The 57,671-nt window shown below is 72.3% G+C and carries 43 protein-coding genes and 1 CRISPR repeat array (2 of these 44 only partly in view); of the genes, 22 read left to right on the forward strand and 21 right to left on the reverse strand.

What is annotated here, in order from left to right; all coding sequences use genetic code 11:
- Positions 1–397 carry the final stretch of a tetratricopeptide repeat protein gene (locus ACZ46W_RS02640; RefSeq protein ID WP_468330148.1) on the forward strand. Its footprint begins 2,666 nt before the window's first position, so the window shows 397 of its 3,063 coding nt (coding positions 2,667–3,063); the start codon falls outside the window, past its left edge; the stop codon is at positions 395–397.
- A 138-nt stretch (positions 398–535) separates the two neighbouring features.
- Here the strand turns inward: ACZ46W_RS02640 and ACZ46W_RS02645 are convergent, their stop codons facing one another.
- Complete coding sequence (locus tag ACZ46W_RS02645) at positions 536–856, reverse strand: L-rhamnose mutarotase (RefSeq protein ID WP_468330151.1); 321 nt, start codon at positions 854–856, stop codon at positions 536–538.
- A gap of 217 nt (positions 857–1,073) precedes the next feature.
- Here ACZ46W_RS02645 and rhaI point away from each other — a divergent pair, with 217 nt between their 5' ends.
- The 10 genes from rhaI (at position 1,074) to ACZ46W_RS02695 (ending at position 12,334) form a co-directional block, all read left to right on the forward strand.
- On the forward strand, positions 1,074–2,249 hold the full coding sequence (gene rhaI, locus ACZ46W_RS02650) for an L-rhamnose isomerase (protein ID WP_468330154.1): 1,176 nt from the start codon (positions 1,074–1,076) through the stop codon (positions 2,247–2,249).
- 47 nt (positions 2,250–2,296) lie between these two features.
- Complete coding sequence (locus ACZ46W_RS02655) at positions 2,297–4,351, forward strand: bifunctional aldolase/short-chain dehydrogenase (RefSeq protein ID WP_468330157.1); 2,055 nt, start codon at positions 2,297–2,299, stop codon at positions 4,349–4,351.
- A gap of 10 nt (positions 4,352–4,361) precedes the next feature.
- Positions 4,362–5,840, forward strand: coding sequence for a rhamnulokinase (locus ACZ46W_RS02660; RefSeq protein WP_468330160.1), 1,479 nt, complete (start codon positions 4,362–4,364; stop codon positions 5,838–5,840).
- 18 nt (positions 5,841–5,858) lie between these two features.
- Positions 5,859–6,569 (forward strand): (Fe-S)-binding protein, encoded by a 711-nt coding sequence (locus ACZ46W_RS02665; protein WP_468330163.1) that lies wholly within the window; start codon positions 5,859–5,861, stop codon positions 6,567–6,569.
- A complete protein-coding gene (locus ACZ46W_RS02670; protein ID WP_468330166.1) occupies positions 6,566–7,984 on the forward strand; it encodes a lactate utilization protein B in 1,419 nt (472 codons plus the stop codon). Before ACZ46W_RS02665 ends, ACZ46W_RS02670 begins: the two co-directional genes overlap by 4 nt.
- A gap of 41 nt (positions 7,985–8,025) precedes the next feature.
- On the forward strand, positions 8,026–8,706 hold the full coding sequence (locus ACZ46W_RS02675) for a LutC/YkgG family protein (protein WP_468332398.1): 681 nt from the start codon (positions 8,026–8,028) through the stop codon (positions 8,704–8,706).
- 287 nt (positions 8,707–8,993) lie between these two features.
- On the forward strand, positions 8,994–10,427 hold the full coding sequence (locus tag ACZ46W_RS02680) for a family 2B encapsulin nanocompartment shell protein (protein WP_468330169.1): 1,434 nt from the start codon (positions 8,994–8,996) through the stop codon (positions 10,425–10,427).
- Positions 10,417–10,557, forward strand: coding sequence for a hypothetical protein (locus tag ACZ46W_RS02685; protein ID WP_468330172.1), 141 nt, complete (start codon positions 10,417–10,419; stop codon positions 10,555–10,557). Before ACZ46W_RS02680 ends, ACZ46W_RS02685 begins: the two co-directional genes overlap by 11 nt.
- Before the next feature lie 117 nt (positions 10,558–10,674).
- Entirely contained in the window at positions 10,675–11,529 is an 855-nt protein-coding gene (locus ACZ46W_RS02690) for a geranyl diphosphate 2-C-methyltransferase (RefSeq protein ID WP_468332401.1), read from the forward strand.
- A 97-nt stretch (positions 11,530–11,626) separates the two neighbouring features.
- A complete protein-coding gene (locus ACZ46W_RS02695; RefSeq protein ID WP_468330175.1) occupies positions 11,627–12,334 on the forward strand; it encodes a helix-turn-helix domain-containing protein in 708 nt (235 codons plus the stop codon).
- Positions 12,335–12,349: 15 nt separating this feature from the next.
- Here the strand turns inward: ACZ46W_RS02695 and ACZ46W_RS02700 are convergent, their stop codons facing one another.
- Together ACZ46W_RS02700 and ACZ46W_RS02705 are read right to left on the reverse strand one after the other, a co-directional pair.
- Positions 12,350–14,752: a glycoside hydrolase family 65 protein gene (locus ACZ46W_RS02700; protein ID WP_468330178.1), complete on the reverse strand. Its 2,403-nt coding sequence runs from the start codon at positions 14,750–14,752 to the stop codon at positions 12,350–12,352.
- Entirely contained in the window at positions 14,749–15,504 is a 756-nt protein-coding gene (locus tag ACZ46W_RS02705; RefSeq protein ID WP_468330181.1) for an HAD family hydrolase, read from the reverse strand. The genes ACZ46W_RS02700 and ACZ46W_RS02705 overlap by 4 nt, the downstream gene beginning before the upstream one ends.
- Before the next feature lie 300 nt (positions 15,505–15,804).
- Between ACZ46W_RS02705 and ACZ46W_RS02710 the strand changes: the two genes are divergently transcribed.
- The 9 genes from ACZ46W_RS02710 to ACZ46W_RS02750 all read left to right on the forward strand — a co-directional run bounded on the left by ACZ46W_RS02710 (position 15,805) and on the right by ACZ46W_RS02750 (position 26,663).
- Positions 15,805–16,911 carry a tetratricopeptide repeat protein gene (locus ACZ46W_RS02710; RefSeq protein WP_468330184.1) on the forward strand — a complete coding sequence of 369 codons (1,107 nt, stop codon included), beginning with the start codon at positions 15,805–15,807 and terminating at the stop codon, positions 16,909–16,911.
- Positions 16,908–17,978 carry a polyprenyl synthetase family protein gene (locus tag ACZ46W_RS02715; protein ID WP_468330186.1) on the forward strand — a complete coding sequence of 357 codons (1,071 nt, stop codon included), beginning with the start codon at positions 16,908–16,910 and terminating at the stop codon, positions 17,976–17,978. The genes ACZ46W_RS02710 and ACZ46W_RS02715 overlap by 4 nt, the downstream gene beginning before the upstream one ends.
- Positions 17,979–18,506: 528 nt before the next feature.
- On the forward strand, positions 18,507–18,728 hold the full coding sequence (locus ACZ46W_RS02720) for a type A2 lantipeptide (protein ID WP_468330189.1): 222 nt from the start codon (positions 18,507–18,509) through the stop codon (positions 18,726–18,728).
- Between the two features lie 95 nt (positions 18,729–18,823).
- Positions 18,824–19,630, forward strand: coding sequence for a hypothetical protein (locus tag ACZ46W_RS02725; RefSeq protein ID WP_468330192.1), 807 nt, complete (start codon positions 18,824–18,826; stop codon positions 19,628–19,630).
- 98 nt (positions 19,631–19,728) lie between these two features.
- Positions 19,729–21,849: an NHLP family bacteriocin export ABC transporter peptidase/permease/ATPase subunit gene (locus tag ACZ46W_RS02730; RefSeq protein ID WP_468330195.1), complete on the forward strand. Its 2,121-nt coding sequence runs from the start codon at positions 19,729–19,731 to the stop codon at positions 21,847–21,849.
- Position 21,850: 1 nt separating this feature from the next.
- On the forward strand, positions 21,851–24,745 hold the full coding sequence (locus ACZ46W_RS02735) for an NHLP bacteriocin export ABC transporter permease/ATPase subunit (RefSeq protein WP_468330198.1): 2,895 nt from the start codon (positions 21,851–21,853) through the stop codon (positions 24,743–24,745).
- Positions 24,746–24,866: 121 nt separating this feature from the next.
- Entirely contained in the window at positions 24,867–25,088 is a 222-nt protein-coding gene (locus tag ACZ46W_RS02740) for a hypothetical protein (protein ID WP_468330200.1), read from the forward strand.
- A 256-nt stretch (positions 25,089–25,344) separates the two neighbouring features.
- Complete coding sequence (locus ACZ46W_RS02745) at positions 25,345–25,674, forward strand: TfoX/Sxy family protein (protein ID WP_468330203.1); 330 nt, start codon at positions 25,345–25,347, stop codon at positions 25,672–25,674.
- A 152-nt stretch (positions 25,675–25,826) separates the two neighbouring features.
- Positions 25,827–26,663, forward strand: coding sequence for a DUF2182 domain-containing protein (locus tag ACZ46W_RS02750; protein ID WP_468330206.1), 837 nt, complete (start codon positions 25,827–25,829; stop codon positions 26,661–26,663).
- Between the two features lie 9 nt (positions 26,664–26,672).
- Here the strand turns inward: ACZ46W_RS02750 and nrtS are convergent, their stop codons facing one another.
- The 5 genes from nrtS to ACZ46W_RS02775 all read right to left on the reverse strand — a co-directional run bounded on the left by nrtS (position 26,673) and on the right by ACZ46W_RS02775 (position 30,484).
- On the reverse strand, positions 26,673–26,927 hold the full coding sequence (gene nrtS, locus ACZ46W_RS02755; protein WP_468330209.1) for a nitrate/nitrite transporter NrtS: 255 nt from the start codon (positions 26,925–26,927) through the stop codon (positions 26,673–26,675).
- Positions 26,928–26,939: 12 nt separating this feature from the next.
- Positions 26,940–27,563, reverse strand: coding sequence for a DUF1326 domain-containing protein (locus ACZ46W_RS02760; protein ID WP_468330213.1), 624 nt, complete (start codon positions 27,561–27,563; stop codon positions 26,940–26,942).
- 221 nt (positions 27,564–27,784) lie between these two features.
- A complete protein-coding gene (locus ACZ46W_RS02765) occupies positions 27,785–29,314 on the reverse strand; it encodes an APC family permease (protein ID WP_468330216.1) in 1,530 nt (509 codons plus the stop codon).
- 262 nt (positions 29,315–29,576) lie between these two features.
- On the reverse strand, positions 29,577–30,065 hold the full coding sequence (locus tag ACZ46W_RS02770; RefSeq protein ID WP_468330219.1) for an anthrone oxygenase family protein: 489 nt from the start codon (positions 30,063–30,065) through the stop codon (positions 29,577–29,579).
- Between the two features lie 5 nt (positions 30,066–30,070).
- Positions 30,071–30,484 carry a nuclear transport factor 2 family protein gene (locus tag ACZ46W_RS02775; protein WP_468330222.1) on the reverse strand — a complete coding sequence of 138 codons (414 nt, stop codon included), beginning with the start codon at positions 30,482–30,484 and terminating at the stop codon, positions 30,071–30,073.
- Between the two features lie 89 nt (positions 30,485–30,573).
- On the opposite strand from ACZ46W_RS02775, the gene ACZ46W_RS02780 reads away from it, so the two are divergent.
- Both ACZ46W_RS02780 and ACZ46W_RS02785 read left to right on the forward strand, forming a co-directional pair.
- On the forward strand, positions 30,574–31,209 hold the full coding sequence (locus tag ACZ46W_RS02780) for a TetR/AcrR family transcriptional regulator (protein WP_468330225.1): 636 nt from the start codon (positions 30,574–30,576) through the stop codon (positions 31,207–31,209).
- Positions 31,210–32,191: 982 nt separating this feature from the next.
- Positions 32,192–33,076 carry a hypothetical protein gene (locus ACZ46W_RS02785; protein ID WP_468330228.1) on the forward strand — a complete coding sequence of 295 codons (885 nt, stop codon included), beginning with the start codon at positions 32,192–32,194 and terminating at the stop codon, positions 33,074–33,076.
- Between the two features lie 155 nt (positions 33,077–33,231).
- Here ACZ46W_RS02785 and ACZ46W_RS02790 read toward each other — a convergent pair whose 3' ends face one another.
- From ACZ46W_RS02790 to cas7e, 13 genes are all read right to left on the reverse strand, one after another.
- Positions 33,232–35,154 carry a hypothetical protein gene (locus ACZ46W_RS02790; protein WP_468330231.1) on the reverse strand — a complete coding sequence of 641 codons (1,923 nt, stop codon included), beginning with the start codon at positions 35,152–35,154 and terminating at the stop codon, positions 33,232–33,234.
- Positions 35,155–35,956: 802 nt separating this feature from the next.
- Positions 35,957–37,174, reverse strand: a complete 1,218-nt coding sequence (locus ACZ46W_RS02795) for an ATP-grasp domain-containing protein (protein WP_468330234.1) — start codon at positions 37,172–37,174, stop codon at positions 35,957–35,959.
- On the reverse strand, positions 37,171–39,999 hold the full coding sequence (locus ACZ46W_RS02800) for an amino acid adenylation domain-containing protein (protein WP_468330237.1): 2,829 nt from the start codon (positions 39,997–39,999) through the stop codon (positions 37,171–37,173). The genes ACZ46W_RS02795 and ACZ46W_RS02800 overlap by 4 nt, the downstream gene beginning before the upstream one ends.
- The gene (locus ACZ46W_RS02805; RefSeq protein ID WP_468332404.1) at positions 39,996–40,853 is read right to left on the reverse strand and encodes a glucose 1-dehydrogenase; all 858 of its coding nucleotides are present in this window, start codon (positions 40,851–40,853) and stop codon (positions 39,996–39,998) included. Before ACZ46W_RS02805 ends, ACZ46W_RS02800 begins: the two co-directional genes overlap by 4 nt.
- 26 nt (positions 40,854–40,879) lie before the next feature.
- Entirely contained in the window at positions 40,880–41,596 is a 717-nt protein-coding gene (locus ACZ46W_RS02810; protein ID WP_468330240.1) for a thioesterase II family protein, read from the reverse strand.
- Between the two features lie 3 nt (positions 41,597–41,599).
- Positions 41,600–46,642: an amino acid adenylation domain-containing protein gene (locus tag ACZ46W_RS02815; RefSeq protein WP_468330243.1), complete on the reverse strand. Its 5,043-nt coding sequence runs from the start codon at positions 46,640–46,642 to the stop codon at positions 41,600–41,602.
- 70 nt (positions 46,643–46,712) lie between these two features.
- Positions 46,713–50,471: an amino acid adenylation domain-containing protein gene (locus ACZ46W_RS02820; protein WP_468330246.1), complete on the reverse strand. Its 3,759-nt coding sequence runs from the start codon at positions 50,469–50,471 to the stop codon at positions 46,713–46,715.
- A complete protein-coding gene (locus ACZ46W_RS02825; protein WP_468330249.1) occupies positions 50,428–51,699 on the reverse strand; it encodes an MFS transporter in 1,272 nt (423 codons plus the stop codon). The genes ACZ46W_RS02820 and ACZ46W_RS02825 overlap by 44 nt, the downstream gene beginning before the upstream one ends.
- Before the next feature lie 2,044 nt (positions 51,700–53,743).
- A CRISPR array of direct repeats spans positions 53,744–54,077; the repeat unit is 29 nt; unit sequence CGGATCACCTCCGCTCGCGCGGAGAGCAC.
- 18 nt (positions 54,078–54,095) lie between these two features.
- Positions 54,096–54,404, reverse strand: coding sequence for a type I-E CRISPR-associated endoribonuclease Cas2e (gene cas2e, locus ACZ46W_RS02830; RefSeq protein ID WP_468330252.1), 309 nt, complete (start codon positions 54,402–54,404; stop codon positions 54,096–54,098).
- A 19-nt stretch (positions 54,405–54,423) separates the two neighbouring features.
- The gene (cas1e, locus tag ACZ46W_RS02835) at positions 54,424–55,341 is read right to left on the reverse strand and encodes a type I-E CRISPR-associated endonuclease Cas1e (RefSeq protein ID WP_468330255.1); all 918 of its coding nucleotides are present in this window, start codon (positions 55,339–55,341) and stop codon (positions 54,424–54,426) included.
- A 71-nt stretch (positions 55,342–55,412) separates the two neighbouring features.
- On the reverse strand, positions 55,413–56,081 hold the full coding sequence (gene cas6e, locus ACZ46W_RS02840; protein WP_468330258.1) for a type I-E CRISPR-associated protein Cas6/Cse3/CasE: 669 nt from the start codon (positions 56,079–56,081) through the stop codon (positions 55,413–55,415).
- Entirely contained in the window at positions 56,078–56,920 is an 843-nt protein-coding gene (gene cas5e / locus ACZ46W_RS02845; RefSeq protein WP_468332407.1) for a type I-E CRISPR-associated protein Cas5/CasD, read from the reverse strand. The genes cas6e and cas5e overlap by 4 nt, the downstream gene beginning before the upstream one ends.
- Positions 56,921–56,925: 5 nt before the next feature.
- Positions 56,926–57,671, reverse strand: the 3' portion of a protein-coding gene (gene cas7e, locus ACZ46W_RS02850) for a type I-E CRISPR-associated protein Cas7/Cse4/CasC (RefSeq protein ID WP_468330261.1). 436 nt of this gene lie beyond the right edge of the window; only the last 746 of its 1,182 coding nucleotides appear in the window; its start codon lies beyond the right edge, outside the window; it ends in the stop codon at positions 56,926–56,928.

The raw sequence follows: 57,671 nt of genomic DNA on the forward strand, positions 1-57,671 counted from the left end.
CGCGCGTACCTGGGCGCAGACGGCCGAGTTGCTGCTCGACGAACTGTACGAGGAGGACGAGGACGAGGACGAGGACGAGGACGAGGAGGAGGACGAGGGGGAGGAGGACGGAGGCCAGGGCGACGGGGAGGTGGTCGCGGCTGTCCGGCGCCAGGCGGTGGACCTCCTGGAACGGGCGGACGCGGCGTTCGCCGAGCTGGGCCCGGACGCCCTGGAGGAGCGGGTGCGGTGCGTCGTGCGCATGGCCTGGACGGAGCAGGCGCTGGACCGCACCGATGAGGCCGCCGCGCGGATGCGGGCGCTGATGACCGAAGTCGGCGCACTGGACACGGACCACGCGCGCTCGGTCCTCCCCCGCCTGGAGCACATGCTCGACCAGCTCACCCAGGCCGGCTGACCCCTTCGGCCGTTCGGCGACCAGCCGTTCGGCGACCAGCCGTTCGACCACCGGGCCGTTCCGCGACCGGCTTCACTCGACCCGTGCAGTGCCCCCCGAGGGGGCGGTGCACGGGTCGTGCCGTACCGGCGCCCGGTGTCAGTCCAGGTGGAACACCTCGGTAAGCGGCCGCATCGCCTCGTCCGGGCCCCGGGCGTCCAGGTCTTCGAAGAAGCCCGCCATGACCGTCTGCCAGCGGGCGTTGACGTCGGTGGCGGCCATCGCGGCGCGGGCGGCGGCGAAGTCGGGGGTCTCCAGATAGCCGACGAGGAGGCCGTCGTCGCGGAGGAAGAGCGAGTAGTTGTGCCAGCCGGCGGCGCGGAGCGCGTCGAGCATCTCCGGCCACACGGCCGTGTGCCGGGCGCGGTACTCGGTGAGCCGGTCCGGGCGGACCTTCAGCAGGAAGCAGACGCGCTGCATGGCGTACCTGGTCCTCTCCGCCGACCGGCAGGGGTTATGAAAGGTTTCAGACGAGCTAAGACCACACCGACTCCTGGCGTCAACCCCCTTTCGGTACAAGGGTTTACGAGGAGCCGCACTCCGGTGAGAGCCCTTGACCCCGCACCGCACCACGCCCCATCTTTAATACGTTTCAATCCCGCCGTGACCCCAAGGACGACCACCCCCGAGGAGAGTCATGTCCCCGCACCGAGCCCGGGCCGCCGCCAAGGCCGTGCTGAAGGCCCAGGCGATCGAGACGCCGTCCTGGGCGTACGGCAACTCCGGTACCCGCTTCAAGGTGTTCGCCCAGCCGGGAGTGCCGCGCACCCCGTGGGAGAAGCTGGACGACGCGGCCCGCGTGCACGAGTTCACCGGCGTCACGCCCACCGTCGCCCTGCACATCCCGTGGGACCGCGTCGACGACTACGGCGAGCTGGCCTCGTACGCGAAGGAGCGCGGGCTCGCGCTCGGCGCCGTCAACTCCAACGTCTTCCAGGACGACGACTACAAGCTGGGCAGCGTGTGCCACCCGGACCCGGCCGTCCGCCGGAAGGCGCTGCGGCACCTGCTGGAGTGCGTCGACATCATGGACGCGACCGGCTCCCGGGACCTGAAGCTGTGGTTCTCGGACGGCACCAACTACCCCGGCCAGGACGACATCCGGGCCCGTCAGGACCGGCTCGCTGAGGCGCTCGCCGCCGTGTACGAGCGGCTGGGCGACGGCCAGCGGATGGTACTGGAGTACAAGTTCTTCGAGCCCGCCTTCTACACCACCGACGTGCCGGACTGGGGCACGTCCTACGCCCACTGCCGCGCACTCGGCCCGAAGGCCCGGGTGTGCGTGGACACCGGGCACCACGCGCCCGGCACGAACATCGAGTTCATCGTCGCGTTCCTGCTGCGCGAGGGGAAGCTCGGCGCGTTCGACCTCAACTCCCGTTTCTACGCCGACGACGACCTGATGGCCGGCGCGGCCGACCCCTTCCAGCTCTTCCGCATCATGTACGAGGTGCGGCGCGGTGGCGGTCTGGAGCCGGCGGCGGGCATCGCGTTCATGCTCGACCAGTGCCACAACATCGAGCCGAAGGTCCCGGCCGTCATCCGCTCGGTGATGAACGTGCAGGAGGCCACCGCCAAGGCGCTCCTGGTGGACCGGGACGCGCTGACGAGCGCGCAGCTCGCCGGGGACGTCCTGGCCGCGAACGCCGTGCTGATGGACGCGTACGCCACCGACGTACGCCCCCTGCTCGCCGAGGTCCGCGAGGAGCTCGGCCTCGACCCCGACCCGATGGCCGCCTTCCGCCGCTCCGGCTGGGCCGAGCGCACCGCCACCGAGCGGGTCGGCGGCGACCAGGCCGGCTGGGGCGCGTGACCACCGCGCCGGAAGCCCACCACCCACACCCCGTGAGGACCACCGACATGGCATCCGCCACCCCCGCCCAGCACCCCGAGGCCGCCGCGCTCCTGGCCCGGTCGCACCGGCTCGGCGCCGATCCGCGCAACACCAACCACGCCGGCGGCAACGCCTCCGCCAAGGGCACCGCTCCCGACCCCGTGACCGGCACGGACACCGAGCTGATGTGGGTGAAGGGCTCCGGCGGTGACCTCGGCACGCTCACCGGGGCCGGGCTGGCCGTGCTGCGGCTGGACCGGCTGCGCGCCCTCAAGGACGTGTACCCGGGCGTGGCGCGGGAGGACGAGATGGTCGCCGCGTTCGACTACTGCCTGCACGGCAAGGGCGGGGCCGCGCCGTCCATCGACACCGCCATGCACGGGCTCGTCGACGCCGCGCACGTCGACCACCTCCACCCCGACTCGGGCCTCGCGCTCGCGTGCGCGGCGGACGGCGAGAAGCTGACCGCCGAGTGCTTCGGCGACACGGTGGCGTGGGTGCCGTGGCGCCGCCCCGGTTTCCAGCTCGGCCTGGACATCGCGGCCGTCAAGGCGGCCGGCCCCCGGGCCATCGGCTGCGTCCTGGGCGGCCACGGCATCACCGCGTGGGGCGACACCAGCGAGGAGTGCGAGGCCAACTCGCTGCACATCATCCGGACCGCCGAGGCGTTCCTGGCCGAGCGCGGGAAGCCCGAGCCGTTCGGGCCCGTACGGGAGGGGTACGAGCCGCTCCCGGAGGCCGGGCGACGGGCGCGGGCGGCCGCGCTGGCCCCCGTCGTGCGGGGCCTGGCCTCCCAGGACCAGCCGCGGGTGGGCCACTTCACCGACGCGGCCGTGGTGCTGGACTTCCTGTCCCGCGCCGGGCACCCGCGCCTCGCGGCCCTCGGCACCTCCTGCCCGGACCACTTCCTCCGCACCAAGGTGCGGCCCCTGGTGCTGGACCTGCCGCCGTCCGCGCCCCTGGAGGACACCGTCGCGCGGCTGCGGGAGCTGCACGCGGCCTACCGGGAGGAGTACGCCGCCTACTACGCGCGGCACGCCACGGACGACTCGCCCGCGATGCGCGGCGCCGATCCGGCGATCGTGCTGGTGCCCGGCGTGGGGATGTTCTCGTTCGGCAGGGACAAGCAGACCGCGCGCGTGGCGGGCGAGTTCTACGTGAACGCGATCAACGTGATGCGGGGCGCCGAGGCGGTGTCCTCGTACGCGCCGATCGAGGAGGCGGAGAAGTTCCGCATCGAGTACTGGGCGCTGGAGGAGGCCAAGCTGCGGCGGATGCCCGAGCCGAAGGCACTGGCCACACGGGTGGCGCTGGTGACGGGCGCGGGCAGCGGCATCGGGCGGGCCATCGCGCACCGGCTGGCCGCCGAGGGCGCGTGCGTGGTGGTCGCCGACCTGGACGGCGAGAGCGCGGCGGCGGTCGCCGAGGAGCTGGGCGGCGCGGACCGGGCGGTAGCGGTGACCGTCGACGTGACGGACGAGGAGCGCGTCGCGGAGGCGTTCCGGGCGGCGGTCCTGGCGTTCGGCGGGGTGGACCTGGTGGTCAACAACGCGGGGATCTCCATTTCCAAGCCGCTGTTGGAGACGACCGCCGAGGACTGGGACCGCCAGCACGACATCATGGCCCGTGGTTCGTTCCTGGTGTCGCGTGAGGCGGCCCGGGTGATGACCGCACAGGGCATGGGCGGCGACATCGTCTACATCGCGTCGAAGAACGCCGTGTTGGCGGGGCCCGACAACATCGCGTACGCGGCGGCCAAGGCCGACCAGGCGCACCAGGTGCGGTTGCTCGCCGCCGAGCTGGGCGGGCACGGCATCCGTGTCAACGGCGTCAATCCCGACGGGGTGGTGCGCGGTTCGGGCATTTTCGCGGGCGGGTGGGGGGCGCGGCGGGCGGCGGTGTACGGGGTGCCGGAGGAGAGGCTCGGCGAGTTCTACGCGCAGCGGACGCTGCTGAAGCGGGAGGTGCTGCCCGAGCACGTGGCGAACGCGGTCTTCGTGCTGACGGGTGGCGAGCTGTCGCACACGACGGGCCTGCACATCCCGGTGGACGCGGGCGTCGCGGCCGCGTTCCCGCGGTAGGGGGCGCCGCATGGCCGAGCGTTCGTTCGCCGCCGTGGACCTGGGCGCCACCAGCGGCCGGGTGGTGCTCGGCCGGGTCGGGCCCGGGAGCCTCACGCTCACGGAGGCGCACCGGTTCGCCAACGACCCGGTTTGCCTGCCCGACGGGCTGCGCTGGGACGTCCTGGCCCTGTTCCAGGGCGTGCTGGACGGGCTGCGGGGGGTGGCCCGCGCGGCCGGTGCGGTGGCGAGCGTCGGCGTCGACACGTGGGCGGTGGACTACGGGCTGCTCGACGCCGACGGGGGGCTGCTGGGGCACCCGTACCACTACCGGGACGCCCGCACTGACGGCGTACCGGAGCGGGTGTGGGAGAAGGTGGGGCCCGCCGAGCTGTACGGGATCACGGGGCTCCAGCACCTGCCGTTCACCACCGTCCACCAGCTCGCGGCGGCGGCGGGGACCGCCCAACTCGCCGCCGCCCGGACCTTGTTGCTGATGCCGGACCTGTTCGTGCACTGGCTGACCGGCTCGGTCGGGGCGGAGGAGACGAACGCCTCGACGACCGGGCTGTTCGACGCCCGTACCGGTACCTGGTCGCGCGAGCTGCTCGACCGGCTCGGCATCGACCCCGGGCTGCTGCCCCCGCTGCGCTCCCCCGGCACCCCGGCCGGGACCCTGCTGCCGCACGTCGCCGCGTACACGGGCCTGCCGCCCGCCACCCCGGTGGTCACCGTCGCCTCGCACGACACGGCGTCGGCGGTGGTGGCGGTGCCCGCCACCGAGCCGGGGTTCGGGTACGTGTCGTGCGGCACCTGGTCGCTGGCCGGTGTGGAGCTGGACGCCCCGGTGCTCGGCGAGGCGTCCCGCGTGGCCGGGTTCACCAACGAGCGCGGGCTGGACGGCACCGTCCGGTACCTGCGCAACATCATGGGCCTGTGGCTCCTGGAGGAGTGCCGCCGTACCTGGGCCGCCCAGGGGCTGCCCACCGGCCTGCCGGGCCTGCTCGCCGACGCGGCCCGGGCGCGTCCGTTCGCCTCCCTCGTCGCCGCCGACGCCCCGGAGTTCCTGGCGCCCGGGGACATGCCGGCCCGGATACGCGGCTTCTGCGTCCGTACGGGGCAGCCGGCGCCCGACAGTCCGGGCGCCTTCGTCCGCTGCGTCCTGGAGAGCCTGGCGCTCGCCCACCGCCAGGCCCTGCGGCGGGCGGCCCGGCTGTCCGGCCGCGACCTCACCCGGGTCCATCTGGTCGGCGGCGGGTCCCGCAGCGCGCTGCTGTGCCAACTGACCGCCGACGCGACCGGGCTGCCGGTGACGGCGGGCCCGGCCGAGGCCACCGCGCTGGGCAATATCCTCGTCCAGGCCAGGGCCGCCGGCCTGGCCGGCCCCGACCTCGCCGGCATGCGCCGCCTGGTCGCGTCGACGCAGCCGCTGCGCCACTACGCGCCGCGTCACGAGGACGCCACGGCGTGGGACGAGGCGGCCGCCCGGCTCGGCCCCGGCCGGGCATGAACGAAGGAAGGAGCCGCGATGCGCGTCGCGCTGTTCGTCACCTGCGTCAACGACGCGGTGTATCCCGCGACCGGGATCGCCACGGTGAGACTCCTCGAACGCCTCGGCGTGGAGGTGGATTTCCCGGCGGCCCAGACGTGCTGCGGCCAGCCCCAGTTCAACACCGGCTACCGGCGCGAGGCCGAGCGCCTGGTGCGCCGCACGGCACGGGCCTTCGAGGGGTACGAGTACGTCGTCACCCCGTCGGGTTCGTGCGCGGCGATGGTGCGCGACCACTACGCGGGGTTCGGCGAGCCGGGGCTCGGGCCCCGGACGTACGAGCTGACGGAGTTCCTGGTCGACGTGCTGGGCGTGAGCGACGTGGGGGCGTACTACCCGCACCGGGTGACGTACCACCCGTCCTGTCACGGGCTGCGGCTGCTGGGCCTCGGCGACCGGCCGCGCCGACTGCTGGCGGCGGTCAAGGGGCTGGAGCTGGTGGAACTGCCCGGCGCGGAGGAGTGCTGCGGTTTCGGCGGCACGTTCGCGGTGAAGAACCCGGCGGTGTCGGTGGCGATGGGGCGGGACAAGGTCCGCAACGCGGCCGGGACGGGCGCCGACGTACTGTGCGGGGCGGACAACTCCTGTCTGATGCACATCGGCGGGATCCTGCGGCGGGAGGGCGAGCGGATGCGGGCGGTGCACATCGCCGAGATCCTGGCGAGTACGGAAGAGGAGCCGCCGCGATGAGTGGAACGTACCTGGGCATGCCGGCCTTCCCGGAGGCCGCCGGGGAGGCGGTGGCCGACCCGGTGCTGCGGGCCAATCTGCGGCACGCCACGCACACGATCCGCGACAAGCGCGCCCGTGCGGTCGCGGAGCTGGACGACTGGGCGCTGCTGCGGGAGGCGGGCAGGCGGATCAAGGACCGTACGCTGCGCCACCTGGACACCTACCTGGTGCGGTTGGAGGAGGCCGTCACGGCGGCCGGGGGCACGGTCCACTGGGCGGCGGACGCGGCCGAGGCCAACCGGATCGTGGCGGACCTGGTGAAGGCGACCGGTGAGCGGGAGGTCGTGAAGGTCAAGTCGATGGCCACGCAGGAGATCGGCCTGAACGAGGCCCTGGAGGCGGAGGGCATCGCCGCGTACGAGACGGATCTCGCCGAGCTGATCGTGCAGTTGGGCGAGGACCGGCCTTCCCACATCCTGGTTCCGGCGATCCACCGCAACCGGGGCGAGATCCGGGACATCTTCCGTGCCCGGATGGCGGACTGGGGCCGTCCGGCGCCCGAGGACCTGACCGACACGCCGGCCGACCTGGCGGAGGCGGCCCGGCTGCACCTGCGGGAGAAGTTCCTGCGCGCGAAGGTGGGGATCTCGGGGGCGAACTTCATGGTCGCCGAGACGGGCACGCTGGTCGTGGTCGAGTCCGAGGGGAACGGGCGGATGTGTCTGACCCTGCCGGAGACCCTGATCTCGGTCGTCGGGATCGAGAAGGTGGTGCCGACGTGGCGGGATCTGGATGTGTTCCTCCAGACGTTGCCGCGGTCGTCCACGGCCGAGCGCATGAACCCGTACACCAGCACGTGGACCGGGACGGCGGACGCCGACGGCCCGAGCGCCTTCCACCTGGTCCTGCTGGACAACGGCCGTACCGCCACGCTCGCCGACGAAGTCGGCCGCCAGGCGCTGCGCTGCATCCGCTGCTCGGCGTGCCTGAACGTCTGCCCGGTGTACGAGCGGGCCGGCGGGCACGCGTACGGTTCGGTCTACCCGGGCCCGATCGGGGCGATCCTCACCCCGCAACTGCGCGGCACGGCGAGCGACATCGACGCCTCGCTGCCGTACGCGTCGTCGCTGTGCGGGGCGTGCTACGAGGTGTGCCCGGTCGCCATCGACATCCCCGAGGTCCTCGTCCACCTCCGTGGGAAGGTCGCCGAGCGGGGCGGGAAGGGCCACCGGCTGGAGCGGGCGGCGGTCAGGGCGGCCACCTGGCTGCTGGACCACCCCACCGCCCTCGCGGCCGGGGAGCGCGTGGCGTCCGCGACCCGGAAGGCGCACCCGGCCAGGCCGCCGGGCACCGGGGCGTGGACCGACGGCCGTGACCTGCCCGAGCTGCCGGAACGGTCGTTCCGCGACTGGTGGAGGAAGAACCGCACATGAGTGAACCGCCCATGAGTGAACGGCACACGAGTGAACCGCACATGGCCGAACCGCCCCCGGGCCGACCGCGCGTGAGCCGACCCCGCACCAGCTCCCGCGAGCAGATCCTCGCCCGTATCCGCGCGGCGAACGCCGGCGCGCCCGACGCCCCCGAGCCGGCCCGTGACTACCGCACGAGCCACTCCCCCGACGACCCGGCCACCCTCCTGGACCTGCTGCACCACAACCTGGCCGACTACCGTGCCCATGTGCACCGCGCGACCGAGGACGAACTGCCGTCGCTGATCGCCCGGTTGCTCGCCGAGCGCGGGGCGGCATCGGTCGCCGTGCCGCCCGGCCTGCCGGCGGACTGGCTGGTCGGCACCGGCGCCGAACTGCGCCACGACACGGCCGGGCGCCCGCTGAGCGCGTACGAACTCGACTCCACCGATGCCGTGGTCACCACGTGCGCCCTGGCGATCGCCGAGACCGGCACGATCGTGCTGGACGCGACACGGGGCCAGGGGCGCCGCGCTCTGACCCTCGTACCGGATCTGCACGTCTGTGTCGTGCGTGCCCCCGGCCAGGTCGTCGCCTCGCTGCCGCACGCGCTGCCACGGCTCGACCCGGCGCGTCCGCTGACCTGGATCTCGGGGCCGTCGGCCACCAGCGACATCGAACTGGACCGGGTGGAAGGGGTGCACGGCCCCCGCACCCTCGACGTGGTGCTGGTGACCGGGTAGGCGGTCCGGATACCGGTCACGGCCGCGGGGGCGCGGGCGACGGGGGCGTGCGTCCGTATGCACCGCGACTGAACGTTTCACCTTCCACGTGCGGGTGACCGGGGGTCGGCCTGCGGCGGGGAACGTGCCACCGTGCGGTGCGGCGCGACACGCGCACGTGTACGCCAATCCCCCATCACTAAGCGTTACGCATATTCACTACGCGTGATGGCGCCTGGAGCGGGGCCTCGTCCGTCCGAGACCGCACGTCCGCCAGGTGGATCACCATACGAAAGGGAAAGCAGCCCATGGCAGTCCAGACCCGTCCGGCCCCCGCCGAGCCGCAGATCCAGACCCAGGAGCAGATCCAGCTCAGCCTCAGCACACGGGCCGCGCGGAACCTCGCGACGACCACCAAGTCCCAGCCCCAGATGCAGGAGATCAGCTCGCGCTGGCTGCTGCGGAAGCTGCCGTGGGTCCATGTGCCCGGTGGCACCTACCGGGTCAACCGCCGGCTGTCCTACGCCGTCGGCGACGGCCGGGTGACCTTCGTACAGACAGGCTCCAAGGTCCAGGTCGTGCCGGCCGAGCTGTGCGAACTGCCGCTGCTGCGCGGGTTCGCCGACCCCACCGCGCTGGCGGCGCTGGCCGACAAGTTCGTCCAGAAGGAGTTCGAGCCCGGCCAGGTCCTCGCCGAGCGCGGCAAGAAGGCCGACCAGGTCTTCCTGATCGCGCACGGCAAGGTCGAGAAGCTCGGCAAGGCCAAGTACGACGACGCCGACACCAGGCTGGGCATGCTCGCCGACGGCGACTCGTTCGGCGGCCGGATGCTGGCGGGCGACAACGGCGCCAAGTGGGAGTTCTCCGTCCGCGCCACCACGAAGACCACGGCGCTGGTGCTCACGCAGGCGGCGTACAAGCAGGTGGCCGGCCAGTACGGGACGCTGCGCGAGCACGTCCAGTCGCTCGCCTCCAACGGGCACAAGCCGACGAACAAGTACGGCGAGGTCGAGATCAGCTTCCTCTCCGGACACGACGGCGAGCCGGACCTGCCCACCACCTTCGTCGACTACGAACTCGAACCGCGCGAGTACGAGCTGAGCGTGGCGCAGACGATCCTGAAGGTGCACAGCCGGGTCGCCGACCTCTACAACAAGCCGATGAACCAGACCGAGCAGCAGCTCAGGCTCACCATCCAGGCGCTGCGCGAGCGCCAGGAGCACGAGCTGGTCAACAACCCCGACTTCGGGCTGCTGAACAACACGGACTACGACCAGCGCATCCAGGCCCACGCCGGCGCGCCCACCCCGGACGACCTCGACGACCTGATCAGCATGCGGCGCAACACGCAGTACCTGTTCGCGCACCCGCGCACCATCGCCGCGTTCGGCAAGGAGTGCAACAAGCGGGGTCTGTACATGGGCAGCGTGGACGTCAGCGGCCACCAGATCCCCGCGTGGCGCGGCATCCCGATCCTCCCGTGCGGCAAGATCCCGATCACCGAGCACCACACGTCATCGATCATCGCGATGCGTACCGGCGAGGACAACGAGGGCGTCATCGGTCTGTTCCAGACCGGCCTGCCCGACGAGTACGAGCCCGGTCTCAACGTCCGTTTCATGGGCATCGACGAGAAGGCGATCATCTCGTACCTGGTCAGCACCTACTACTCGGCCGCGATCCTGGTCCCGGACGCGATCGGCATCCTCGAGAACGTCGAGGTACGTCCGCGTGCCGAATAGCCGGCTCGCCACGCACCACCGCACGGCCGCGCCCCCAGCCGTCCATGAGCTCGCGGGTCCGGTGGGCACCCTGCTCGCCGGGCCCGCGGGCCCCGCGAAGCCGCCCGCCCCGGCGGCCTCCCCGCGCTGATCGCGGCCGAGGAGGAGTGCTAGGGGCACGCGGCAGCGCCCGCGACGACGCGGACGCCGCCCGGCCCCGGACCCCTCCCTCCCCCCACACATCGCAAGGAGTCACCCCCGCATGACCATGACCACCTCCTCCGACGAGGTGCTGCGCACCGACTTCCAGAGGTCCGTCGCCGAGTACTGGAACACCAACCAGCAGGACCCCGTCAACCTGCGGCTGGGTGAGGTCGACGGTCTCTACCACCACCACTACGGGCTGGGCGAGTACGACCCGGCCGTGCTCCAGGGCCCCGAGGACACCCGCCAGGAGCGGATCACCAGGGAGCTGCACCGGCTGGAGACCGCGCAGGCGGAGGTGCTGCTGGACCACCTGGGTCCCGTCACCGCCGAGGACCGGCTGCTCGACGCCGGCTCGGGGCGCGGCGGCACCAGCTTCATGGCCAACCAGCGCTTCGGCTGCTACGTCGACGGGGTGTCGATCTCGGAGTACCAGGTCGGGTTCGCCAACACGCAGGCCGAGGAGCGCGGGGTCTCCGACCGCGTGAAGTTCCACTTCCGGAACATGCTGGACACCCGTCTGGAGACCGGCTCCCGGCGGGCCGCCTGGACCAACGAGACGACCATGTACGTGGACCTCTTCGAGCTGTACGCCGAGATGTCCCGCGTACTGCGGCACGGGGGGCGCTACGTCTGCGTCACCGGCTGTTACAACGACCTCACCGGTGGTCGTTCCAAGGCCGTCAGCCGCATCGACGAGCACTACACCTGCAACATCCACCCGCGCAGCGAGTACTTCAAGGCCATGGCGGCCAACGGCCTGGTGCCGATCAACGTGGTGGACCTGACGGCCCGGACGATCCCGTACTGGGAGCTGCGCGCCAGGTCCGCCCTGGCCACGGGCATCGAGGAGCCCTTCCTCACCGCCTACAAGGAGGGCAGCTTCCACTACCTGCTGATCGCGGCGGACCGGGTCTGACGGGGCGGGGAGGTTCCCACGGGTGTGGGAGCGCGCCGAGGCGTACCGTGGGCTGGTAGGCAGCCTGCCGCCCGCGCGTTTGGAAGGGGTGCCTCCCATGCCCGACAAATCGCTGTTGCAGGGACGAGCCGCAGGTGCGCACGCCCACGGCTCCTGCCGGGGGGACATCGGCCGGCGTGTGGCCGCGCGCCGGGAGCAGCTCGGTCTGAGCCGCGAGGAGGTGGCCGTGCGGGCCGGGTCGGCGCCCGGGTACATCCAGTACCTGGAGGAGCAGCCCGCCACGCCCGGGATCGGGTTCCTGCTGCGGCTGGCGGACGCGCTGGAGACCAGCGTGGTGGAGCTCACCGGCGGTACCGCGGACCTGCCGCCCGGCACCGGCCACGCCCCGCTCCACCCGGAGCTGGTGGACCTCGGCCTCGACGAGTGCCGCACGCTGCTCGGCACGCACGGGGTGGGGCACGTGGCCGTGACGACGCGCGAGGGTCCCGCCATCCTGCCGGTGAACTACCTGGTCGACGAGGGCGAGGTCGCCTTCCGGGTGGCGCCGGACGCGCTGCCGCCCCTGTCGGAGGGCGGCGGCCGGATGGCGTTCGAGGTGGACCACATCGACGACGTGCTGGGCCGGGGCTGGAGCGTCCTGGTCGTCGGCACCCCGCACACCGTCACCGATCCCGAGGCCGTGCACCGGCTGGACGACCAGGCGTACGGCACGCCGTGGGCGGAGGGTGAGCAGGCGTGCTGGGTGGCCGTCACGCCCGACCGGGTCAGCGGCCGGCGGATCGACGTGCCGTACACGCACGCGTGACTCCCGCGCGTGGGGTCACGGGGGCAGTGGCAGCACGCAGACCTCACCCGGCTCGACCGTGACGGTGGCGCCGTCGGCCAGCTCGACGCCGATCGGCTCGCTGCCCGAGCCCGGCACGGCGATGTGCAGGTGGCCCGGCGTCATGCGCAGCCGTACGCCCCAGTGGCCCCGGTAGCGGAGGGTGAAGTCGTACTCGGACAGCTCGGGCAGCGGCACCGGGTCGAGCCGCAGCACGCCGCCGCGCGTCTCCAGGCCGGTCAGGCCGCGCTGTACGAGGTCGAGGGTGCCCGCCATCGCGCCCAGGTGGATGCCCTCGCCGGTGGTGCCGCCCTGGACGTCGGCGATGTCCCCTTCGAGGGCTTCCTGGCAGAACCGCCACGCCTCCGAGCGCCGTACCCGGGCCAGCACCCAGCCGTGCACCAGGCCGCTCAGGGTCGATCCGTGGCTGGTGCGGTTGAGGTAGTAGTCCACGGTCCGGCGCCAGGTGGCGTCGTCCAGGGAGTAGCCGAGGCGGCTCATCAGGGCCGCCAGCTCGGCGGGCGAGAAGAGGTAGCCGAGCATCAGCACGTCGGCCTGCTTGGACGCCTGGTAGCGGTTGACGGAGTCGCCCTCGGCCTCCAGTATCCGGTCGAGCCGGCGGATGTCGCCGAAGCGGTCGCGCCAGCCCTCCCAGTCGAGTTCGGCCAGGTCGCCGAAGCCCTCGAACTGGCTGATGACGCCCTTGTGGAACGGCACGTGCAGCCCGCGTGAGACGTCCTCCCACAGCTCCAGCTCACTGTGGTCCAGCTCCGTGCGCTCGACGAGTTCCCGCCGGCGCGGCTCGGGCAGGTCGCACAGGAGGTCCAGGGTGCGGGCGAGCACCCAGGCGGCGGTGACGTTGGTGTACGCGTTGTCGTCGAGCCCCGGGGTGACGGCGTCCGGGTAGGCGTCGTGGTACTCGTCGGGGCCGAGGACGCCCCGGATGCGGTAGCGGGCCAGGTCGCGGTCCCAGGTGGCGCGGCAGGCCCAGAAGCGGGCGATCTGGAGCAGCATCTCCGCGCCCTTGGTGTGCAGGAACTCGGTGTCGCCGCTCGCCTCGCAGTACGTCCACACGTTGTACGCGATGGCCGAGCCGACGTGGTGCTGGAGGTGGGAGTGGTCGGGCAGCCAGCGCCCCGAACGCGGGTTGAGGTGGAGCCGCTGGGTCTCCTCGCGGCCGTCGCTGCCGCTCTGCCAGGGGTACATGGCGCCGGTGCAGCCCGCGTCACGGGCGGTGAAGCGGGCGCGTTCCAGCCGCCGGTGGCGGTAGGCGAGCAGGGCCCGGGACACCTCGGGGAAGTGCAGGTTGAGGTAGGGCAGGACGAAGAGTTCGTCCCAGAAGATGTGGCCGCGGTAGGCCTCGCCGTGCAGGCCCCGGGCGGGGACGCCCACGTCGAGGTCGGCGGTGTGCGGGGAGAGGGTCTGCAGGACGTGGAACAGGTGCAGGCGCAGGATGCGGCCCGCCTGCTCGGGCACCTCCAGCGCGGCCCGGCGCCAGAGCTGCCGCCAGGCGGCGCGGTGGGAGACCAGCAGTGCCTCGAAGCCGGGCGCGCGGCGCACCCGGTCGACGGCGGCGTGCAGGGGGTCGCTGATCGCCGCGTCGCGGGAGGTGTGCAGGGCGACGGTCTTGTCGACGACGACGGGGCTGCCCGGCCGGACGGTGAACCGGAAGCACTGGGTGACGCGGCACTCGCCGTGGTGGACCGCGAGTTCGGTGTCCTCGGCGCCGGCGGTGGTCGTGCGGGCGGCCATGCCGATCCGGATGTCGGAGGTGCTCGTGCGGCAGCGCAGCCACACGGTGTCGGCGGCGGCGTCGCCGGTGTGGACGTGGGTGAGGTGGCGGGAGGCGAGCTGCCGGTAGCGGGCGACTCCGCCGTTGGTGACGTCGCCGTCGAGACCGGCTTCGACGTCCAGGGTCCCCGCCCAGTTCTCTGCCGTGAGCTCGGTGCGCAGCACGGCGAGATGCGGGTCGGCCATGTGCACGACCCGGGTCTGCCGCACGGCCAGCCGCCGGCCGTCGTCGTCCTCGTAGCGGATCAGGCGCTCCAGGGTGCCGGCGCGCAGGTCGAGGGTCTGGCGGTGGTCGATGAGCTCCTCGCTGTCGGGTCCGAGCCACGCGGCGGGCGTCTCGGCTTCCGTGTCGTCGACGCGGTAGCGCAGCGGCAGCCAGTTGGGCAGGTTGACCATGTCCTCGTTCTCGACCGTGCGGCCCGCCACGTCGGAGGTGAGCCGGTTGTAGCAGCCCGCCACGTACGTGCCCGGGTAGTGGACGCCGTCGGCGGCGCACTCGGTGGCGGCGCCACGGGTGGCGAAGTAGCCGTTGCCGAGGGTGCACAGGGACTCGCGGAGGCTCTCCTTGGCGGGCGTGTACCCCTCGTACTCCCAGGTCCAGTCCGTCACGGCGGCACTCCTTCGCGGGGAGCGTCGAGCAGCTCCCCGAGGTCGTGTACGACGATGTCGGCGCCCGCGCGCCGCAGCCCGCCGGCCGCCCCGGGGCCTCCCGTGCGGTTCACGCCGACGACCAGCCCGAAGCCGCCGCGCCGGCCGGCTTCGGCGCCGGCGATGGCGTCCTCGACGACCGCACAGTCGGCGGGCGGTACGGCGAGCCTCCGGGCTGCCTCCAGGAAGAGGGCGGGGCCGGGCTTGCCGGGGAGCCCGAGGCGGGCCGCCTCGACGCCGTCGACCAGCGCGTCGAAGAGGTCGAGGAGCCGCGCGGAGGCGAGGACCTCGCGGGCGTGGCGGGAGGCGGAGGCGGCGGCGAGCGGGGTGCCGGCGCGCCGGAGGGCGTGCAGCAGCCGCACGGCGTCGGGGAAGGCGTCGACGCCCCGTTCCCGGAGCCGCTGGGTGAACAGCCGTTCCTTCTGGGCGGCGACCGCCTCGACGGTGGCGGGCGAGGGGCGCGGCCCCCGGGAGGCGAGGAAGGCGGCCGCGCCGTCGAGTCGGGACTTCCCGTCGACGTACCGGAGGTAGTCCTCGGTGGCGTCGAACGGCCGGCGCTGTGCCGGGTCCTCGGGCGGGTGGGCGCGCAGCCGGGCGTCGAAGGCCGCCTTCCAGGCCATGGCGTGCGCCCGGGCCGAGTCGGTGAGCACGCCGTCGGTGTCGAACACGACGGCACGCACCGCCCGCAGCCGGTCGGCGGCCTGTGCGGTCATGGCCGGGTCCTCCCGGGTCGTCCTCGTGAGCCGTCCTGACTCCTCGCGGGTTCCCGGCTACGGCCGGCGTACGCCGCGAGCCGTCACCCTCCGTCCATCTCCACTCGAACCTTGACTCGGACCTTGACTCGAACGTTCACCTGAAAGTGGAACCTCGTCCGTCTCTTGATCCTCTTCCATCCCGAAGCGCGCGCAGTCGGCTCGGGAGACGAGCCCAGGAGAACGAGCGAGGAGGGGGCGCCGTGTGATGGCCCAGACGCTGCCGTACGGTCCGCGGCCGCCCCTCGGGGAAAGGCACTCATGTTCAGCAAGGCTCTCGCGCCGGAGTACCAGGGCGCACTCAGCGCGCTGTCGGTCAACGCGTCCCTCACGGACGTGCTCGCCGCGGCGACCGATCAGATGACCGCCGCCCGGCGTGCGGGGGACGCGCACGAGGTGGCACGCGCCGGGCTCGCGGTGGCGGAGGCGCACCGCCGGCTCGGCCACGTCGAGGCGGCCGACCGGGCGTGGAAGGCGAGCTACCGCACGGCCCGCTCGGCCGGGGACCTGCCCGCCATGGCGTGGGCGCTGTGGAGCGGCGGCACGCTGGCCCGGCAGCGCGGCGCCCTGGCGCTCGCCTTCCGGCTGCTGCGGTACGCGGCCGACCTGGGCAAACGCGGCGGTGACGTGGTGGCCCACGGGTACTCGCTGGCCGGGCTCGCGGAGACCGGCCGCATCCAGGGCGACTACGAGGCGGTCGGCGCCCTGCACGACGAGCTGCTCGCCGAGGCGCGCAAGCGGGGCGAGGCCCGGCACACCGTGTGGGCGCTGGAGGGCATCGCCCAGATGCACCGCAACAGCGGCCGGTACGACACGGCGTACGAGCTGTTCGAGGAGGCCGCCGGCATAGCGGCCGCCGCCGACGACCGGCGCGGTCACGCCTGGGCGCTGCGCGGGCTGGCCGACATCGTCTCCGTACGCGACGGTGACGCCGACCGCGCGCTGGAGCTGCTCGGCCGGGCGGAGGCGGACTGCCGCGCGATGGACCTGTCGAGCGCGCTGGCCTACAACCACAAGATGCGCGGCAACGTGCTGTACCGGGCGGGGCGGTACGCGGAGGCGCTGGAGACCTACGAGGGGGCGCTGGCCGAGTTCCGCGAGATGGACGAGCCCCGGGGTGAGGCCCTGTCCCGCCTCGGCGCCGTCAAGGCACACGCCCGCCTCGGGGCGGACCCGGAGCGCACCGCCGCCGAACTCGCCGACCTGCGGGGCGTGCTGGACCGCATGGGTCTGCGCCACGCCCGCGCCATGGTCGACAAGGCCCACGCCGAGCTCGGCCTGCCCGTCGCGTCGGTCGAACCCGTCGAGCCCGCCGAGCCCGTCGCCTCCGTCGCCTCCGTCGCGTCCGTCGAGGGGCCCCGCCGATGACGCCGCCGCCGACCACCCCGCACCACGCGCCCGAGCGGGGCCTCGACGCGGAGGCCGTGCTGGCGCGGTGCCGGGGCATGGTGGAGCCGGTGCTGCGGGCGCGGGTCGCGGGGATGCACGCGTGGCCGGCCGAGATGGCCGGGTACGCCTTCGGGTGGTGCGAGGCCGGTGGCGCGCCCCGGGCCGGGTCGTCGGGCAAGGGGGTGCGGCAGGCGCTGGCGGTGCTGTGCGCCGAGGCGGCGGGCGCGCGGGCGGAGACCGCCGTCGAGGGAGCCGTGGCCGTGGAGCTGATCCACACGTTCTCCCTGCTCCACGACGACATCATGGACGGCGACGAGACCCGCAGGCAGCGCCCGGCGGCGTGGAAGGCGTACGGAACCGGGCCCGCCGTGCTGGCCGGGGACGCGCTGTTCGCGCTGGCCTTCGAGGTCCTCGCGGGCTCGCCCGGCCCGCACAGCGCGGCGGCGGTGCGCCGCCTGTCGGGGGACCTGGCGGACCTGGTGGACGGGCAGGCGGAGGACCTGCTGTTCGAGGGGCGGCCGTGGACCGGGCCGGGTGCCGTCCCGGTCGGCGCGTACCTCCGCATGGCCGAGCACAAGACAGGGGCGCTGCTGGGCTGCGCGGCGGCGCTGGGTGCCCTGCTGGCGGGCGCGCCGGCGGTGACGGTGGACGCCCTGTCGTCGGCGGGGCGGGAGCTGGGCGTCGCCTTCCAGGCGGTCGACGACGTGCTGGGGCTGTGGGGCGACCCCGCGACGACGGGCAAGCCGGTCCACGGTGACCTGCGGCGCCGCAAGAAGACCCTGCCGGTACTGGCCGCCCTGGCGTCGGGCACGCCCGCGTCCGGGCGGCTCGCCGCGCTGCTGTCCGCACCGGGACCGCTGGACGGGGCCGGGCTGCGGCGGGCGGCCGGACTGGTGGAGGAGGCGGGCGGCCGGGAGACGGCCATGGCCGAGGCCCGGGAGCGCCTGGACCGGGCGAGGGCCGCCCTGCTGGGGGTGCCGCTGGTGCCGGGGCCCGCCGCCGAGCTGCTGGCGCTGCTGCCGTACGTGGTGGGCCGCGCCGTGTGAACGCCGGGGCGTCGGCTCGCGTGAGCCCGGGGCGGCGCCTCGCGTGAGCTCCGGGGCGGCGCCTCGCGTGAACCCCGGGGCGTCGCCTCGCACCGGGCCCGAGGTGTGGACAGGCTCCGACAAAGTCGGTCAACGCCAGGAAAACGTCCAATTCCCCACCTGGCACGCACATCCGTTATGACGCAATGTCAGCGAATCTGCACACCGAATGTACAGGCGTCACACCGCCTCCCACAGGCGCTCATGAACCGGGCGGACCACCCCGGGCCTTGATGCCGGAATGTCCCGTTCCGAAACACCCGGAGGGCGGCCCTCCGAAAAGGCACCCGGCGGGCATGTGAAGAACCCGGCACCATGCCATGGAGGTCCCTGCACATCGGCGTAATTCCGTGGTGGGGAAGCATGGTTGCGGACGCCCACAGGATTGGCTGAGCAACGCACCCCCGTGCTTTGATCCTTCGCACTGCGGCGGCCCGCACAAAGGCTCGCTCCGTAGTCATTTCGAGTTATTCGCGCGAAGGGAACAACATGAACCCGCAGATCCAGACCCAGGAGATCTCCGACGCCGACCTGGACGCCGTGTCCGGTGGCCTGCACAGCGCCGTTGCCAGCAGCGTCGTCGGCAGCGCGACGGCCACCCTCGACTCGGTCGCGCCGGTCTCCACCGTCGCCACCTCGGGCGTCGCCGCCGTCGAGTCCTTCGCCGGCCTGAACTCCTCGGCGCTCACCGGCTTCGTCGCCGGCCTCTGAGACGGCATGCGTGAGCCCCGGAACGTTGCCTGTTCCGGGGCTCGCCTCGCTGTTCGCTTCCTGAACCGGACATTTGCAGTCGAGGGAAGAGTTACGTGCAGTTCCGCCAAAAGGCCCTTTCCAAGCTGCAATCCCCCGAGGAAATAGACCTGCCGGTGCGTTTCGCCCGGCCCCAGGGCCTTCTCGTCCTGACCGTCACCGTCCTCGCCATGGCCGCCGCCACGGTCTGGGCCGTCACCGGATCGGTGTCGTCCACGCTCACCGCGCCCGGAATCCTCAACCACGGCAAGGGCAGTTACATCCTCCAGAGCCCCGTCGCGGGACAGGTCACCGGTGTGCTCGCCGAAGAGGGCGACCACCTGCCGGCGGACGCGCCCCTGCTCAAGGTCCGTACCGCCGCGGGCAGTTCCGTCGTGCGGACCATGGCCGCGGGCCGGGTGACCACCCTCGTCGCGACGATCGGTTCCGTGGTCACGACCGGCGCGGACGTGGCCGCCGTCGAGCGCGTCGACAGCGAGGACGCGCCCCTGATGGCCGTGGTCTACGTGCCGGCCGACCGCGGCGCGACCGTACCCGTCGGCGCCTCCGTCGACCTCACCGTCCAGTCCGTGCCGACGCAGCAGTACGGCGTCCTGCGAGGCCGGGTGAAGGTCGTCGGGCGGACCGCGCAGACCCGCCAGCGCATCACCGCCTTCCTCGGCAGCAGCCAGCTCGGCGAGCAGTTCTCGCGCTCCGGCCAGCCGGTCGCGGTCCTCGTGGAGCTGAAGCGGTCGTCCGCGACGAAGACGGGCTACGCCTGGTCGACGTCCGACGGCCCCGCGTACGCCCTGGACTCCATGACCCTGGTGAGCGCCTCCGTGCACCTGGCCTCCCAGCGCCCGGTCGATTGGCTGCTGCCGTGAGCGCGCCGGGCGGCCGTCGCCGCGCCCCCGCGCGATCCGCGCCCCAGAGGCCCAAGGGGAAGCGGCCCAGGGTCGTCCGCACGCCCACCGTGCTCCAGATGGAGGCCGTGGAGTGCGGCGCCGCCTGCCTCGCCATGGTGCTCGCCCACCACGGGCGCCACGTGCCGCTGGAGGAGCTGCGCATCGCGTGCGGCGTCTCCCGCGACGGTTCACGCGCCAGCAACGTCCTGAAGGCCGCGCGCAGTTACGGCCTCCAGGCCAAGGGCATGCAGATGGAGCCGACCGCGCTCGCCGAGGTGCAGGGCCCGGCCATCCTGTTCTGGGAGTTCAACCACTACGTCGTCTACGACGGGACGGGGCGCCGCTTCGGCCGCCGGGGCGTGCACATCAACGACCCCGACAAGGGCCGCCGTTTCGTCTCCCCGGAGGAGTTCGACACCAGCTTCACCGGTGTCGCCCTGGTCTTCGAACCCGGCCCGGACTTCCGCCGGGGCGGCCGCAGACCGGGGGTGCTGAGCGCCGTCCCCGCGCGGCTGCGCGGCACGACGGGCACCCTGCTGGCGGCGCTGCTCGCGAGCCTCCTGCTGGTCGCGGTGGGCGCGGCGCTGCCCGCGCTGAGCCGTACGTACATCGACATGTTCCTGATCGGCGACCAGACCTCGGTGCTGGGCCCGCTGTTCGCGGCGATGGCGGCGCTGGTCGTCCTGACCGCCGTGCTGACCGGGCTGCAACAGGCGAACCTGCTGCGCGGGCGGATCATCTCCTCCACGCTCACCAGCGCCCGCTTCCTCAGACACCTGATGCGGCTGCCGGTCACGTTCTTCGCCCAGCGCAGCCCGGCCGACCTGGTGCAGCGGCTCCAGTCCAACGACGCGGTCGCCGAGACGCTGGCACGCGACCTGGCCGCCGCCGGAGTCGACGGCATCGTCGTCATCCTCTACGCGCTGCTGCTGTGGACGTACGACCCCCAACTGACGGTGGTGGGAGTGCTGATAGCGCTCCTCAACATCGTCGCCATGCGGATAGTGATCCGGTTGCGGGCGACGCACACGCAGAAGCTGCGGGCCGACAGCGCACGGCTGACGAACACCTCCTACACCGGTCTCCAGCTCATCGAGACCATGAAGGCGACGGGCGGCGAGAACGGCTACTTCCGCCGCTGGGCGGGCCAGCACGCGACGACCCTGGAGGTGCAGCAGCGCCTCGGTGTGCCGACCGCGGCCCTGGCCGTCGTCGCGCCCACCCTCGCCACGCTCAACAGCGCGCTGATCCTGTGGATCGGCGGCCTGCGGGCGGTGGAGGGCCACATCTCCATCGGCCTGCTCGTCGCCTTCCAGGCCCTGGTGACGCGCTTCACCGCACCCATCACCCGGCTGAACGGGGTGGCGGGCCGCATCCAGGACTTCGCCGCCGACGTGGCCCGGCTGAAGGACGTCGAGAGCTTCCCCGTCGACGCCCTCTACGCGCGCGTGGAACCGGAGACGAGCACCCGCCGCCTCAAGGGCCATGTGGAGCTGGAGAACATCACCTTCGGCTACAGCCCGCTCGACAAGCCGCTTCTGAGCGGGTTCTCACTGACCGTCGGCCCCGGGCAGCAGGTGGCGCTGGTCGGCGGCTCCGGCAGCGGCAAGTCGACCGTCTCGCGGCTGATCTCGGGCCTGTACGCCCCCTGGGAGGGGACGATCCGCATCGACGGGCAGCGCCTGGAGGACATCCCGCGCGGCGCGCTGGCCGCCTCCGTGTCGTTCGTCGACCAGGACGTGTTCCTGTTCGAGGGGACCGTCCGGGACAACGTGGCCCTGTGGGACCCCTCCATCCCTGACGACGCCGTCGTCGCCGCGCTCAGGGACGCCGCCGTGTACGACGACGTCATCGCGCGCCGCCCCGGCGGCATCCACAGCCGTGTCGAGCAGGACGGCCGCAACTTCTCCGGCGGGCAGCGCCAGCGCCTGGAGATCGCCCGGGCGCTGGTGCGACGGCCGAGCATCCTCGTGCTGGACGAGGTGACCAGCGCCCTCGACGCCCGCACCGAGCAGGTCATCATCGACAACCTGCGGCGGCGCGGCTGCGCGTGCGTGGTCATCGCCCACCGGCTGTCCACGGTCCGCGACAGCGACGAGATCGTGGTCCTGGACCACGGCACGGTCGTCGAACGGGGCCGCCACGAGGAACTGCTCGCCGCCTCCGGCGCGTACGCCGAGCTGGTCAAGGAGCGCTGACATGTCCGTCCACCCGGAGGCCCACCCCGCGGTGGCCGCCGCCGATCCGGTGATCCACGCCCTCGGCGCCCTGGGCTACCCCGTCGACTCCGCGGGGCTGCGCAACGTCCCCCTGGAAGGGCCGCACGTGCTGTGGCTGGTGATGGCGGGCGGGCTGGACCTGTTCGCGGTCGACGCCGCCCAGCAGGGCCACTGGCACTTCCTGGGCCGCCTGGAGGCCGGCAGCCTGCTCCTCGGCCCCGTCGAGGGCCCGCAGCACACCCTGGTCGGCCGGCCGACGCAGGACTGCGCGCTGCGCCGCATCGCGCTGCGGGAGCTGTACCCGGGGCACGGCGCCCCGTACGCCGGGCACGACCCGTACGCGGGGTACGACCCGCACGCCGGGTACGACCCGCACGCCGGGTACGACCCGTACACGGGGTACGACCCGCACGCCGGGTACGCCTCGCCCCTGGAGCAGGCGTTCGCGCTGGGCACCGCCCGCAGCCTGGGCGTGCTGTTCGAGGCGCCGCTCGACGGGCGGCCCGCGGACGAGGCGGTGGCCGACGACGACATGCTGTGGATGCCGGTACCGCCCGGCAGCGTCCAGTACGGCGCCGCGGAGGCAGCCGCCGACCTGCTGGTCGACGGCGCGCTGTGGCAGCGGATGGTCAACCAGCAGTACCGGCTGCTGTCCGCCGTGGACCGCTGGATCGAGCAGTTGGAGCGCGCCCACGAGGACCGGGCGGCGGCCGGCATGAAGGCGGGCGAGGCCGTCCGCGCCCGGGCGGACCAGGCGCTGCTCGCGTCCATCGGCCGGACCGACCGGGCGGGCCGGAAGCGGAGTTCGACGGCGGACGACGACGCCACGTACGCGGTGTGCCGGCAGGTCGCCCGGGCGGCCGGGATCACGCTGGCCGAGCCGTCGGCGAGCGGCGTGGCCGACGAGCGGACCGGCGCGGTGGAGCGCATCGCGGTCGCCTCGCGCGTGCGCACCCGCGCGGTGCGGCTGGAGGGGCGTTGGTGGCGCACGGACTCCGGGCCCCTGGTGGGCCACTGGGCGAAGTCGGGTGCCCCGGTGGCGCTGCTGTGGCGGCGCGGCCGGTACGAGGCGGTGAACCCGGCGTCGGGGCTGCGGATGCGGATCGGCGAGGAGAAGGCCGCCGAGCTGGAGCCGCGCGCGGTGATGTTCTACCGCCCGCTGCCCGAGCGCCCCATGACACCGCTGCGGCTGCTGGCCTTCAGTCTGCGCGGTGCCGGGAGCGACGTACGGAACCTGGCCCTGGCCGGGCTGGTGACGGTCGGTCTGGGCGCGCTGGTGCCGATCGCGACCGGCCGCATCCTCGGCGTGTACGTGCCGACCGCGCAGACGAGCCTGATCACCCAGGTGGCCATGGCCGTGATGATCGCGGGCGTGGTGTCGGCGGCGTTCATGCTGATGCAGAACCTGACGGTGCTGCGGATGGAGGGGCGCATCGAGAGCGTCCTCCAGCCGGCCGTGTGGGACCGGCTGCTGCGGCTGCCGACGCGGTTCTTCGCCGAGCGCTCCACCGGGGAGCTGGCCGGCGCGGCCATGGGGATCAGCGCGATCCGCCGCGTCCTGACCGGTGTCGGCCCGGTGGCCGTCCAGGCGAGCACCGTCGGTGCGGTGAACCTGGTGCTGCTGCTGTGCTACAGCGTGCCGCTGGCGCTGGCGGCGATGGCGATGCTCCTGGTCATCGCGGTCGTCTTCCTCGGGCTCGGGCTGTGGCAGGTGCGCTGGCAGCGGCGGCTGGTGGAGCTGAACAACAAGCTCAACAACCAGGCGTTCCAGACCCTGCGCGGGCTGCCGAAGCTGCGGGTCGCGGCGGCGGAGAGCTTCGCGTACGCGGCGTGGGCGCGGGAGTTCGCCCGTTCCCGGGAGCTCCAGCAGCGCGCGGGCCGCATCCGCAACGTGACCACCGTGCTGGACGCGGTGTACCTCCCGCTCTGCTCGCTCATCATGTTCATGCTCCTGGCGGGCCCGGCGCGGGGCAGCATGACGGCCGGTGAGTTCCTGACGTTCAGTACGTCGGTGACGATGCTGCTGACGTCGGTCACCCAGATCACCGGGGCGCTGGTCTCGGCCGCCGCGGCGCTGCCGATGTACGAGCAGATCAAGCCGGTCCTGGACGAGGCCCCCGAGGTCCGGGGCTCCACCACCCAGCCCGGCGTCCTGTCCGGTGCCATCGAGGCCCGCAACCTGTCCTTCCGGTACTCCGACGACGCGCCCCTCGTCCTCGACGACGTGTCGCTCGACATCCGGCCGGGCGAGTTCGTGGCGGTGGTGGGCCCGAGCGGCTGCGGCAAGTCGACCCTGCTGCGCCTGCTCATCGGCTTCGACCGGCCGGTGTCGGGCAGTGTCCTGTACGACGGCCAGGACCTGACCGCCCTCGACCAGGCGGCGGTGCGCCGCCAGTGCGGGGTCGTCCTCCAGAACGCCCAGCCGCTCACCGGCTCGATCCTGGACTGCATCAGCGGTGCCGAGTCCTTCTCCCAGGAAGAGGTGTGGGCGGCCGCGGAGATGGCGGGCCTGGCGGAGGACATCAAGCGCATGCCGATGGGCCTGCACACCATGATCGCGGGCGGCGGGGCCATCTCCGGCGGCCAGCGCCAGCGTCTGATGATCGCCCAGGCCCTGATCCGCCGCCCCCGCATCCTCTTCTTGGACGAGGCGACGAGCGCGCTCGACAACGAGGCCCAGCGGATCGTGATCGACTCCACGCGCCGCCTCAACGCCACCCGACTGGTGATCGCCCACCGCCTGTCGACGGTGATGGACGCCGACCGGGTGATCGTCATGTCGGCCGGCCGCGTCGTCGAACAAGGCTCCCCGGCCGCGCTCCTCGCCGACCCGAACGGTCATCTGTACGAACTGGTACGCCGCCAAATGCGCTGACCGGGTACCCCTCGAAAGGGTGGGATCGGCCCTCCGGGGCGCGCCGGTACCCGCGAACCCGGGAACCTCTCCCTCCGAACCCCGCCCGGACGGACCGGGCGGCGCGTCCACGGAGGAACAGATGCTCAGGAAGGCCTTTGCGTGCACGGCCCTCGTCGCCGCCGCCATGGCGGTCGGCGCCGCCCCGGCCGCCGCTCACGGAGACAAGGACAGGGACGACCACGGCAGCTTCCACGCCGCCGAGTGGAACAAGGGCAAGTTCGCCGCGCTGGAATCGGCCGGCGGTTCGAAGATCTCCGCCGGCGGGTTCCACCAGGGTGGGGCGATGCACGCCGAGTGGTAACGGCCGCCCCGTCGCCATCGACGGCCGCCGGGACGACGACCGTCGCCCGGCGGCCGCCGCCTTGCGTCCCGGCCACCGAGTACACGCCCGCGACCGGGGTCCGGGGAATCCGCGCCCGGGCGACGAGAACCCAGCGTGCTACCGGGCGCCGGCTCCGGAGCCGCTAGGTGCGCGGCGACGCCTCGCCCCCTACCGGTGGGCCTTTTCGGGACCTTGAGCGGCAGATGAGCGGCCGCACGCGACAGTGGAGGCGATCATGGCGTTCGACGAAGGACTGGCCGAACGTATCCGGGCGCGGCTGGGCACGGAGGCGGCCGTCATCGAGAAGCGGATGTTCGGGGGACTGGCGTTTCTGTACGAGGGGAACATGGCGGTGGGCGTGATCGGCGACGAGCTGATGGTCCGGGTCGGCGCGGACGCCACCGAGGCCGCCCTGGCACGGCCCGGGACCCGGCCCTTCGACTTCACCGGACGCCCGATGCGCGGCTGGGTCGTCGTGGCCGCCTCCGCCGTGACCGAGGACGAGGTCCTGGCCGACTGGATCGACCAGGGCCGCGCCTTCGCCGCGAGCCTGCCGCCGAAGTAGGGCTGTCGGGGGCGGCCCTCTCCCCGGGCGGCCTGTCTTTCCCACCCCGTTGTGCGCTCGGCAGAAACGTCCACGCAGAGCAGCCCCGGGTCAGGTCGCGTGGCGGGTGGAGGCGTGCTCCCCTGGAAGTATCCCGTAGGAGGACACCTCGTATGCGCCACCGCCGGACCTCCGCCGTCGCATCCGCCCGGACCCCCGCGCCGACGGGGGCGGGCGGAGGGTTGCTGCCGGCGCGAGAGCTCGCGACGGCCTGGTTCCTGGTGATCCTGATCGCGGTGCCCGCCTGGGTACTGACGGTCGGACAGGCTCGGGACATGGGGGTCGAGCCCGGCACGATGGGGATGGCGCTGCCGCTGTTCCTGGTGCTGTGGGTGACGATGATGGCGGCCATGATGCTGCCGTCCATGGCGCCGGTGGCCATCACGTGGGTACGGGGTATCGGCCGGCAGTCCTCCGGGTGGACGCGGACCTTGCGCACCGCCGAGTTCGTGGGCGGGTATCTGGTGGTGTGGACGGCCTTCGGGCTGCTCGCCTACGCCGCCCTGGCCTTCACCGGCGGCCTGGTGGACGACCACCCGGCCGCCGGACGCTGGATCGGCTCGGTGGCCTTCCTGCTCGCGGGCCTGTACCAGCTCGGGCCCCTCAAGTACGTGTGCCTGCGGCACTGCCGCGATCCCATGAGCCATCTGATGCACTACGCCGGTTTCCGGCCGCCGGCCCGCGACCTGCGGGTGGGCGTCCACCACGGCGCCTACTGCGTCGGCTGCTGCGCCGGGCTGATGGCGGTCTTCGTTCCGCTCGGCGTGATGAACGTGGCGGCGATGGCCGGACTGGCCGTGGTGATCTTCGTGGAGAAGCTGTGGTCCCGCGGCCCGCTGCTCGCCCGGGTCGTGGGCGTCGCCTTCCTCGTCCTGGCGGTGCTCGCGCCGTTCCAGGACTGGCTGTTGCCGGGGCTGCACGGCTCGATGCCGCCGATGGGCGACATGTGACTCAGCTGTTCACCGGGAGCGGGCGGCCCGCCAGGCAGCCCGTCGGCAACTGAAGAAGCCGGCACTGGACACGCAGAAGGGCACCAGGTAGTTGAACAGCACACGCAACCAGGTCATGGCCGTCGCGTCACCTGACGCGATCACCGCGCCCTGGTTGACCAGCGAGAGCAAGGTGCCCACCAGGAGGGCGATCGGCACGCACCTCGACAACGAGGCCGTGGAGAACACCGTCGCCAGAAGTCGCGGGGCCGCGTCGACGCTCATGCGCGTGCCCGCTCAGATGCGCCCGTGGGCCGCCCCTTCGAGGTCCTCGCTGCTGAAGACGTAGTCGGCCGTCTCGCCGTACGACGCCTCGTAACTCAGCCCGAAGGCGTCGGAACGCCCCGTGGCCCTGCCCACCTCGAACTCGGGCGCGAACCCGAACATGGCGTTCTTGATCTTCGTAGAGCTGCCGTCGGGGCCGGTCAGCGGCTCGTACGAGAGTTCCGTCCTGCCCTCGACCGTGCAGCCGGGCCGGTCCCCGTCCGTGAGGGAGACGCCCGCCCGCTCCATGCCCAGGTACTCGCCGTAGAACTGCGAGAGCTGACCGAACGGCCCGCCTTCCCGGCCGGACAGGATGCGCTCCAGGGCACCGGCCTGCTCGTCACTGGCCGCCTTGTCCACGACGAGCCCGACCTTCCAGTTGCCGGAGGACAGGTTGGACGGGAAGTGGTTGTAGAACGCGAAGTCCACACCGGACAGGTCCACGCCGTCCAGATTGCCCTCGGCCACGTGGAACACCGCGGTGCCCAGGCACTCCGTACCGCCCTTGGTGTCCCGAGGCTGGCCGTCGTACGGACAGCTGCACAGCACCGCGCAAGAGCAACCGGCCACGTACGTGCCGGATATCGTCCATGACATAACTGCACCCCTTCTCCCATGGTGACGCGGCGAACGTCGTCCCCTCTTCGCCCTGCACTTTCACGCTAAACCTGTCAAAACGACATGTAAACGACACTTCGGACCCACGAAGCGATCGTTCACGCACCGCCCGCGGCGCGGCGGATCCCGGCTGCTGCTCCGGCGGGGACGCGCGGTCCGGCGCGCCGGGGAGATGGACCCGGTCGGGCGCCCGCGCCGGGTCAGTCGTCCGTCACGAGGGGCGGCGTCGCGTGGTGCAGCACCTCGCCGCGGAAGAACGCGGGGCTGTGGCGCCGCATGAGCAGCATGATCACGGCGCCGAGGACCAGCAGGCCCACGCCGATGACGAAGACGCTGCCGATGCCCGCGACCGAGCTGCCGCTGCCGTAGGACGGCTCCCAGGTGTCCCTCAGGGTTCTGAGGAAGACGCCGGTCAGCAGGAGGCCGCCGAGGCCCGGGAGGAGGCCCTTGGTCAGCAGGTTGCCCCATGAGTGCCGGAACTGGCGGCGGAAGAACCAGACGCAGGCGAATGCCGTGATCCCGTAGTAGAAGCTGATCATGAGGCCGAGGGCGAAGACGGTGTCCAGCAGGACGTTCTCGCTGACGAGGGTCATCAGCGTGTAGAAGGAGCCGGTGACGACGGCCGCCGCGACGGTGGCGCGGGCGGGCGTCCTGTAGCGCGGATGGACGGCGGCGAAGGTCGCCGGCAGGGCCTTGTAGGCACTCATGGCCAGAGCGGTGCGGGCCGCCGGGATGAAGGTGGTCTGGAGGCTGGCGGCCGCGCTGGTCAGGACCGCGACGAAGAGCAGGACCCCGAGGCCGGAGCCCATGACCGGATCGGCGAGCGCGGCGAAGACGTTGTCGGCGGTGTCCGGGTTGCCGAGGCCGGTGCCCTTGGTGCCGACGCCGGCGTACATCTGGGCGGCGACGGCGACGAGCAGGTACGTGCAGACGATGACGGCGATGGAGAGCAGTGCTGCTCGGCCGGGCGTCCGCTCGCTGCCGGTGCTCTCCTCGTTGACCGTCAGGCAGGTGTCCCAGCCCCAGTAGATGAAGATCGACAGGGTGACGCCGGCGGTGAAGGCCGTGAAGGAGTCGACGCCGAACGGGTCCAGCCAGGACCAGGAGAAGTCGAGCGCGCCCACGGCCTCGCCGGACGTGGCGATCGCCATGACGATGAACAGGGCGAGTACCACCAGTTGCAGGCCGACCAGTACGGACTGGAGCCATTCGGTGAGGGTGATCCCGCGGTAGCTGATCCACGTGGCGGCGGCGATGAAGGCCAGGGTGGTCGGGATGTGCACGGCCTTGTTGTCGTTGAGTTCGGTGACATCCGGGCTGCCGGTCGCCTCCCCCAGGAAGAGGTAGAAGAACTCCGTGGCCACCCCGGCCAGGTTGGAGAGCACCACGATGGACGCCATGAGCAGGCCCCAGCCGCACATCCAGCCGGTCCTGGGGCCGAACGCCTTGGCCGACCAGGCGAAGGACGTTCCGCAGTCGGGCATCACCCTGTTCAGCTCGCGGTAGGCGAAGGCCACCAGCAGTATCGGCACGAATCCGGCCAGGAAGATGCCGGGCATCCGCAGCCCGGCCTCCCCGACGGTCGGTCCGAGGGTGGCGGTGAGGCTGTAGGCGGGGGCGACGGTGGAGATACCGATCACCGTGCCACCGAGGAGGCCGACGGTGTCCTGGCTCAGCCCCTTGGCCTTGAGATCTTCGCGGTCTTCTCCCTGTGGAGCGCCTTTCTTCATCCCGGCAGTCTGGTTGCTTCGGCGCGGAGAATCCCGAACGTTACGGGCTCGCTCGGTACGTGCCGCTCCGGCCGGCGCGGTGACCCTCCGGGTGTCGATGCGCCGGGCGAACGGCGTGGGATGCGGGTAGCGCTCGTGCTTGGGCAGGCCGGTGGGGGCGATGGCGGCGACCTTGGTGCGCAGCCGGATGCAGCCGCTCGTGCACGTACGTGGTCGTCGAAGACGCCGCTCGCCATGTCCTGTCCGATCGGGAACATCCCCGTCACGCAAGGGTGCCGTTCCCATCCTGAACAGAGTGGTTTCGGCGCAGGGAGAGAAGGATCAGCAGCGCGAAGGCAACGAACGCTGCGCCCGTGCGTGCGTAGTTGAACGCCTCCCAGCGCGCCAGGATCTCGGCGTGATCGGCGGGTGCCGAGGTGGCTGCCCACTGCTTGATACGGCCGTTGATGGGGACGTTGCCAAGACGGGTGACCAGGAAGGATACGACGGCGAGGAGGCCGGCCCCTCCGGCCAGCCACCGTGAGACGCCGCGCGTCATGACGGCAAGCGCGAGGGCACTGAGCGCCGACACGCCCATGGCACCTTGCATGGTGATGCCGTTCATCTGCATCAACTGGGCATGGAAGGACAACCTCATCTCCAGCGGTACGGCGTGGAACGTGGGGACGAGGTTGGCGGCTCCGTAGCCGAATGCGCCGGCGAGGACGCCGGTGGACAGCAGGGCGAGGCCCTGAACGAGCCGGATGCGCATGCGCATCACTCCCCCGTCTCCGGTTCGGCGGAGGTGACGGACATCGTGAGCTGCTCAGCCCGTCGCAGCAGGCCGCCAGGCGTGAACTCGGCGAACATGTGGACTCGCGTGGACACCGGTCCCCCCTTGCGCATCTGAGCGTGGATCGTGAAACGGGTCGCGATCCGGCCGCCGTCCGCGACCGCCTCGTGCACCTCGAAGCAGAACTCCCGCAGGTTCTTGCGGACCGGTCGGAGGTGAGCGAGGAGGCGGTCCCAGTCGAGTCGTATGCCGTTGGCGACTTGAACGACGTCACGGGTGTAGTACCTGGACATCAGCTCGGAGACGTCGTCCGATCCACGGATCACGGCGTCGGTGAAGGTGGTGAAGAAGTCGGCGATGAACTGCTCGGGAGGTTTCGCGTACAGGGGGGTCACCATGCTCCCGCCAGTCGGGGTTCACACCGCGCAGACATCTCTTACACGGTGTAAGATATAGCGACCGATTCAATTCTGACAAGGTGTAAGAGTTGACTGCATTCCAGACCCCGGGCGACTCGCCACGGGCGCGGCCGCGCCGTCGCGCCGACGCCGAGCGCAGCAGGGCCGCGGTGCTGGACGCCGCGGTCCGACTGCTCGCCGAGCGGCCCGACGCCGGAATGGCCACCATCGCCGCCGCGGCCGGGGTGACCCGCCAGACCGTGTACGCCCACTTCGGCACCCGCGACGCGCTGCTGGACGCTGTCGCCGACCGGATCACGGACGAGGCCATGGCCGCGATGGACGAGGCGGAAAAGAACGGCGGTCACGCCCTGGACCAACTACTGCAGCTCCAGGACATCGGCTGGCGGCTGTTCGAACGTAACCCGGTGCTCCTCCAGCTCGTAAGCACCCGCGCCGACGCCACCGACGCCGACCGTGCTCGGCATGAGCCCGTCGCAGCCCGACTCACCCGGCTGATCGAGAAGGGCCAGGCGTCAGGCGAGTTCGACCCCGCCCCTCCAGCCACCTGGCTGGTGGCCGCAGTCACCGCTCTCGGCCACGCGGCAGGCGACGAAGTCAGGGCGCACCGCATGTCAGCGAAAGAGGCGGCAACGCGGCTGCGGACCGCCACACTCGCCCTCCTAGGGGTCAGGCCCCAGCACCAGCGCCCAGAGAGCTCGTAACAAGATCTTGGAGGTGGTCGTCGGCGGGCGGCCGGTCGGCCCGTCGCTCGCCGTCGGCGGGCCGTGCCAGGGACCACGAACGACAAGCCGGGCTGGGAGCACACTCCACATCGGCATGAATTCCTGCCGCCGTCCGCACGAAGCACGACCGTTCCGGTGATGTGGGGCTGGAAGATGGCCGGTCTTGACCGGGACACCCGAGGCGTACGACTCCTACCATCACCGGATGGGGGGGATGGCGCATGGTGGTATCCATGGGGCGGTGCGTCCGGCGCCCGACGGGGATGCTCGCAGTCCTGCTGGTACTCGTGGCCTGTGGCCACGTGGACAGGAGCGCGTCGGAGCACACCCCAGGACCCTCCGGCACCCTGCACGCCCCACCGCCGTCGAGCGGCGCCCCGGATGCGGTCGGGGGTACCCGGCCGGATGAGCACTCCGGCACGAGCGACGACTCCGGTACGGGGCAGGGCGCGACGTCGTCCGGCTCCCTCGGCGGGGGCTCCAGCAGCGGCTCTGGCGGACGGGCGGAGGACCGGCCCGGCGCATCCTCGGCAAGCGGAGGGACGGGCGGCCCGTCGTACGGCGGCGACCCCGTGCCTCCCGTCCCGCTGCCCCCGACTGTCGGCGGGCAACGGCCCGATCCGGTTGGCGGCATCGACCCCACCGGCGGCGGGGACGGTGGTGGCGGTGACATGGGAGGCGCGAGCGAGGGTGGCGACGCCGACTCGCCGCCACCCAGTTGTCCTCCCGGCACCGGCGCGTCGCCCGGACCCTCCGGTCCGGGCAGCCACACCCCCTCGCCCTCGGGAGCCTCACCGGGCTCACCGTCACCGGACCCGTCCAACCCACCCTGCCCCGGCCCCGGCGACACCTCGAGCCCGAACGTCACGGGCGGCCGATGACCGGTCGCCCGACGGCCCGTTCCACCCCCGCCGGTGCCCACGGTCCCCGCCTGGAACGCCTTCAGCGCGCCCGTGTCACCGTGGCCCGCCGAACTGTCCTTCGTCGCCCCGCCGGGTCCCGTCCCACGGACACCCCCGCACCGGCCGACCGCTCCACGACCGGGCTCGTCGGAGCGGTGGCCGCGCAGGCGTCCGTCGTCACCGCCGGCATGTTCTACATCGGCGCGGTCTACCTCACGGCCTTCTACCACTACTTCCGGCTCGACGCCTTCACCCTCGGCATCGGCTTCCCCGAACTGGCCATCCAGGCATTGAACCTGGTGCGCAGGCCCGTCGTCATCGCCGTCAGCGTCACGGTGTACGCAGCCCTCCACCCGGGGCTCCTGACCGGACTCTCATGGCCCGCGCCCGTCTCCCGGCTACTGCGCCGCGCCGGTGTGTGGGCCCGCCGCGCCGATCTGCTGCTGATGCCCGCCGGCGTTCTCGCCCTCGTCCTTTGGCGGTGGACCCACCCCTACGGCTGGGCGGCGGCACTCGCACTGGCACTCGGCGTCACCCTCGCGCACCGGCGCTCCGCGGGCCGCCCGGACGGCCGTGCCGCCAGTGCCGTATGCAGGGCCGCGGCCGCGTCGGTGACCGGTCTCCTGATCATGTGGGCAGTGACGTTGGCCGCGCATGACCTGGGAGTGGCCGAAGCACGCCTGACGGCGCGGAACGTCGTCAGCCGTACAGCCGTCGTCGTACTGACCACCGAGCGACTCAGCCTGGCGGGCCCTGGGATACGCGTCGAAGACCTCGGCAAGGAAGCGCGCTTCCGCTACCGGTACACCGGCTTGCGGCGGCTCATCGAAAGGGGTGGCCGGTACTACCTGCTGCCGCTGGGGTGGACCCCCGCCACTGGTACGACGTACGTGATCGACGTCCGCGACGGCGTCCGGGTGGAGCTCATGCCCGGCACCCGGTGAACGCGGATGCGTGCCGTTGGTGCCACACCTTCCTGCCGCGGTTGCCGAAGGGGTCGCACCGGCCGGCGACCTCGCCAAGGGGCACTTGCCGGCATCCGGGTGGGGCCGTCCGCTGCCGGACCCCAGGAGCCTCGCGTGGAAGCTTCACGCGTCCGTCACTTCGATCGCCTGAGCATGTTGTGGATGCCGACGAGGAGCACGGTGCCGAGGATCCATCCGGCGACGGTGTAGGCGGTGGAGCACCACAGGCCGGCGCTGTGGGCGATGACGTGGTCCCGCTGCCTCAGGTTCACCACCGGAAGCAGCAGATCAAGGGTGTAGAGCCACGGTTGGTACGGAGCCGTGGTGCTGCCCTTCTTGACGGGTTCCAGGTCGTCGCGGAGAAAGCTGAAGAGCGTCCCTCCGGCGGCCCACAGCACGACGAGCCAGATCACGATGCGCAGGGGCTTGAATCCGTATCCCACGGTCACCCAAAAGAGCCAGCCGCGCAGCTTGTCCCACCAGGTCTTCCGGCGGATCCTCTCCTCGGCCATCAGCACTCTCTCGGCGTGGTGGACGCGGCCCTCGGAGGAGTACACGGAGGCGAGATGGCGGTAGATCTGGGGTACGTATTCGGGGTTGCGCTGCAACCATTCGATGCGCTTGTCCACCGTGCGTTTGTCGGGCTGTGTGGGGTGGGACAGCGAGTCGTAGACGAACCAGCGCAGCAGTACACGTTCGGGCCAGGCGAACCCGTCGTCCGAGAGTTCACCGGCCGTACAGCGCCGGATGTCGATTCCTCCGTGGACCACGCTCTGCGCGTCAAATCTCAGGCTGCGGGTGATGCGGCATCCGGGTGCGGTGATGGCGAAGCGCCCTTCGCCGCTGTTCGAGAATCGGCCGCCGGAGCAGTTGAGCTCCCCGTTGATGGAAGCGTCAATGAACGAGACTTCGCCGTCGGCGACGAATCCCTTGGCGACGTTGCGGACGCCGAAGACCCGGCTGCTCAGGGCCACGTCACCCCCCACCTCGATGTTGTTGGCCAGGAGGGCGCCGTCCGTCCGGCTTCGGAAGTGGCCGCCTTCGCACCAGAGACTTCCGCCGACCGTGGCTCCGTGGAGCAGGACCTGGCCATCGGCGAGGAACCCGTCCCGGAACACCGCGTTCTGTCGGATGGTGGCACGGACCAGATCGAGGGCCGTTTTCCCTTGGTAGACGAAATGGCCGCCGGTGCAGTCCAGGGAGCCGCTGATGTCGGCACCGGTGAGGTTCACCGTGCCTTCCGAGAGGAACTCGTGGCGGAAGTAGACGCCCTGTTCCACCTTCATGGTCTCCCCGGAGAGCGCGTAGTCCATGGGGGCCAGGAATTTCGCGCCGTCACAGTCGAACCGCCCCATGATGTGGCTGCCGTCGAGGCAGACCTCGCCCTCGGCGCGGAAACCCTGTCCGAAGGTCATGTGATCCGTAACGCGCAGACTGGACGCGTCCAGAGCCAGCCTGCCGGGGTTGATGAACTGACCACCTCGCGCTTTGAACTGGCCCTTGATCAGCCCGCCCACCACGGTCGACTCGCCCTGGGCACGGAATCCGTTACCACATTTGAAGTCCTCGCCCACCTCGATGCCGTCCGCGACCAGCGCCTGATGGTTGGACTTGGTGATCGACGTGGCATCCAGGTCGAGTGTCCCGTCGATGCGCGCGCCCACGAGGTTCACCCGGCCTCGGACGGTCGAGTCGTACAGGCTCAAGCTGTGTTTGACGCGGAGCTGTGTCGCCTCCAGGTTGCCGAGCTCACACCTTCTCAGGTAAATGGCCGGCACCTCGGCCTGTCTGAGGTCGACCTGCTCGAGCTCACACTCCGTGAGTTCCAGTGGGCAGAGCATCTGTGCGGAACGGAGATCGAGGTCGCCGACGATCTGCGCCCGTGCGAGCCGAAGCCGGTAGGGCGGGCCCTCGAGTCCCTTTCCCAGGACGAGTTCCCGGACCAGGTCCGCCTTCACCCGGCCCTGCCCCGCGTCCACCGGTCTGCCCGATACGACGCACTCCCGCAGACGGCGCTCAAGGCCACCGGTACCGGACACACGGGGGATGGAAACCATGACGCTCTCCAAAATGCTGACCCCCGCGTGTCGGGCGAAGGCAGATCGTGAACCGTATGTGCACCAGGAACGATCTTGCGTCCGCTCGGAGGGCTCTGCCACCCGGCAGGCCCTGCCTGTAACCGCACAGAGCAGCCCCGAGAGAGACCCCAGACGCCCCCGAATCGTCATCGGCAAGATGCGGCGGCGGGTAGCGGCGAGCATGACGGCTTCGTCGAACCGTTCGCGGCCTCCCGGGAGGGCGGCTATGACAGCGGACCCGTCGAGCCGTGTCGGAGGCGTCGCGGCGATCGTGCGCGTGAGGCGACCCAGATGGGTGTCGATGTCGTCCGTACGGGGCGCGGTGTCGAGTGTCTGAGACTCACCATCGCTGCTGCGATGACGGCGCGCGTGAGGTCCCGGCTGGTGGCGGCGTGTGCCGCGGCCGTACTGCTGGGGCGGGCAGCACGGCGTCCGGCGCCGCCGCCGGGGGCAGCGCGTTGAACGGTGGCTTTGCGCTGCACAGCCACTTCGGCTTCGCGCGCTTCCAGGCCGGCATGGGCTACTGGTTCGCCTGCCCGGCGCTGCTGGTGGACGCGCCCGAGCACTGGAGGCCGGCGGGGGCACCGATGCGCATCGAGCCCGGTGAGCGCAACCCCGTCTCGTGCCTGGTGCGTGCCGAGCCGGTCTCGGCGTCCGCGGCGGGCCGGGCGGAAGGCTGTCGTCTCGCCTACCGCTCGGCCCACCGGGTGTACGTCCAGGCCCTCTCGTCCCACTGCTTCCTCGGGCCCCGCGGATGGCTGAGGAGCGGCCGGGCCCCGCGTCACAGCGGGCGCAGCACCTCCAGACCGATCGCGGGCGCGGCCTTGTCGAGGTCGGCCAGGCACCCTTCGCGGGTGTCGCCGACGACGGTGACCAGGGCGTAGCGGCCGGCGACGTGGCCGTGCGGCGGGAGCCGCAGCTCCTGGCCGGGGAGGGCGACCGCGAGGGCGGAGTCCACCCCGGCGGGAAGCGCCGCGTGGTCGATGGACACGTGGCGGGCGATGCAGTCCGCCTCCGGGTAGTGGAAGCGGACGGCGGCCACGCGGTGCCGGTCGGGGCGGATGTCGGGCTCGTCGCCGCAGGCCACGCGGGCGGCGACCAGCGCTGCGTCGACACCGAGGGCGAGCCGGCCGATGTCCGGGATGCGGTCGCCGCCGATCCGGGCGTTGATCTCCACGACCTTGGGGCCTGCGGCGGTGAGCCGCAGTTCGGTGTGGGTCCAGCCGGTGGTGAAGCCGACGGCCCGGTGCGCACCGGTGACCACGTCCCGGACGCGCGGGTCGTCCATCAGCGGGTCGCGGCCGTCGACGAGGTGGCCGACCTCCTCGAAGTACGGCGGGTACCCGCAGTCCTTGCGGGCCACGAAGGCCAGGGACACGCGGCCCTCGTACCAGGCGGCGTCGACGCTGATCTCGGGGCCGTCGAGGTACTCCTCGACCAGGACGTCCCCGGGGGCCACTTCCACGGCGCCGGGTGCGGTGGCCGCGCGGGCCAGCCGGAACCGGCCGGCCAGCAGGTGGGCGGACTCCACCTTCACCACGCCCGTACTGGCGTTCAGCGCCCGGGGTTTGAGGACCAGCGGGTAGCCGACCCGGGCGGCGGCGGCGCGGGCCTGCGGGAGCGAGGTGACGGGCACCGACTCGGCCTGCGGCACCCCGGCGGCATGGAGCGCCTCGCGGGTGGCCCGCTTGTCGCGGCACCGCAGCACGGCCTCCGGCGGGCTGCCGGGCAGGCCCAGCAGCCGGGCCAGTTCGGCGGTCTGCACGACCCGGGTGTCGTCCCAGGTGATGACCCCGGCGCAGGCCAGGCCGCGGGCGGCGGCGGCCAGCGCGGCCGGGTCGGCGGTGTCCAGGACGGTGTGCCCGGCGAGGTACGGCGCCTCCCAGGTGGGCGCGCGGTCGGCGAGCAGGTGGACGTCGTACTCCCCGGCCACCGAGCGCAGCAGGTACTCGCGGTAGATCTGCGAGCCGGCGCCGACGAGGGCGAGTGTTCTTCTCATGCGCGTGCCTCCGCCCCGGACAGGTGGGCCGCCAGAGTCCGTACCGTGCGGTGCAGGTAGAGCTGCGGCAGGGGGAAGACGGGCATCGCGGCCTCGCGGAGCGCGGCCAGCAGCCGTACGGCGAGCAGCGAGTTGCCGCCGAGGGTGAAGAAGTCGTCGTCCAGCCCGACGCGGAAGCCGAAGACCTTCTCCCACACGCGGCGCAGCCGGGTCTCCAGGTCGCCGGCCTCCTCGTCCGCCCCGTCCGGTGTGCTCCGCCCGCCGGCGAGCGGCTCCGGCAGCCGGGCCGTGTCGATCTTGCCGTTGGGGGTGAGCGGGAGGGCGGGCAGCGCGGTGAGGGTCGACGGCACCATGTGCTCGGGCAGGAACCGTGCCGCGTGGCGCCGCACATCCTCGGTGCCGGCCGCGGGCGCGGCGCCCCCGTCCTCTCCGCGGAGCACCACGTAGGCGTCCAGCCGCGCGCCGGCCGCGTCGCCCGGCTTCTGCCGCAGCACCACGGCGGCCGCCGCGACGCCGGGCGCTTCCAGCAGCCGGGCCCGGATCTCGTCCAGCTCGATGCGGAAGCCGCGCAGCTTCACCTGGTTGTCGAGACGCCCCAGGTGCTCCAGCCTGCCGTCGGGCAGGAGCCGGCCACGGTCGCCGCTGCGGTACATGGGGCCGGGGGCGTGCGGGTCGGGGACGAAGCGCTGCGCGGTGAGTTCGGGCCGGTTCAGGTACTGTCCGGCCACTCCGGCCCCGCCGACGTGGATCTCGCCGGCGACGCCCGGGGGCAGCTCGCGGCCCTCGGGGTCGAGGACGTAGAGGTGCCAGCCGGGCAGCGGGTGCCCGACGGACCGCGAACCGGTCAGCGCCTCGCGGCGGGTGACGGTCTGGGCGGTGACGTGCACGGTGGTCTCGGTGATGCCGAACATGTTGACCAGCCGGCAGCGCGACGCCGGGTGCCGGTCCAGCCAGGACCGCAGCGGGCGGGTGTCCAGCGGTTCGCCGCCGAAGACGACCAGGCGCAGCGAGTCGGTCACCGGCTCGGCCCGGTCGGCCTCCATGAGCTGGGCGAAGGCGCTCGGGGTCTGGCTGAGGACGGTCACGCGTTCCTCGCCCAGCAGCCGGGCGAACCGCTCGGGGTCCCGGGACGCCCAGTAGGGCACGACGACGAGCCGGCCACCGGTCGTCAGGCAGCCCCAGATCTCCCAGACGGAGAAGTCGAAGGCACTGGAGTGGAAGAGGGTCCACACGTCCCGGCCGCCGAGCCCGAAGTCCGCGCGGGTGGCGTCCATGAGGGCCGCCACGTTGCGGTGCGGGACGACGACGCCCTTGGGGCGGCCGGTGGAGCCGGAGGTGTAGATCACGTAGGCGGCGCCCTCGGCGGACAGTGGTCCGGGCTCCGGTGCCTCTCCGGCCGGGTCCGCCGCGGCGAGGGAGCCGGGGTGGACGGTCCGCACGCCCTTCACGGCGGGGAAGGCGTCGGACTCGGTGACGACCAGGGACAGTTCGGCGTCCTCGGTCATGTACGCGAGCCGGTCGGCCGGGTAGGCGGGGTCCATCGGGACGTACGCGGCGCCCGTCTTGAGCACCCCGAGCAGGATCACCACGAGGTCGGCCGTGCGGTCCAGGCAGACGCCCACCCGGTCCGCCGGTGCAACGCCGAGCGCCCGCAGCGCGCGGGCGATCCGCTCGGCCCGCTCGTCGAGCTGACGGTAGGTCAGTTCGACGCCCTCGTAGGTGAGGGCCGTCGCGTCCGGGGTCCGTTCGGCCCAGGACCGTACGGTCTGCTCGATGCGTTCACCGGCCGCCGCGGGCGCGGCGGGGGTGCGGCCCAGGCCGCCCAGGACGGCCAGGCGGTGCCGCTGGTCGTCGTCGAAGAGCGGGATGTCGGCCAGCGGCGTCTTTGGCAGGGCGGTGACCAGGGCCCGGTGGGCGGTGACCAGCATGCCGGTGAGCCATTCGACGGCACCGTCACCGAAGGCGGAGCGCCGGTGGTGGCACACACCGGACAGGACGGTGGAGCCGTCGTCCGCCACGCGCACCGACAGCGGGTGGAGCGGGGCGAGGAACGGCCGGTCCGCGGTGACCTCGGCCTTGAGGCCCTCCCCGGTGAGCACCTCGGCGGGCTCGGTGACGTACAGGCCGGCCGCGGGGGCGCGGGACGGCTCGGGTTCGGCGTGCCGTACCCGCTCCAGGTACTCCCCCACCGTGGCGGTGGCGTCGGCGGTGAACGTGAGGCTGTGCCCGGGGCCGACGCCCAGTTCGACGTCGGGGCCGCCGGTGCAGCGCGCCAGGACCAGGCCGAGCGCCGCCGCGGCGGTGACGGCCGCCGGTGCGTCGCCGTGGACCGGCAGGGTGAAGGGGCGGCTGCCCGCGCCGGGTTCGCCGAGGCCCCAGTCGGGGGCGGGCGCCCGGTCGAGCCGGGCCACCTGCTCGCCGAGCCGCCCGGCGGCCTCGCGCTCCACCGTGACCGGGGCGGTGGGCCGGGCGGCCGGGTCCAGCAGGGCGCGGGCCAGCTCGTACGGGTCCGCCGGCACCGCCCGGTGGGCGACGACGACGAGGTCGGCGCCCCCGTCGGCGTACCGCAGCAGGACGGCCCGCAGGCCGGGTCCCGTGGCCGGGTCGGCCGGGCGGGACAGCTCGCGTTCGCGCGCCCGGGCGGCGGCGGGGGACTCCGCCCCGTCGGGGACGTCCTCGACCCACAGGCGGGCTCCGGCGGCGCCGGTGAGCAGCGCGAGGCCGTGGCCCAGCCGCTCGGGGTCGGCGCCGGTGTGGACGCGCAGGGCGACGGCGCGGCACAGCCGCCCCGCGGCGGACGGATCGTGGAGGTGGTCGTCGGTCATCGGCTGGTGAACCCTCCGTCCACGGTGACCGTCGAACCGGTCACCTGCCGGGACTCGTCGGACGCGAGCCAGAGCGCCGCTCCCGCCACGTCGTCCGGCTCGATGAGCCGGTTCATCGGCTGGGCGGCCACGAAGGTCTGCTCGTGCTCCTCGACGGGGACGTCGAGGGACCGGGCGATCTCACTGAGCATGCGGCCCTCGGCCGCCTCGTCGTCGCGCACCGAGCCGGGGCACAGGGCGTTCACCCGGACGCCGAACGGCGCGAGGTCCAGGGCGGCGGCCTTGGTGAGGCCGACCAGCGCGTGCTTGGCGGTGACGTACCCCGCGAAGTGGCGGTAGCCGACGAGGCCGGCGGTCGAGGCGACGTTGACGATGCTGCCCGAGCGCTGCCGGGTCATGGCGCCGCCGACGGCCCGGATCATCCGCCAGGCGCCGGAGACGTCGACGTCGAGCATCAGGTCCCACTCGTCGGGCGTGATGTCGTGGACGGTCTTGCCCGAGGGGGCGGCGATCCCGGCGTTGTTGAGCAGGACGTCGATCCTGCCGAACCGGTCGAGGGCCGCCTCCACCACGGCGCGGACGTCCTCGGTGTCGCGGACGTCGGCGGGCGCGGTGACGACGGAGCCGGCGCCCTGCTCGCGGCAGAGGAGCGCGGTGTGGGCCAGTTGGTCGGCCGTGCCCAGCGGGTAGGGCACCCCGGGCAGGTCGCGGCCGATGTCGGTGAGGAGCAGGTCGGCGCCGGCCCGGGCGTACGCCACCGCGCACGCCCGGCCGATTCCGCGCGCGGCGCCGGTGACCAGGGCGGTCCTCCCGGCGAGCCGGCCGGGCGGGCGCCCGGCCGGTGCGGTCGGCACGTCGTGTGCCGTGGGGGCGGGCGCGGTCACCGTCGCACCGCCAGTCCGGCCAGCTCCGCGTCGAGCAGGCGCATCAGGCCGTCGGGCGACTCCACCACGTACATGTGCCCGCCGGGCAGTTCGGCGTGGTGGTACGCGGCCGTGGTGGCCGCCTCCCACTCCCCCGCCTCGTCGCGCGAGACGAGTTCGTCGTGGTCGCCCCGTACGGAGACGACCGGGACCGGCAGGGGCTTGCCGGCGGGGGCCCGGTAGTTCTCGTGCATCTCCACGTCGGCGCGGAGCGGCGGCAGGAGCATCTCGCGCAGGTCGGGGTGTTCCAGTGCCGGGTGGGTGTACCCGGCGAACTCCCGCACCTGCGCCAGGAACGCCTCGTCGGTGAGGCCGGTGGCCCTGGTCCGGCGCTGCGTCCAGGGGCCGGGTGAGCCGCTGACGATGAGCTTCACCACCTCGGGCCGGCCCAGGGCGCACAGCCGGTGGGCCATCTCGTAGGCCAGGACGGCGCCGAGGCTGTGACCGAAGAGGGCGACGGCCGGGCTGCCGGCGACGCGGTCGAGCACGGACGGCAGCAGGTCGTCGACGGCGGCGACGACGTCGGTGTGCAGCGGCTCGCCGAAGCGCTCCTCACGGCCGGGGAGCTGGACGGGGGTGATGAGGACGGTGTCGCTGCCGTACTCCTGGCAGCGGCGGTACACCGAGGCGCCGGCGCCGGCGAACGGGAAGCACAGGACGGGTATCTGCGGCATGTGTCAGCCCTCCATCTCGGTCGTGGTGGCCCACGCCCGCTCGATCAGTTCGCCGGTGCCGGCGGGGTTTCCTCGTACGAAGTAGTGGCCGCCGGACGCCAGTCGCCGAAAGCGCACGTCCTCGGCGAGCAGCTCCCAGGAGCGGTGGGCCTCGGCGGCGTGGGTGAGGCCCTGGTCGTCGTCGGCGACGACGACTGTGAACGGTGCTTCGATGCGCCGCCCGGACGGCTGCTCGGTGCGCCCGATGAAGTAGCGGTAGCCGCCGCAGACGTCGTGGCGGAACGAGTCGCCGAGGAAGGAGATGTAGCGGTGGTCGAGGCCGTCCAGTTCGCTGTAGCCGGTCTCCTCGACCATGTACCTGATGATCTCCTCGTCGCTCCAGCCGTCGATCATGGCGATGGACTCGCGCATGTCGGAGACGGGCGGCAGCAGCTTGGACCCGATGAAGACGTGCCGGAGGTCGAAGCCGCGCTCCTCCAGGACGCGGGCCAGCTCGACGGTCACGGCGGCGCCGCCGCAGTGGCCCCAGAGGATCAGCGGCAGGTCGGCGCGCTGCTCGATCTCGTCGACGATCCGCACCGCCGTCTCGGTGACGTCGGTGAACTCGCCCCGGCGCTCGGGGCTGTGCCCCGGCTGTTCGACGCCGTACACGACGAGGTCGGGGGTGAGCTTCTCGATGGCCTCGGCGAGCGGTTTGAAGTTGACCGGGTGGCCGCAGGGGTACGGGACGCAGATCACCGCTCCGAGGGCGGCCTCGCCGGGGGCGCTGGTCAGCCGCTGGAGCAGTTCGCCGTCCTCCTGGCCGGTGCCCTCCTCGCGCGCGGAGCGCTCGTCCACCAGGGCGGCCAGTTCATCGAGGCGTGAGGTGCGGGTGAGGTCGGAGAGGGTGACCAGGCCGTCCAGTTCCAGCACGACGCGGAGCGCCGACAGGGAGTTGCCGCCGAGGGCGAAGAAGTCGCCGTCGCGGGCGATGGCGGAGGACGGGGTGCCGAGGACGTTCGCCCAGGCGTCCCGGATGCGGGTGACGGTGGCCTCGGACGCGCTGCCGGCGGTGGCGGTGGCCGGGTCCGCCGCCCGGGTGGCGGACGTGGGCGTGCGGCCCAGCAGGGCCAGGTCCTCGTCCACGAGCAGGGCGTGGGCGTCGTGCGGCGCGTCGGGCTCCGCGGCCATCAGCTCCAGTACCCGGACGAAGTAGCCGCCGATGCGGTCGATCTGCGCCTCGTCGTACAGGTGGGTGTGAAAGTGCAGGCAGAGCTGGAGCTCGTCGTCGAAGAAGTGCCGGGAGAACTCGGTGCGGAACGGGAACTCCGTCTCGGAGTCGACCCGCATGTCCAGCATGGAGAACTCCGGCAGTTGCTTGAGGTTTTGCAGCAGGTAGAAGTGGGTGAAGTTGAAGGTGGTGCTGAACAGGACGCGCTGGGTGGCGAGGTCCTGCTTCATCCGGGCCATGGGGTAGCGCCGGTGCGGCAGCAGGTCGACCTCGGCGCGGTACACGCGGCGGATCAGGTCGGCCCAGCTCCCGCCGGCGAGGTCGACCTGGAAGGGCACGGTGTTGAGGTGCAGGCCGAGGGTGGTCTCCGCGCCCGGCAGCTCGGGCCGGCCGCTGTGCTCGTAGCCGGTCATCACCGTGTCCTGTCCGGACACCAGGGCGAGGACCTTCATGTGGGCGGCGAGCAGCACGTCCTTGAAGGGCACCGACAGGGCGTCGGCGGTCGCCTCGATCCGCTGGGTGAGCCCGCTCGGCAGGGGCACGTCCCGCAGGACGACGCGGAAGTCGTCGGTGGGCTCGGCACCGGGCCGGGGCGGCACGTCGGCGGGGTGCGGGTCCCGCAGCACCTTCAGCCAGAAGTCCCGGGACTGCGGGGAGCGCAGTGCCTCGGTCTCCAGGCCGACGAAGTTGCGCAGGTGGTTGTCGACGGGCGGGCGGGAGGTGTCCCGGCCTTCGCGCAGTTGGTGGTACAGCTCGAAGAGCTGGGTGTGCAGCAGCGAGATGGACCAGCCGTCGAGTGCCGAGTTGTGCTGGCTGACGGTGTAGCGGAACAGGTCGTCGCCGAGCACCTGGACGTGCAGGGTGACCAGCCCGCCCTCCTCCCACACGAAGCGGCGGGCCTTCTCCTTCGCCAGCCACTCCTGGTGCCAGGCCTCCTGCCCGGCCGCGTCGAGGTGGCGCAGGTCGGCGACGGTCAGCGGCGGGTCGACCTCCCGGTGCACGATCTGGAGGAACTCGCTGTAGCCGGTGAGGTGGTAGGTGGTGCGCAGGATCGGGTGGCGCGACGTGAGCAGGCGTACGGCCTCGGTGAAGGCCTCGGTGTCGAAGGTGCCGGTGATCGAGTAGCTCAGCACGTCGTGGTACTGGCCGAGCCCGCCGGTGATCTCGGTCTGGAAGATCAGCCCGGCCTGGAGCATGGAGAGCGGGTACGCGTCCTCGGCGTCCTTCGGGAGCAGGGCCCGGTCGGCGTCGCCGATCAGCTCGAAGGGCCGGAACGCGCCCCGGGCGGCGACGTCCGCCTCGGCGGTCGCGGACTCGTTCGCGTCCTCGATGCAGCGGGCCAGCCGGGCGATGGTCTGGTGCTTGAAGAGCTGCTGGAAGGTGAACTCCAGCCCCGCCTCGCGGGCCTTGGCGAGGACCGATACGAAGTGGATCGAGTTCCCGCCGAGGGCGAAGAAGTTGTCGTTCACGCCGATCCGGTCGCGGCCGAGGACCGCACGCCAGATCTCCGCGAGGGTCTTCTCGTGCTCGGTGCGCGGGGCGACGTGGCCGGCGGGCTTCGGGCGCAGCGCGTCGGGGCCGCGCAGGGCCGCGCGGTCCAGCTTGCCGTTGGGGGTGAGCGGCAGTTCGTCGAGGGCGAGGATGCGGCCGGGCACCATGTAGGCGGGCAGCGTCTCGCGCAGGTGGTCCTTGAGCGCGCTCTCGGCCGGCGCTTCCCCGGCCGGTACGACGAAGCCCCGCAGGGAGGCGGTCAGACCGTCGTCCACGGCGACCACCGCGGCGTCCCGGACGTCCGGGTGGGCCCGCAGCCGTTCCTCGATCTCGCCCGGTTCGACGCGGAAGCCGCGGACCTTGACCTGGAGGTCGACGCGCCCCAGGTAGTCGAGGGTGCCGTCGGGCAGCCACCGGGCGCGGTCGCCGGTGCGGTAGAGCCGTTCCTCGCCGACCGCGGCGCCGCCGGTGAACTTCTCGGCGGTCAGCTCCGGTCTGTCCAGGTAGCCACGGGCCAGGCCGACGCCGGCCACGTGGAGTTCACCGGGCATGCCCACGGGGCACGGGTGACCCTGGTCGTCGAGGACGTGCATCCGGATGTTGTCGATCGGCCGGCCGATGGGCAGCCGGGCGCGGCGGTCCGCCCGGTCGAGGCCGGTGACGGGCTGGTGGGTGACGTCGACGGTCGCCTCGGTGGGGCCGTACAGGTTGATCAGGCGGGCCTCGGGAAGCAGTTCGGCGAACTGCGCGGCCTGGGCGGGGGTGAGGGCCTCGCCGCTGGCGAAGACCTGCCGCACGCTCCGGGCCCGGGAGGCGTCGCCGAACCGGTCGAGGTGGCCGAGGAACATGCTGAGCATCGACGGCACGAAGTGCAGGGTCGTCACGGAGTGCCGGTCGAGCGCGGCGAGCAGTTCGGCGGGGTCCTTCTCGGCGCCGGGCGCGGGCAGGGCGAGGGCGGCACCGGCGAGGGACCACCAGAACAGCTCCCAGACGGAGACGTCGAAGGAGACGGAGGTCTTCTGGAGGATGACGTCGCCGGCCCCGAGGGGGTAGGCGTTCTGCATCCAGGCGAGCCGGTTGACGGCGCTGCGGTGCTCCACCTGCACGCCCTTGGGGCGGCCGGTCGAGCCGGAGGTGTAGATGACGTACGCGACGTCGCCGGCGTCGCCCGCCGGCTCGGCCGGCCCGTCGGTGCCGGCGTACGCGGCGGGGTCCTCCAGGTCGAGCGCCGGGGTGTCGCCGAGGAGCGCGGTGAACCGGGCCTGGGTGAGCGCCAGGCGCGCACCGCTGTCGGCGAGGAGGAAGTCGATGCGGGCCTGCGGGTAGGAGGGGTCGACGGGCAGGTAGGCGCCGCCCGCCTTCAGCACGGCGAGCAGGCCCGTCATCATCTCGGGCGAGCGCTCCGCGACCAGGGCGACGACGGTGCCGGGGCCGATGCCACGTCCGCGCAGGGTGTGCGCGAGCCGGTCGGAGCGGGCGTCGAGTTCGCCGTACGTCACGGTGCCGGTGTCGGTGAGGAGCGCGGGCGCTTCGGGGGTGCGGGCCGCCTGCGCGGTGAACAGGCCGTGCAGGGTGGCCTGGTCGTCGAAGGGCCGGTCGGTGGCGTTGCTCGCCTCGATGACTGCCGCGTCCTCGTCCGTCCACAGCCGCAGGTCGGTGACCTGCCGGTCGGGCTCCGAGGTGGCGAGGTCCAGCAGCAGGGCGTAGTGGCCGGCGATGCGGTGGACGGAGTCCTCGGCGAGGCGGTCGGTGTCGTACGTGACGGTGACGACGAGTCCGTCGTCCTCGCGGGAGATGTCCTCGCGGGAGATGGTGAAGCGGGTGGCGGCGGGGGTGGCGTACCCGGCGTCGTGGAAGCCGGTGAGCTCGATGGCGGTGTCGAAGGCGTCGAGGCGGCCCAGTTCGGCGGCGACGGCGGCGACGTCGCAGTCCTGGTGGCGCTCGGCGTCCCGGACGGCGGCGGCGACCCGGGCCAGCAGTTCGCGGAGGGTGCCGGTGGGGGCGGTGCGCAGCAGGAGCGGTCCGCCGGCGTGGGCGGGGGCGGCGCCGCGGGTCGGCTGGGCGACGACGACGTCCTCCTGGCCGGTGCAGCGGCCGACGAGGGCGATCAGGGCGGCGGTCAGGACGACGTGCAGTTGCTCCGGCCGGTCGCGGCTGACGCGGTCGAGGCGGGCGGTCAGTTCGGGTCCGAGGCGTACCGCGTGGGTGGCGGTGGGCACCCGCTCCCGGTCCGCCGCCGGGCGGAAGTCGGACAGGAAGCCGGAGGTCTCCGTGAGCGCGGCCAGCTGGGATCGCCAGTGGGCGGCCTGCGCGGAGGGTGCTGCCTCGGGGTGGTGCGACGGCATAGGTGTCTCCTGGATCGAGCTGCGAGTGAGTGCGTGACGGGCTGTGTTGTGCGCGTGGTGCCGTGAGCAGTCAGAGATCGAAGTCGAGGTCGAAGCCGGAGGGGGCGGGCAGGAGGGCGCCCAGGGAGGTGGTCGGGTCGGTGGTCGCCGTGTCGAGCACCGAGGTGAAGGTGTCGCGCCAGGACTCGACCGTGTCGCGGCGCAGCAGTCCCGCGGCGTACTGCCAGGCGACGCTCAGGCCGCCGGGGGCCTCGTGGATCTGCATGTTGAGGTCGAAGACGGCCTGCCCGGTCTGCTCCAGGCGCAGCGGTACGCGGGTGCCCTGGAAGTCGACGGAGAGGTAGCGCGCGCTGTGCAGGGCGAGGAGCGCGTCGAACAGCGGGGTGCGGCTGTAGTCCCGCGCGGGGCCGGTCCGGGCCACGACCTCCTCGAACGGGAAGTCCTGGTGTGCGGAGGCCTCCTGAGCGGCCTCGCCGGTACGCCGCAGGAAGGCGTCGTACGGCAGGGCGGGGTCGGCGTCGAGGCGCAGGACGACGGTGTTGGCGAACATGCCCACGGTGCGGTGCAGCCCGGGGACGGTGCGGCCGGACACCGGGGTGCCGATCGTGATGTCGGCCGTGCGCTTGAGCCCGGACAGCAGCAGGGCGTACGCCGACGCCAGCACCGCGAACGGTGTGACGTCGTGCGCGCGTGCCACGGCGCGGATCCGGTCGGTCCGTTCGCGGCCGAGGTCGAAGGCGAGGACGTCGCCGTCGAGGGCGCGCAGCGCCGGGCGGGGGTGGTCGGTGGGCAGGTCCGCCGGGTCGACCGGTTGGGCGAACACCTTCTCCCAGTGCGGGGCCTGGGCCTCGCGGGCCGCGGTGGCGTCGCGCCCGCGGAGCCATACCGCGTAGTCCCGGTACGTGCGGGAGGGCGGGGTGGGTTCGCCGCCCGCGTACAACAGCGCCAGGTCCTCCAGGAGCGGGGTCAGGGAGAAGCCGTCCACGATGATGTGGTGGAGGTCCAGCCGCAGCCGGACGCCTTCGCCCGCGCGGTGCACCTCGGCGCGCCACAGTGGTGCCCGCGCCAGGTCGAAGGGGCGGACGAACGCGCCGGGCGGGGTGGCGTCGCGCGGGTCGTCGACGACCCGTACCGAGGGCTCGGCGTGGGCGTCGACGCACTGGCGGACCTCGCCGCCCTCGATGGTGAAGCGGGTGCGCAGCGCCTCGTGGTACTCCGGGAGCCGCCGCAGGGCGTCGCCGAGGCGCGCCGGGTCGGTTCCGGCGGGCAGGTCGAGGGTGACGGGCACGTTGTAGTGCACGGCCCGCTCGTCCTTGATCTGCTCCAGGTAGACCTGCCGCTGCTGCGGGGTCACCGGGTAGGTGCCGGCGTCGGGAGCGGCCGGGATGCGCGCCGCGGCGGTGGCGGTGGCGTCCCGCAGCAGGGCGGCGAGGCGGGCGGGCGTACCGCTGCTCAGCACCGCGCCCGCCGGGCAGTGGCGGCCCAGCCGCTCCTGCGCCCCGGCGGCGATCAGGGTCGCGGTGAGCGAGTCGGCGCCCAGGTCGCGCAGGTCGTGGCCGGTGCCGATACCGGTCAGGCCGAGTGCCGCCTCGGCCAGTTCGACGAGCGTGCGCTCGATGTCGTCGGCCGGCGCGGTGTACGGGGTCGCGGCGAGCAGGGGCGAGCCGTCCGGGCCGGGGAGCCGGTCCCGGTCCACCTTGCCGGTGTGGGCGAGCGGCAGCCGCTCCAGGGGCACCAGGTGGGTGGGGACCATGTGGCCGGGCAACCTGCGGGCGAGGTGGTCGCGCAGTTCCTCCGGCGCGGGCGGCCGGGGGCCCGCGTAGTAGCCGCACAGCCGCAGGTCGCCGCGGCCCGGCATGGGCCGTGCCGTCACGACGGCCTCGGCGACCCGGGGGTGGCCGAGCATCGCCTTCTCGACCTCGGCGGGTTCGATGCGGAACCCGCGGATCTTGACCTGGTGGTCGCGGCGCCCGAGGAAGTCGATCACACCGTCGGGCCGCAGCCGCGCCAGGTCGCCGCTGCGGTACATCCGGCCGCCGGGGACGAAGGGGTCCTCGGTGAACCGCTCGGCGGTGAGGTCCGGCCGGCCCAGGTAGCCGAGGGTGACGCCCGCCCCGCCCAGGCACAGTTCGCCCGGCACGCCGACGGGGCACAGGCGCCCCGCCTCGTCGAGGACGTACGCGGTGGAGTTGGCGATCGGCCGGCCGATGGGAATGCGGCGGCCGTCCAGATCGTCACGGGTGACGCGGTGGGTGAGGGAGAACGTGGTGTTCTCCGTCGGCCCGTACCCATTGACCACCGTCAATTCCGGGCAGGCGTCGAGGGCTTTCGCCACGTGCGGGGAGGAAAGCGCGTCGCCGCCGACGACGAGTTCCCTCAGGGGGCGGAACGCTTTCGCGTCCTGCTCCACCAGTTGGTTGAAGAGCGGGGAGGTCAGCCACATGGTGGTGATCCGCCGTGTGCTCAGTTCCCGGCCCAATTCGAGGGCGTTGAGAATGACGTCGCGGTCGGCCATGTGGAGACTTCCGCCATTCAGCAGCGGGCCCCATATCTCGAAGGTGCTCGCGTCGAAAGCGACCGAACCGGTGGGCAGCATTCTGGTGTCCGGCCCGAACGGTACGTAGTGCGTCCCCTTCACCAGCCGGACCACATTGCGGTGCGTGACCTGGACGCCTTTCGGCGTACCCGTGGTGCCGGAGGTGTAGCAGATGTACGCCAGGTCGCCGGCGGACACGGACTCGGCGGTGGCGGGGGGCTCGGCGGTGGCGGGAGGCGCGGCGGTGGCGGCGTCGTTCCGGTGGTTCTGGGCGTCCACGGTCAGGACCGTGCCGTCGAAGGGCGGCTCGGCCGGGAGGCCGGGGCCGGTGACCAGCACCCGCGCCGAGGAGTCGGCCAGCAGCCAGGCGGTGCGCTCGGCCGGGTGGCCGGGTTCCAGCGCGACATAGGCGGCTCCGGTGCGGAGGATGCCCAGCGCCGCGACGACCAGTTCCGGGCCGTGCGCCGCGCGGAGCCCCACCCGGTCGCCGGTGCGAACCCCGCAGGTGCGCAGCGCGGCGGCCAGGTCGGCCGACCGTCCGTCGAGCTCGCGGTAGTCCATCCGCCCGCCGGCCCAGGTGACGGCGGTCGCCTCCGGGGTGCGCCGGGCCTGCTCGGCGAAGAGCCCGTGGACCGTGGCCGTGTCCGGCCAGTCGGTGGCCGTGTCGTTGAGGGAGCCGAGGATCAGCTCCTGTTCGCCCTCCGCGAGGAGGTCCGCCTCGCCGACGGTCGCGTCGGGCCGGCGGGCGAGGAACTCCCGTACGCGCAGCAGGTGTTCGCCGAAACGTTCCATCGTGGCCGGTTCGAACAGGGAGGAGCGGTACGCGAGGCGGGCCCGGTCCCCCTCGCGGGTCAGGAGCAGCTCGGCCGCCTCGCCGGGCGCCGCCGCCTCCGTCGCCGTCGCGGTCGTCGGGGCACCGGGGGCCGTGCGGTCCGCGTACCGCACGGCGGTGCCGGCCGGGGGCCCGGCGGGCCGCGGCGTGGCGCACCCGGCCAGCAGGGCGGCGACCGTTCCGGCCGGGTCCACGGTGAGCGTCAGGGCCCCGTGGTCGGTGTCGACGAGGAGCCGGCGGCGGCCGGTGTACCGGTGCAGCAGCACGGCGTAGGCGGCGAGGAGCAGGGTGCCCTCCTCCGCGTCGGCGCCGTGGCGCGGCAGGGCCGGCAAGTCGAGGGTGAGGGTGCGGAAGTGCGCCGTGCCGCTGTCGAGGCCGCGCGGGTGGTCGGTGACGAGCAGGACGGGTTCGCCGGTGTCAGGAGCCGGAAGGGACGGTGTCGCTCTTGGTCTGCTGGTCATCGGCCGCGGTCACCCCCAATCTGAACGGGGTACGGCGGAAGAGGACGACCGTCAGGATGCCGGGCGCGGCGGCGAGCGCGGCGACGGCGATGATCAGCCCCTGGTAGTGGCTGTCGGTGAGTAGGAAGCCGCCGAGCGCGGAACCGGCGGGCAGGGCGCCCGCCATCACCGTGCGCATCAGCGTCATGGCGCGGCCACGCATCTCGTTGGGCACCCGGGTCATCCGCACCACGCCGCCGAGGACGGTCATGGGCGCCGACAGGATGCCGTTGAGCGCCAGTCCGAGCAGGATCCAGGGGAGCGCGGTCGGGATGAGGAAGAACAGGACGGCGCCGGAGAGCAGTTGGAAGACACCGATGCGGAGCATCTGCTTCTCGGAGGTCTGTACGGCGCCGGAGACCAGCGAGCCGATGAGTTCGCCCGCCGCCATCACGGCCAGCATGAGGCCGAGCACCCCGGGCCCGCTGCCGAACTCGAACTTCGCCAGCCACGGCAGCGCGACCACCAGGGCGCCGGCGGAGACGTTGAAGGCGCCGAACGAGAGCGTGAGCACGAGCAGGAACCGGTCGCGGACGATGAGCCGGAAGACGGGTGCCCAGCCGGGCCGCTGCGGTGCGTCGCCGGTGGTCCCCGCGGGCTCGGGGCGGCCCATCGGGTCCTTGATCCGGCTGATCAGGAAGGCGAAGAGCAGGTAGGTCGCGGCGTCCAGAAGCAGGACGTTGGGTGCGCCGAAGAGGGTGATGAGACCCGCGCCGATGGCCGGGCCGAGGACGTTGGCCGCGCCCATGGCGGTGGCTTCCAGGCCGGAGGCCGCCTGGAGCTTCTCGGCGGGCACCAGTTCGGGCAGCACGGCGGGCGTGCCGGCCAGCGGGATGATCTTCAGGAAGCCGTACACCAGCGCCACGACGTACAGGTGCCAGACGTGAAGGGAGTCCGCGAAGGCGAGGAGCGGGATCAGCGCGACGACCAGGCCCCGGAAGACCGAGTCGTAGATGAAGAGCTTGCGCCGGGAGAACCGGTCGAGAAGCGGGCCGACGACGGCCCCTCCGGCGATCACCGGGAGCGTGAGACAGACTCCCAGGATTCCCAGTCCGGCGGCGCCGGCCTCCTCCACAGTGATCCAGGCGAGAGCGGCGTAAGTGGCTCCGTCGCCGAGCAGGTTGAGGACCAGAGCCGACCAGAGCAACCGGTAGTCACCGATGCGCAGGATGGCCAGATATGCTTTCACGTTCCACACCGTTCAGTAGGCCGAGATAGGCAAGCGAAGTCAGCGGGTGGCATGAAATGCGCCAACACCGCCGTGGGTGTGCGAATGGGAGAGACGCCAGGGCGTGATGTGCCGCGCATGCACGCGGGCATGCGTCGGCGACCCCGGTGTTTTTATGTATGACCTGTCAGGCGTGCTCGTTTCCGGCCCTCGAGTCCGGAATCCCCCGTGCGAGTGTCCTCAAGAAGTGCCCCCACCCCCGTAATGCGGACTGCCGGAGCAGCGCGCAATTTCCGCCGTTCGTTCTAACAGTTCGCATGAAACGCGTCAACGATGGTAGAGCGCAGCGGAATGGCTTGTTCTGGAGCTTGAGTTCGGACGGCCGACCACATCGCCGCGCAGCGGGCCGGGCGATGCCTCGCGGGCTTCCTCCTCCGGCCGCCCTCCACGGCGGCCGGCCCGGACGGAACCCCGCACCGGGCGCACGCCGGGCGCACGCTCCTGAGCACGGTGAATGGCGACGGCGCGTGGGTCCGCCCCTGAGCCACGGGGCGCGCACGCCCGGCGCGCAGGGGCCGAGAGGCGGTCCCGGGGGCCCGCGGGAGGGGCGCGGCGAGCGGTTGGTCCGGCCGGCTGATCGCAGCCCTTCCGGACAACCGCGCTTTTCAGTCATGATCACGACACAATTTGCTCGCCTTACGGCCGATGAAGCGGCGGTTTTCCCGCCGTTCACCCGCCCCGGCCACCGGTCGGCGGCCCGCCCTCACCGCCCGTGCGGCGCCCTGCCGAGCGCCGGACCGAGCCACCGCCCGAGGCCGCGCAGCACCTCGACGCGTCCGGCCGCGCGGTCGAGGAGTGGCGCTGCCCGAGGAGGGCGACCATCTCCTCGGGCTCCAGGCTTCATGCAGCGCGGCAGGTCCTCGTACCACCGGGCGCTGTAGCGGGCCACGCTCCGGGAGGGGACGAGAGCGGCCCGGCGGCTCCCGCTCGTAGCGAAGCGGCGCGGGTGCGGTGCGCCGACGACACCGTCGTGGCGTCCGACGCAACGGTGTGGACGGCCGGGTTCGCGGTCCGCCCTGCGGCCCGCCGCGAGCGGGCTGGCGGCCACCAGGGACGGTGGATCGTGGTGGATGGCACCATGCGGCCGGTCTCGCACCGGAACGTCCACGCCGTCGGCGACAACGGCCGGCCACTGCCGATGCCCTGCGCTTCGGCCGGTTACCCCGACCGGCAGGCCGACCTCAGCCGACTCCCAGCGTTCAACAAGGTGAACCACCCCCGCAGCGTCTTCTTTCGTGAGATCGACGTCACGCCCCGACTCGACAGTGGATCTCCCTGCAGTTCGCCCCCGACCGGAAGCCGATGATCATCGAGCGGAGCCACCGACTCCGCAGCGTCGCCCGGTGGATCAACGAGACCGAAGCACGTCGCGCCGCCGCTGCCGCCCGGCGCCCCGACGCCCGGCCCTGGGCGCCCGAGCAGGGAGCCGGACGTACTCGACGTGGCGGGCATGCTTCGCAGCGCTGACGAAGGACAAGAAGGAGCGCCTCTGGCGCGCGCTCGGGCTGCGGCATGACCTGCCGGCCCGCACAACGCGAAATGCTGGCCGAGATCGCTCCCGACCAGCATTTCAGTGGTGTCCGAGGGGGGACTTGAACCATTTCCCAACCAACCGTGGACCAGCGGCGAAATCAACATCCTCTAGTCAACTAAACACCGTCAACGCACGTCGGCCGGGGGATCGCCGAGCGTGGCTCAGTGCGCCGGTTCGCCTCAGCTCACGCGGAGAGCACTGCCGCTGGTAACCCCCACCCGAACTCCGGATCACCTCCGCTCTCGCGGAGAGCACCCCCCGCCATCCTTGGCAGGTGTACCGATGACCGGATCACCTCCGCTCGCGCGGAGAGCACAGGACGAGGGCGGTCTGTTCCTCGCCCCACGCCGGATCACCTCTGCTCTCGCGGAGAGCACATCCCCGGGATGGACGGGCCCGTCGCCGAGATCGGATCACCTCCGCTCGCGTGGGAGAGCACCAGGAGCGTATCGACAGCCGCTGACAACTGGTCGGATCACCTACGCTCGCGCGGAGAGCACGGCGCGGACCTGGGAGGCGGCCTGCCGGTTGGCGGATCACCTCCGCTCGCGCGGAGAGCACCACGGCGACGTCCGTCAGCACGGCCCCGCGGACGGATCACCTCCGCTCGCGCGGAGAGCACGAGGATCGCCGCCCACAGCGTGAGCTGCGCCGCGGATCACCTCCGCTCGCGCGGAGAGCACGCCTTCTTCTCGTTGTTGCCGTACTTCTTGTCCGGATCACCTCCGCTCGCGCGGAGAGCACCGCAGCACCGGCAGGGTGTCCCGGGCCATGCCCGGATCACCTCCGCTCGCGCGGAGAGCACACTTCCTGACCTGGAGCGTTATGCAGGCTTTGCTGTTTCTTTGCCTGGGTGGAAGCTGATCAGTGTGAGGCCGTCGAAGTCCACGGTCTCTCGGCGGCGGGTCCCTGCGGTGCGTAGTGTGAAGCCTTGCTCGTTGTCACTGGGATAGGCGAGGACGGCCATGCCATCCTCGATCGTTTCCGTGATAGATGCCCAGAGTTCGTCGCGGACGCGTGCGGAGACGGTGCCGACGTAGAGCTCGGGAGTGACTTCCAGCAGCCAGCGGGTGAGGGCTCCGCGTAGGTGGTCGGGTACTGCGGTGAGCGAGATGACGGTCATGGAGGCCACGGCGTGTTGCCCTTTGTGGTCATGTGTTGGGTCCGTGGTTGGTGCCACCGGCGATTGATCCGCTGACGGGGTCCCAGAGGTTGACGAGTTGTTCTTCAGGGTCAGAGGGCTCGTGCTTTTGGTCGGGGGCCAGGAGGTTCTGGATGTCGGTGACGATGCGGGGCAGGAGCTTGAACAGGCGTAGGCCTTCTCGGAAGGAGCGGCGGGCGTCGGCTTCCGGGTTAGGGGATGCGTGCAGGGAGAAGGCCAGGGGAATGGTCAGCTCAGCTTTGTAGAGGTCGGCGATGTCGTAGATGAAGGCTTGTTGGTTGCCGCTGTGGACGTATCCCAGGGCTGGTGAGCAGCCCAGAGCGGTGATTGCGGCATGGACGATGCCGTAAAGGCAGGTGTTGGCGGAGGACAGGGCGAGGTTGACGGGATCCTGGGTGTCCCAGGCGGCGGGGTCGTAGGAGGGGCGGAACCGGCCGATTTTGTGTTGCTGTGCGAGGAGCCGGTAGTGGGCCTTGACGCGTTGGCCTTCCATGCCACGGAGTTTGTCGAGACTGGTGCCGGCCGGGACGGTGCCCATGCCGAAGCGTGTCTCGTACATCGCGGTCGCGACGGCGAGACGTTGGTGGTCGTCGGCCCAGAGGCGGACTTGGCGTTCGAGCCAGGTGGTGTTGAGGGAGTCGGGGACGGTGGCGGCGTAGCAGCGGACGCCGCCGGAGCCTGTGATGACGACGGTGGTGCCGTGGCGGGCGAAGGCGGCCATGGCCCGCGCGGTGATGGAGGTGCCGGGTCCGAGGAGGACGCAGCTGAGGGCGGCGGTCGGCAGGTAGACGGTCTCGGTGCCGCGGCGTTCGGTGGTGATCTCCGCGCAGACTCCGGTGTCGTCCTGCTGTACGCGGACGATGTCGAGGTAGAGGAAGGAAAGGGAGTCGGCGATGCGGGGGAGCATGGCGACGGTGGGAGCGGCCAGTTTGCGGCGGGCGTCGGCTGGTGTGCGGGCGCGCGGTGGTTGTGGTGGTGTCATGGCTGGGCTGTTCGGGTCGGGGCGATGGTGAATAGTCCGCAGCCGTAGGCCTTTCCGCGGCCGATTCCTTCGGTGATCTTTGTGCGGAGGAGGCTGGGGTCGATGATCGATGCGGTGCCGTCGAAGCGGGTGCGGGTGTGGTGGATGTGCTGCTTCTCTTTCTTGTTGTGGTGAGTGCGGGCGCCGCGGGCGGCGTCGAGCGGCGTTGAGTGGAGGCTGAGGACTTTCAGGCCGGCGTTGTCGGCCTGGCGTAGCCACCACTCGTCGGCGGCGGTGCCGGTGAGCGCGACGACGGGGGGCAGTTTGTAGGCGGCGCGGGTTGTGGCGCCGGGTTTGCGTACGGGGCTGGCGACGCAGCGGTAGCGGATGGTCAGGCCGGGGCGGAGGGCGTCGAGGAGAGCGTCGAGTCGGCGGGTGAGCGCGGTGCCGTAGGTGACCGGAAGGCGGGTGAGGTCTGGCTGGTGGGTGCTCTGGACCAAGAGGTGAGGCCCGGTTGGGGTGTCGTCGGTACGGTGCAGGACGCCGAAGTGGGCTCGGGGGTCGTGTCCGGTGTGGTCGGGGAAGAGCGACATCAGGCGGCGGTGGGTGTCGACGGAGCTGCGGGCGTCCCGGCGCGCATCGCTGGAGCGGAGGTCGGGGACGATGCGGGTGAGGTAGACGGTCAACTCGCGCTCCTTTCAGGGCGGTTCAGGTGCGCGGTGGTATAGGAGTCGAGGGTTTGAAGGTGCGGTGTTCCCAGGCCGGTGTACTGGGTGGCGGGTAGGTGGAGGGTGCGCTGGTAGGTGGGCCTTGAGCGGTAGGTGCGCCGGCGGGGGTGGAAGGTGGTGGGCTGGTCGTTGAGCTCGCCGCCCGGGGTATCGCCGTCGGTGGCGTCCGCGGTGTGCAGGGTGGTGGGTACGGGGAGCCGGTTGAGGGGGCGGTCGGAGGTGAAGGTGATTCCCGGGTCGTGGTCGGGGCGGGGCGGTGGGGCGGCGATGGGCAGGTGGATGAGGTGGTGCAGTGCATCGTCGCTCGCGCCGAGCAGGAGTGGGCCTTCGGGGGGGCAGGAGCGCCGGCCTAGATAGAGGGGCCAGCGGGGGTGGAGCAGGGCTTCGGCCAAGTGATCCAGGTGGTGCGGGGTGGTGTCGGTGGTGGTGAGGGCGATGGAGAAGGCGGCGTCTGCGAGGTAAGTGCGGTGGGTGAGCAGGGTGGTGGTGTCGCCGCTGCGTTTCTTGCCCTCGGCGGTGGTGACGGTGGCGCGTGCGGGCAGGCCGCCGCCGACGGTGTGCAGGTCGCGCAGCGGTACGCCGGGCCGGTCGATGCGCACGGTTACAGACAGGGTGGTCAGGTCGTCGATCGGCGCGTGCCGGTTGCGCCCGAGGGCGGCGGCGAGCAGTCCGATGATGCCGGAGCGGCTGGGGAAGGGGGCGGTGTCGCGTTCGTTGAAGTGACTGTGACGGCCCCAGGACTGCAGGGGGCCGGTGAGGCGCAGCAGCAGGCCGGGTTCGGGCGCGGGGGGGTGCATGCTGGTCATGCGGTGGTTCCGCTCTGGTGCGCCAGGGCGGCGTCGAGGGCGGCGGTGAGCAGGTCGTCGTAGGCGTCATGGCGGGTGCCCAGACCGTCGAGGGTCTTGGTTTCCAGGCTGGTCCAGCCTGCGGTGAGGATGTGGCGGGTGCCGAGCATGGTGTTGGCGGCGCGGGCGTAGGCAGCGAGGGCGTCGCGGGAGGGTACGGCGTATCCGCCTTCGCGGGCCGCGGTGACGGGGCGTTCGAAGGCGGCGGCGTAGGACAGGGGCCGGTCGGAGCGTACGGAGATGTGGACGAGGTCGGGGATGGTGTGGGGGGCGGTGGAGTTCTTCTTGGCTTGTGGCAGCGACATGATGAAGGCGTGGAGGAAGGCGTGGGCGAGTTCGCGGAGCTCGGAGGTGCTGCCCTCCAGGTTGGCGGCAAGGTCGCGCAGGTCAAGGGTGGCGTAGCGGTAGAAGGTTCCGGCGGTGAACTCGGCGTGTCCCATGTGGCCGCTGCCGGTGGAGTCGCCCCAGGCGGCGGTGACGTCGTCGACGGCGGAGAAGTAGTCGAGTTCGACGTCGGTGGCGTGGGTGGTCAGGGCGTGGGCTACCTGGACGGCGCCGTCGACGCCGGCGTCGTCGACCTCGGCGAGCATGCGGCCGAAGAGGTTGATCACACCGTTGCGGGATCGCAGGACCGTCTCGACGCGGTCCTTGGGCAGAACGCTCTTGTCGGTGTGCTTCTTGATGTCCTTCGCGATCTCCAGCG

This window comes from Streptomyces sp. NPDC031064 (assembly GCF_055570965.1).

Excerpts from the sequence above, each read along its gene's own strand:
- ACZ46W_RS02665 (WP_468330163.1), top strand. The coding sequence starts at position 5,859 with ATGCGCGTCGCGCTGTTCGTCACCTGCGTCAACGACGCGGTGTATCCC.
- ACZ46W_RS02690 (WP_468332401.1), top strand. The coding sequence starts at position 10,675 with ATGACCACCTCCTCCGACGAGGTGCTGCGCACCGACTTCCAGAGGTCC.
- ACZ46W_RS02775 (WP_468330222.1), bottom strand. The coding sequence starts at position 30,484 with ATGGTGACCCCCCTGTACGCGAAACCTCCCGAGCAGTTCATCGCCGAC.
- nrtS (WP_468330209.1), bottom strand. The coding sequence starts at position 26,927 with ATGAGCGTCGACGCGGCCCCGCGACTTCTGGCGACGGTGTTCTCCACG.
- ACZ46W_RS02760 (WP_468330213.1), bottom strand. The coding sequence starts at position 27,563 with ATGTCATGGACGATATCCGGCACGTACGTGGCCGGTTGCTCTTGCGCG.
- ACZ46W_RS02745 (WP_468330203.1), top strand. The coding sequence starts at position 25,345 with ATGGCGTTCGACGAAGGACTGGCCGAACGTATCCGGGCGCGGCTGGGC.
- ACZ46W_RS02740 (WP_468330200.1), top strand. The coding sequence starts at position 24,867 with ATGCTCAGGAAGGCCTTTGCGTGCACGGCCCTCGTCGCCGCCGCCATG.
- ACZ46W_RS02705 (WP_468330181.1), bottom strand. The coding sequence starts at position 15,504 with ATGACCGCACAGGCCGCCGACCGGCTGCGGGCGGTGCGTGCCGTCGTG.
- ACZ46W_RS02815 (WP_468330243.1), bottom strand. The coding sequence starts at position 46,642 with ATGCCGTCGCACCACCCCGAGGCAGCACCCTCCGCGCAGGCCGCCCAC.
- ACZ46W_RS02655 (WP_468330157.1), top strand. The coding sequence starts at position 2,297 with ATGGCATCCGCCACCCCCGCCCAGCACCCCGAGGCCGCCGCGCTCCTG.
- ACZ46W_RS02790 (WP_468330231.1), bottom strand. The coding sequence starts at position 35,154 with ATGGTTTCCATCCCCCGTGTGTCCGGTACCGGTGGCCTTGAGCGCCGT.
- cas1e (WP_468330255.1), bottom strand. The coding sequence starts at position 55,341 with ATGCTCCCCCGCATCGCCGACTCCCTTTCCTTCCTCTACCTCGACATC.
- ACZ46W_RS02800 (WP_468330237.1), bottom strand. The coding sequence starts at position 39,999 with ATGACCGACGACCACCTCCACGATCCGTCCGCCGCGGGGCGGCTGTGC.
- ACZ46W_RS02675 (WP_468332398.1), top strand. The coding sequence starts at position 8,026 with ATGGCCGAACCGCCCCCGGGCCGACCGCGCGTGAGCCGACCCCGCACC.
- ACZ46W_RS02750 (WP_468330206.1), top strand. The coding sequence starts at position 25,827 with ATGCGCCACCGCCGGACCTCCGCCGTCGCATCCGCCCGGACCCCCGCG.
- ACZ46W_RS02695 (WP_468330175.1), top strand. The coding sequence starts at position 11,627 with ATGCCCGACAAATCGCTGTTGCAGGGACGAGCCGCAGGTGCGCACGCC.
- ACZ46W_RS02820 (WP_468330246.1), bottom strand. The coding sequence starts at position 50,471 with ATGACCAGCAGACCAAGAGCGACACCGTCCCTTCCGGCTCCTGACACC.
- ACZ46W_RS02645 (WP_468330151.1), bottom strand. The coding sequence starts at position 856 with ATGCAGCGCGTCTGCTTCCTGCTGAAGGTCCGCCCGGACCGGCTCACC.
- ACZ46W_RS02660 (WP_468330160.1), top strand. The coding sequence starts at position 4,362 with ATGGCCGAGCGTTCGTTCGCCGCCGTGGACCTGGGCGCCACCAGCGGC.
- cas5e (WP_468332407.1), bottom strand. The coding sequence starts at position 56,920 with ATGCACCCCCCCGCGCCCGAACCCGGCCTGCTGCTGCGCCTCACCGGC.
- ACZ46W_RS02710 (WP_468330184.1), top strand. The coding sequence starts at position 15,805 with ATGTTCAGCAAGGCTCTCGCGCCGGAGTACCAGGGCGCACTCAGCGCG.
- ACZ46W_RS02765 (WP_468330216.1), bottom strand. The coding sequence starts at position 29,314 with ATGAAGAAAGGCGCTCCACAGGGAGAAGACCGCGAAGATCTCAAGGCC.
- ACZ46W_RS02735 (WP_468330198.1), top strand. The coding sequence starts at position 21,851 with ATGTCCGTCCACCCGGAGGCCCACCCCGCGGTGGCCGCCGCCGATCCG.
- ACZ46W_RS02795 (WP_468330234.1), bottom strand. The coding sequence starts at position 37,174 with ATGAGAAGAACACTCGCCCTCGTCGGCGCCGGCTCGCAGATCTACCGC.
- ACZ46W_RS02715 (WP_468330186.1), top strand. The coding sequence starts at position 16,908 with ATGACGCCGCCGCCGACCACCCCGCACCACGCGCCCGAGCGGGGCCTC.
- ACZ46W_RS02680 (WP_468330169.1), top strand. The coding sequence starts at position 8,994 with ATGGCAGTCCAGACCCGTCCGGCCCCCGCCGAGCCGCAGATCCAGACC.
- ACZ46W_RS02730 (WP_468330195.1), top strand. The coding sequence starts at position 19,729 with ATGGAGGCCGTGGAGTGCGGCGCCGCCTGCCTCGCCATGGTGCTCGCC.
- ACZ46W_RS02670 (WP_468330166.1), top strand. The coding sequence starts at position 6,566 with ATGAGTGGAACGTACCTGGGCATGCCGGCCTTCCCGGAGGCCGCCGGG.
- rhaI (WP_468330154.1), top strand. The coding sequence starts at position 1,074 with ATGTCCCCGCACCGAGCCCGGGCCGCCGCCAAGGCCGTGCTGAAGGCC.
- ACZ46W_RS02770 (WP_468330219.1), bottom strand. The coding sequence starts at position 30,065 with ATGCGCATCCGGCTCGTTCAGGGCCTCGCCCTGCTGTCCACCGGCGTC.
- ACZ46W_RS02720 (WP_468330189.1), top strand. The coding sequence starts at position 18,507 with ATGAACCCGCAGATCCAGACCCAGGAGATCTCCGACGCCGACCTGGAC.
- ACZ46W_RS02810 (WP_468330240.1), bottom strand. The coding sequence starts at position 41,596 with ATGCCGCAGATACCCGTCCTGTGCTTCCCGTTCGCCGGCGCCGGCGCC.